At 46.6% G+C, this 56,635-nt stretch carries 51 protein-coding genes and 4 pseudogenes; 45 read left to right on the forward strand and 10 right to left on the reverse strand.

Annotated features, from left to right (window positions below; genetic code table 11):
* The 12 genes and pseudogenes from BG55_RS22410 to BG55_RS03460 all read left to right on the forward strand — a co-directional run.
* Positions 1-158, forward strand: a pseudogene (locus tag BG55_RS22410) (IS630 family transposase); the annotation flags it as partial.
* Positions 139-810, forward strand: coding sequence for an MFS transporter (locus BG55_RS03410; RefSeq protein WP_052018666.1), 672 nt, complete (start codon positions 139-141; stop codon positions 808-810). The pseudogene BG55_RS22410 and the gene BG55_RS03410, both read left to right, overlap by 20 nt.
* A gap of 38 nt (positions 811-848) precedes the next feature.
* Positions 849-3,479, forward strand: coding sequence for an alpha-L-rhamnosidase (locus BG55_RS03415; RefSeq protein WP_052018667.1), 2,631 nt, complete (start codon positions 849-851; stop codon positions 3,477-3,479).
* 1 nt (position 3,480) lies between these two features.
* A complete protein-coding gene (locus BG55_RS03420; RefSeq protein WP_034934366.1) occupies positions 3,481-3,810 on the forward strand; it encodes a hypothetical protein in 330 nt (109 codons plus the stop codon).
* 542 nt (positions 3,811-4,352) lie between these two features.
* The gene (locus BG55_RS22935; protein WP_034934368.1) at positions 4,353-4,511 is read left to right on the forward strand and encodes a DUF5993 family protein; all 159 of its coding nucleotides are present in this window, start codon (positions 4,353-4,355) and stop codon (positions 4,509-4,511) included.
* An 8-nt stretch (positions 4,512-4,519) separates the two neighbouring features.
* Positions 4,520-5,071, forward strand: coding sequence for a disulfide bond formation protein B (locus tag BG55_RS03430; protein WP_034934370.1), 552 nt, complete (start codon positions 4,520-4,522; stop codon positions 5,069-5,071).
* Between the two features lie 74 nt (positions 5,072-5,145).
* Complete coding sequence (locus BG55_RS03435; protein ID WP_034934372.1) at positions 5,146-5,925, forward strand: phytochelatin synthase family protein; 780 nt, start codon at positions 5,146-5,148, stop codon at positions 5,923-5,925.
* A 60-nt stretch (positions 5,926-5,985) separates the two neighbouring features.
* Positions 5,986-7,749 (forward strand): gamma-glutamyltransferase, encoded by a 1,764-nt coding sequence (gene ggt / locus BG55_RS03440; RefSeq protein WP_034934374.1) that lies wholly within the window; start codon positions 5,986-5,988, stop codon positions 7,747-7,749.
* Positions 7,750-8,315: 566 nt separating this feature from the next.
* Positions 8,316-9,416 (forward strand): amidinotransferase, encoded by a 1,101-nt coding sequence (locus BG55_RS03445; protein ID WP_034934376.1) that lies wholly within the window; start codon positions 8,316-8,318, stop codon positions 9,414-9,416.
* Positions 9,417-9,549: 133 nt separating this feature from the next.
* Positions 9,550-10,797: an ATP-grasp domain-containing protein gene (locus tag BG55_RS03450; protein WP_034934377.1), complete on the forward strand. Its 1,248-nt coding sequence runs from the start codon at positions 9,550-9,552 to the stop codon at positions 10,795-10,797.
* Positions 10,798-10,859: 62 nt separating this feature from the next.
* Positions 10,860-12,098, forward strand: a complete 1,239-nt coding sequence (locus tag BG55_RS03455; RefSeq protein WP_034934379.1) for an ATP-grasp domain-containing protein — start codon at positions 10,860-10,862, stop codon at positions 12,096-12,098.
* 85 nt (positions 12,099-12,183) lie between these two features.
* Positions 12,184-12,642: a hypothetical protein gene (locus BG55_RS03460; protein WP_052018668.1), complete on the forward strand. Its 459-nt coding sequence runs from the start codon at positions 12,184-12,186 to the stop codon at positions 12,640-12,642.
* Between the two features lie 315 nt (positions 12,643-12,957).
* Here the strand turns inward: BG55_RS03460 and BG55_RS03465 are convergent, their stop codons facing one another.
* Genes BG55_RS03465 through gatZ form a run of 6 tightly spaced genes read right to left on the reverse strand, consistent with a single transcriptional unit; the run spans position 12,958 to position 18,358 of the window.
* Positions 12,958-13,812: a tagatose bisphosphate family class II aldolase gene (locus BG55_RS03465; RefSeq protein ID WP_034934381.1), complete on the reverse strand. Its 855-nt coding sequence runs from the start codon at positions 13,810-13,812 to the stop codon at positions 12,958-12,960.
* Entirely contained in the window at positions 13,812-14,876 is a 1,065-nt protein-coding gene (locus tag BG55_RS03470; protein WP_034934383.1) for a zinc-binding dehydrogenase, read from the reverse strand. Before BG55_RS03470 ends, BG55_RS03465 begins: the two co-directional genes overlap by 1 nt.
* 37 nt (positions 14,877-14,913) lie before the next feature.
* A complete protein-coding gene (locus BG55_RS03475; protein WP_034934385.1) occupies positions 14,914-16,290 on the reverse strand; it encodes a PTS galactitol transporter subunit IIC in 1,377 nt (458 codons plus the stop codon).
* 4 nt (positions 16,291-16,294) lie between these two features.
* Positions 16,295-16,579, reverse strand: a complete 285-nt coding sequence (gene gatB, locus BG55_RS03480; protein ID WP_034934387.1) for a PTS galactitol transporter subunit IIB — start codon at positions 16,577-16,579, stop codon at positions 16,295-16,297.
* 32 nt (positions 16,580-16,611) lie between these two features.
* Entirely contained in the window at positions 16,612-17,070 is a 459-nt protein-coding gene (gene gatA, locus BG55_RS03485) for a PTS galactitol transporter subunit IIA (protein WP_034934389.1), read from the reverse strand.
* Positions 17,063-18,358, reverse strand: coding sequence for a tagatose-bisphosphate aldolase subunit GatZ (gatZ, locus tag BG55_RS03490; protein WP_034934390.1), 1,296 nt, complete (start codon positions 18,356-18,358; stop codon positions 17,063-17,065). The genes gatA and gatZ overlap by 8 nt, the downstream gene beginning before the upstream one ends.
* Before the next feature lie 307 nt (positions 18,359-18,665).
* On the opposite strand from gatZ, the gene BG55_RS03495 reads away from it, so the two are divergent.
* The 3 genes from BG55_RS03495 (at position 18,666) to BG55_RS03505 (ending at position 21,730) form a co-directional block, all read left to right on the forward strand.
* Positions 18,666-19,448, forward strand: coding sequence for a DeoR/GlpR family DNA-binding transcription regulator (locus BG55_RS03495; protein WP_034934392.1), 783 nt, complete (start codon positions 18,666-18,668; stop codon positions 19,446-19,448).
* A 434-nt stretch (positions 19,449-19,882) separates the two neighbouring features.
* Positions 19,883-20,668 carry an SDR family NAD(P)-dependent oxidoreductase gene (locus BG55_RS03500; protein WP_034934393.1) on the forward strand — a complete coding sequence of 262 codons (786 nt, stop codon included), beginning with the start codon at positions 19,883-19,885 and terminating at the stop codon, positions 20,666-20,668.
* Between the two features lie 135 nt (positions 20,669-20,803).
* Positions 20,804-21,730: a LysR family transcriptional regulator gene (locus tag BG55_RS03505; protein WP_034934395.1), complete on the forward strand. Its 927-nt coding sequence runs from the start codon at positions 20,804-20,806 to the stop codon at positions 21,728-21,730.
* 227 nt (positions 21,731-21,957) lie between these two features.
* Here the strand turns inward: BG55_RS03505 and BG55_RS03510 are convergent, their stop codons facing one another.
* The 3 genes from BG55_RS03510 to BG55_RS03520 form a co-directional block, all read right to left on the reverse strand.
* Positions 21,958-22,356, reverse strand: a complete 399-nt coding sequence (locus BG55_RS03510; protein WP_034934397.1) for a rhodanese-like domain-containing protein — start codon at positions 22,354-22,356, stop codon at positions 21,958-21,960.
* Positions 22,357-23,047: 691 nt separating this feature from the next.
* Complete coding sequence (locus BG55_RS03515; protein WP_200871588.1) at positions 23,048-23,302, reverse strand: hypothetical protein; 255 nt, start codon at positions 23,300-23,302, stop codon at positions 23,048-23,050.
* A gap of 678 nt (positions 23,303-23,980) precedes the next feature.
* Positions 23,981-30,169 (reverse strand): hypothetical protein, encoded by a 6,189-nt coding sequence (locus BG55_RS03520; RefSeq protein ID WP_152542611.1) that lies wholly within the window; start codon positions 30,167-30,169, stop codon positions 23,981-23,983.
* Between the two features lie 308 nt (positions 30,170-30,477).
* Here BG55_RS03520 and BG55_RS21690 point away from each other — a divergent pair.
* The 30 genes and pseudogenes from BG55_RS21690 to bamE form a co-directional block, all read left to right on the forward strand.
* Positions 30,478-30,867, forward strand: a pseudogene (locus BG55_RS21690) (helix-turn-helix domain-containing protein); the annotation flags it as partial.
* A gap of 140 nt (positions 30,868-31,007) precedes the next feature.
* Positions 31,008-31,991, forward strand: coding sequence for a conjugal transfer nickase/helicase domain-containing protein (locus tag BG55_RS03530; protein ID WP_235192704.1), 984 nt, complete (start codon positions 31,008-31,010; stop codon positions 31,989-31,991).
* Positions 31,992-32,040: 49 nt separating this feature from the next.
* Positions 32,041-33,056, forward strand: a pseudogene (locus BG55_RS03535) (tyrosine-type recombinase/integrase).
* 297 nt (positions 33,057-33,353) lie between these two features.
* The gene (locus BG55_RS03540) at positions 33,354-34,241 is read left to right on the forward strand and encodes a ParA family protein (RefSeq protein ID WP_034934402.1); all 888 of its coding nucleotides are present in this window, start codon (positions 33,354-33,356) and stop codon (positions 34,239-34,241) included.
* Positions 34,234-35,600, forward strand: a pseudogene (gene dnaB-PI / locus BG55_RS03545) (SPI-7-type island replicative DNA helicase). The gene BG55_RS03540 and the pseudogene dnaB-PI overlap by 8 nt, the downstream one beginning before the upstream one ends.
* A complete protein-coding gene (locus tag BG55_RS03550; RefSeq protein WP_034934404.1) occupies positions 35,597-37,363 on the forward strand; it encodes a ParB family protein in 1,767 nt (588 codons plus the stop codon). The pseudogene dnaB-PI and the gene BG55_RS03550 overlap by 4 nt, the downstream one beginning before the upstream one ends.
* Positions 37,356-37,613, forward strand: coding sequence for a TraR/DksA C4-type zinc finger protein (locus BG55_RS03555; RefSeq protein WP_034934406.1), 258 nt, complete (start codon positions 37,356-37,358; stop codon positions 37,611-37,613). Before BG55_RS03550 ends, BG55_RS03555 begins: the two co-directional genes overlap by 8 nt.
* Complete coding sequence (locus BG55_RS03560; protein WP_034934408.1) at positions 37,603-38,343, forward strand: DUF2786 domain-containing protein; 741 nt, start codon at positions 37,603-37,605, stop codon at positions 38,341-38,343. The genes BG55_RS03555 and BG55_RS03560 overlap by 11 nt, the downstream gene beginning before the upstream one ends.
* 84 nt (positions 38,344-38,427) lie before the next feature.
* The gene (locus BG55_RS03565; RefSeq protein WP_034934409.1) at positions 38,428-39,024 is read left to right on the forward strand and encodes a DUF2857 domain-containing protein; all 597 of its coding nucleotides are present in this window, start codon (positions 38,428-38,430) and stop codon (positions 39,022-39,024) included.
* Positions 39,024-39,254, forward strand: coding sequence for a ParE family toxin-like protein (locus BG55_RS03570; protein ID WP_034934411.1), 231 nt, complete (start codon positions 39,024-39,026; stop codon positions 39,252-39,254). Before BG55_RS03565 ends, BG55_RS03570 begins: the two co-directional genes overlap by 1 nt.
* A gap of 78 nt (positions 39,255-39,332) precedes the next feature.
* Positions 39,333-40,589, forward strand: coding sequence for an STY4528 family pathogenicity island replication protein (locus BG55_RS03575; RefSeq protein ID WP_034934412.1), 1,257 nt, complete (start codon positions 39,333-39,335; stop codon positions 40,587-40,589).
* Between the two features lie 332 nt (positions 40,590-40,921).
* Complete coding sequence (locus BG55_RS03580; protein WP_034934414.1) at positions 40,922-41,641, forward strand: PFL_4669 family integrating conjugative element protein; 720 nt, start codon at positions 40,922-40,924, stop codon at positions 41,639-41,641.
* Between the two features lie 16 nt (positions 41,642-41,657).
* Positions 41,658-43,667: a DNA topoisomerase III gene (locus BG55_RS03585; RefSeq protein WP_034934415.1), complete on the forward strand. Its 2,010-nt coding sequence runs from the start codon at positions 41,658-41,660 to the stop codon at positions 43,665-43,667.
* Between the two features lie 636 nt (positions 43,668-44,303).
* Positions 44,304-44,795 (forward strand): STY4534 family ICE replication protein, encoded by a 492-nt coding sequence (locus tag BG55_RS03595; RefSeq protein WP_034934418.1) that lies wholly within the window; start codon positions 44,304-44,306, stop codon positions 44,793-44,795.
* Positions 44,796-44,872: 77 nt separating this feature from the next.
* Complete coding sequence (locus BG55_RS21695) at positions 44,873-45,079, forward strand: hypothetical protein (protein ID WP_071994968.1); 207 nt, start codon at positions 44,873-44,875, stop codon at positions 45,077-45,079.
* 12 nt (positions 45,080-45,091) lie between these two features.
* Entirely contained in the window at positions 45,092-45,586 is a 495-nt protein-coding gene (locus BG55_RS03600) for a single-stranded DNA-binding protein (RefSeq protein ID WP_034934420.1), read from the forward strand.
* Between the two features lie 163 nt (positions 45,587-45,749).
* Entirely contained in the window at positions 45,750-46,964 is a 1,215-nt protein-coding gene (locus BG55_RS03605) for a tyrosine-type recombinase/integrase (RefSeq protein WP_034934421.1), read from the forward strand.
* A 17-nt stretch (positions 46,965-46,981) separates the two neighbouring features.
* Positions 46,982-47,650, forward strand: a complete 669-nt coding sequence (locus BG55_RS23140) for a hypothetical protein (protein ID WP_235192705.1) — start codon at positions 46,982-46,984, stop codon at positions 47,648-47,650.
* A 1-nt stretch (position 47,651) separates the two neighbouring features.
* Positions 47,652-48,542 carry a site-specific integrase gene (locus BG55_RS23145; protein WP_276525028.1) on the forward strand — a complete coding sequence of 297 codons (891 nt, stop codon included), beginning with the start codon at positions 47,652-47,654 and terminating at the stop codon, positions 48,540-48,542.
* A complete protein-coding gene (locus tag BG55_RS03615) occupies positions 48,535-50,538 on the forward strand; it encodes an integrase (protein ID WP_034934423.1) in 2,004 nt (667 codons plus the stop codon). Before BG55_RS23145 ends, BG55_RS03615 begins: the two co-directional genes overlap by 8 nt.
* A gap of 5 nt (positions 50,539-50,543) precedes the next feature.
* The gene (locus BG55_RS03620) at positions 50,544-50,963 is read left to right on the forward strand and encodes a hypothetical protein (RefSeq protein ID WP_034934424.1); all 420 of its coding nucleotides are present in this window, start codon (positions 50,544-50,546) and stop codon (positions 50,961-50,963) included.
* A gap of 133 nt (positions 50,964-51,096) precedes the next feature.
* On the forward strand, positions 51,097-51,276 hold the full coding sequence (locus tag BG55_RS03625) for a hypothetical protein (protein WP_052018669.1): 180 nt from the start codon (positions 51,097-51,099) through the stop codon (positions 51,274-51,276).
* A gap of 6 nt (positions 51,277-51,282) precedes the next feature.
* The gene (locus BG55_RS03630) at positions 51,283-51,876 is read left to right on the forward strand and encodes a hypothetical protein (protein ID WP_034934427.1); all 594 of its coding nucleotides are present in this window, start codon (positions 51,283-51,285) and stop codon (positions 51,874-51,876) included.
* Between the two features lie 180 nt (positions 51,877-52,056).
* Positions 52,057-52,230, forward strand: a complete 174-nt coding sequence (locus tag BG55_RS22765; RefSeq protein ID WP_160170829.1) for a hypothetical protein — start codon at positions 52,057-52,059, stop codon at positions 52,228-52,230.
* Positions 52,205-52,675 carry a type II toxin-antitoxin system YafO family toxin gene (locus BG55_RS03635; RefSeq protein ID WP_152542614.1) on the forward strand — a complete coding sequence of 157 codons (471 nt, stop codon included), beginning with the start codon at positions 52,205-52,207 and terminating at the stop codon, positions 52,673-52,675. The genes BG55_RS22765 and BG55_RS03635 overlap by 26 nt, the downstream gene beginning before the upstream one ends.
* A 37-nt stretch (positions 52,676-52,712) precedes the next feature.
* On the forward strand, positions 52,713-53,036 hold the full coding sequence (locus BG55_RS03640) for a hypothetical protein (RefSeq protein WP_034934430.1): 324 nt from the start codon (positions 52,713-52,715) through the stop codon (positions 53,034-53,036).
* Between the two features lie 213 nt (positions 53,037-53,249).
* Positions 53,250-53,672, forward strand: a complete 423-nt coding sequence (locus BG55_RS03645) for a hypothetical protein (protein ID WP_235192707.1) — start codon at positions 53,250-53,252, stop codon at positions 53,670-53,672.
* Positions 53,656-54,837, forward strand: coding sequence for a relaxase/mobilization nuclease domain-containing protein (locus tag BG55_RS03650; RefSeq protein WP_034934432.1), 1,182 nt, complete (start codon positions 53,656-53,658; stop codon positions 54,835-54,837). The genes BG55_RS03645 and BG55_RS03650 overlap by 17 nt, the downstream gene beginning before the upstream one ends.
* A 242-nt stretch (positions 54,838-55,079) precedes the next feature.
* The gene (locus BG55_RS22220; RefSeq protein WP_034932965.1) at positions 55,080-55,697 is read left to right on the forward strand and encodes a DUF4755 domain-containing protein; all 618 of its coding nucleotides are present in this window, start codon (positions 55,080-55,082) and stop codon (positions 55,695-55,697) included.
* Positions 55,694-56,068 carry an SEN1984 family lipoprotein gene (gene bamE, locus BG55_RS03660; RefSeq protein WP_034932962.1) on the forward strand — a complete coding sequence of 125 codons (375 nt, stop codon included), beginning with the start codon at positions 55,694-55,696 and terminating at the stop codon, positions 56,066-56,068. Before BG55_RS22220 ends, bamE begins: the two co-directional genes overlap by 4 nt.
* A 29-nt stretch (positions 56,069-56,097) precedes the next feature.
* On the opposite strand, the gene BG55_RS03665 is transcribed toward bamE, so the two are convergent.
* Positions 56,098-56,517, reverse strand: a complete 420-nt coding sequence (locus BG55_RS03665; RefSeq protein ID WP_034932960.1) for a hypothetical protein — start codon at positions 56,515-56,517, stop codon at positions 56,098-56,100.
* Positions 56,518-56,635: the final 118 nt, after the last annotated feature.

Raw genomic sequence — 56,635 nt, forward strand, 5'->3', positions numbered from 1 at the left:
GGGTGAACCACGTTGAACGGCTATGGCAGGCACTGCACGACACAATAACCCGGAATCATCGGTGCCGGACAATGTGGCAACTGCTGAGGAAGGTTAGCCATTTTATGGAAACCGTCAGTCCATTCCCCGGGGCGAAACATGGGCAGGCAAAAGTGTAGCGGTATTAGGCGCACCTATTTAGGTTACCGCGCGCTTTTTGCTTCCGGGCTTTTGGTTCCACTACTTCTCATTGGCGGTTATTACATTTTTGAGAATATCACGGCAAATACCACCGGACAGTTCAAATTTTATCTGCTGACAAAAGTCAGCGGAGCAAGTCAGGAGATGGCTACCGGCATCTCTTTTCCCATGATTGTAATTGGCTTACTCTGCGCCATCATATTCAGCCGTATTGCAGATACACCCTGGCGTAACCGGATGTATTTTACCGGATTGGCTGGGCAGATTATTGCTATTTCAGTCATGGCCATTACCGGCGCGCAAAACGCCACCATCATGTTTGTCTGTCTCTTTATCTATGGCATCAGCGTGCCTTTTTCGGGCGAGGCAATTTATAAAGTGTGGATTCAGGAAAGCTTCCCGGTAAATATCAGAGCAACAGTGCAGGGAATGACCTATGCCGTATCACGATTTGTCGTTGCGCTGATTTCTTTATTCTCACCGGCCATCATTAATTACAGCCCTTCATTATTGATATGGTTACTGGTGGCGGTGACGGCGACAGGTGGCATATTTGCGTTGCTGATTATTAGCAGATTCAAAGGAATTAATCTTAAAGGGACGGAAAATACCAGTATGGCTGTTAAATAAGGGTATTTTTCTTCGTTATTAAGCGTTCAGGAATGATTATGTTGCCAGCTCAACTTACTGCCCCTGTTTTTGAACATCACACCCGGTTTCTGGGCATTGATGAGCCATGCCCGCGTCTCTCGTGGCGGGTTTTAACTGAAGAAGCGTTAGTGCTGAGTAGCTATGAAGTAATGATCAGCCGTGACGGAAATACCGAGATTCATGGCCCGATACCGTGGCGGGACCCCGTTCTGCTGCCCTGGCCCGGCAGGCCCCTCGCTCCCCGCGAAGCGGCCACGGTGGCCGTGCGTGTCCGGGATGAGAATGGGCGCTACTCTGACTGGAGTGCAGGATGTTACGTTGAGCGCGGGCTGAGTCCAGCCGACTGGCAGGCGCTTCCTGTTGGTGCGGGCTGGCATGAGCAACCGGGTACGGACAGGCATCCGCCGATTATTCGTCACCGCTTTGTCCTGGAAAAGGCTGTTGCTAAAGCCCGACTTTATCTGAGCGCTCATGGACTTTGTGAAACGCTGCTCAATGGTCAACGCACTGACCATTATGCCTTATTTCCCGGCTGGACCAGCTACCACCATCGACTGCGTTATCTTACGCTGGACGTCACCTCCCTGTTGGTCAGCGGAGAAAACGTGATTTCAGCTCTGATGGGGGATGGTTGGTATCGCGGACGGATTGGCTGCCGGGGCGGCGTACGTGATGCCTGGGGAAAGGATCTCTCACTTATCGCCCAGCTGGAAATTACGTTTACCGATGGGTCAACAAGCCGGATTGTTTCCGATGGCAGCTGGCGTTCAGATCGTGGGCCTGTTCTGTTCAGCGGTATCTATGAAGGAGAAATTTACGATGCCCGTCTGGAGCAGCAGGGCTGGACACTTGCTGGCTTTGACGACAGCCACTGGTTTCCGGTCAGCATCGGGCACCGGAACTATCAGACTCTTCAGGCTCCGGATGGCCCATTAGTGGTTTGTACGCAACAAATAAAACCGGTGCAAAGTTGGATTAGCGATGGCGGCAAACAAATTTTCGACTTTGGACAAAATCTGGTGGGGCGGGTGCGTTTAAAAGCCTGTGGCCGCCGGGGTGACAACATCAAATTACGACATGCGGAGGTCATTCAGGATCGGGCGTTGTATACCCGGACACTACGCACGGCCATTGCGGCGGACAGCTATATTTTCGCTGATGAGGCGATGATCGAGTGGGAGCCCCGCTTCACTTTTCACGGTTTTCGCTACCTGGAAATCGAAGCTTCGCAACAGGTTTATGACTCCCTTGACGTTATCGCCTGCGTTTACCATACCGATTTACCTCGAACGGGATGGTTTTCCTGTTCCGACGACAGGCTTGACCGGTTGAATGAAAATATCATCTGGTCGATGCGCGGAAACTTCCTCGATATTCCGACCGATTGTCCTCAGCGAGATGAGCGACTGGGCTGGACGGGTGATATTCAGGTGTTTATGCCCACGGCAGAATTTCTCTATGATTGCTCTGGCATGATGCGCGGATGGTTAAAAGACCTGGTCTGCGATCAACACCCCTGCGGTATGGTTCCGTGGTACATCCCGGATATTCCGGATTATGAACCCTGGACATGGAACAGCAAGCAGGCTGCGGCCGCCTGGGGCGATGCGGCGGTGCTCACGCCCTGGGACCTTTACTGGAGTACGGCTGACGAGCAGATGCTGGCAGCACAGTATCAGAGCGCCTGCGCCTGGGTGGAACTGCAACGAACACGCGCAGGTGCATCCCTGATCTGGGATAAGGGATTGCAGTTTGGCGACTGGCTTGATCCCTCCGCACCGCCTGAAGATCCGTCGGCAGCCATGACCGATAAGGGGCTGGTTGCCACCGCTTATTTTGCCTGGTCGGCGTATCATCTGTCCCGCATCTCAGCGGTGTTGAACAGACCGGAAGATACCCAGCGCTGGCAGCGTCTTTTCAGCGATATTCGTCAGGCTTTTGTCCAACGTTATGTCAGTGATACCGGGCGGGTAGCGCGTGAGAGCCAGACTGCCTATGCGTTAATTATCTGTTTTGAGCTGTTTGTTTGTGACAGCCAGCGTGATATGGCCGGCCAGCGGCTGAGTGAGCTGGTCAGGCAGGCGGATTATCATATTGCGACAGGTTTTGTCGGTACGCCGTTAATTTTAAACGCGTTGTGTCTGACCGGGCACGCCGACACCGCTTTTCGCCAGCTTACCGAAGAGAGCTGCCCCTCGTGGCTTTATCCGGTGAAGCTGGGCGCAACCACCATCTGGGAACGATGGTACAGCTTACTGGCGGATGGGAAAGTTAACAGCGGGCAGATGACCTCATTTAACCACTATGCGCTGGGCGCGGTGGGTAACTGGTTGTATCAGTATCTTGCCGGATTGATGCCCACTGCTGCCGGATATAAACAGGTCCGTTTTCAGCCGCACTTTTTTTCCGCAATCGACTGGGCGAAGGCGCGTTACCTTTCAGTGCACGGCGAGATTTCCGTTAACTGGAAACGGGTGGGTGAGGGGATTGAGATACATCTTCAACTGCCCTTTGGCACCAGCGGAGAACTGGTAATTGAGGATAGCACCCTGCCACTGAGCGGGCCGGGTGATTATCATTTTCTGTGGCAGCCAGCTGACGGTGTTACCGGTATCGCCTCTGTCAGGGCTATCAGAGAGGAAAAATAACATGATCATTCCACTGCATCCGTTTAACTGTGAAACAGAGGGTGGCACCCAGGCAAAAATAATCAGCATTGATAACAGCAATTCGATCTGTCTGGTCGGTGAATATATCGCTGTGGATGGCGAGGTGCACAGCGACAGCTGGGATCTCAATGGTCATCCCGCCAGCGGCCTGCCGGAGCGCACGATCAGGATTACGGACAGGGCAACCGAGGTATTTTTTACCGATGTGTTTTATAAACTGACCCCTTTTGCCAAACGAGTCTATGGGCAGCAGTGGGAGGAGCAGATGCAACGGCGGCAATACGACCATTTCTGGCAGAAAATTCAGTAGCTGCAATGCGGGTCTGATGCGGTTTCCGGCGGGAGGCCCGTCTGCGCACTCTTATGCCCTGTGGTTGTTCCACATATCTTTCCAGGTGCTGGCTATCCTCTGATGGTGGTGACCGGATGTGGGATGATTACGGATTGTTTTGATGTCCCGATCGGCAGGAAGGCATTATTCAGCTGATGTGATAACAATTCCTACAGAGTAATATGTCGAATTAATTATTATGACTGGACGTTATTCTGGTTTTTTACCCATTTTTCTGTGTTTTTAATTTGTTTTTCTGCTTGGATTTTCCTGCTTTGATTAATATATTCAGATAATTACATACACCCTTCCGAAAATATTTACCGACCCTACGGCAGAATAAAACACTGTTCTGTTCAGTCTCACTGGAACCCAGTACTTATTCTCACCACTTAACGCCGTTCATCTGTTCCTCAGGTTGTGTTCATCGGATTGCGAACACAGGGTGGAACTATCGCCTTATCCGGTTATCCGCCGGAGGAAGATGATATGGCATTTTACTTTTATTAATGGAGTCATACATGTTTATGTATTTACCCTTCCTGATTGGTTGCGGAACCATTTTCAGTGCGCTGGCCGGTAAACGAAAACTGGCTTATCTGTTCTGGTTTGCCGACCTTGTCATTATTCTCGCCTGGTTGAAATATCACGCCACCGATGCACTTCTCCTTTCGTTCTAGAGGCCACTATGCAATTGTCAGAAAAAAAAGATTTTTCGCGTCCGCTGAATCTGTTGATGCTGGTTATGGTGAGTGTTGCGTTACTCTGCGCGTTCTATTTTCAGCTGAGATTTTTCGATCTGCCATGTCCGCTTTGTCTGCTGCAACGTGCGGCTTTGTTACTTATCGGATCGGGGTTGCTGTTTAACCTCTATTTCGGCAATAAAAAGCTGCATTACGGCATGGTAATTATTGGCGCTCTGGCGCTGGCTGCCGTCGCTGCCCGCCATATTTTCCTGCATATTGTGCCGGGCGATAAAGGTTATGGACTTCCTTTCCTCGGTCTGCATCTTTATACGTGGAGTTTTATTTTAGCGGTGGCGATTGTGATTGGTGTGGCCATTACCCTGATGGTTACGCCTGAAAACGCCACGCCGGCATCTGACCACAAGCCATTGATCCAGCATGCAGTTGTTGCTGTTTTTGCTTTGCTGATGGTGGCGAATCTGCTGTCAACGGTGCTGGAATGTGGCGGTGGGCAGTGTGACGATAACCCTACCTATTATCAACTGCTGAAATAGTTTTTACCGATCTCACCTGCATCATGCCCTTTCGCGGCAGGTTGAGGCGCGCGCTATAAAATTTGAGAACAGTAATGAAAAAAATAACTTCTCGTATCGCCCTGTTGGCGATTTGTTTGGTGCCTGTCAGTGGATTCAGTCAGCTTGTTGACTGGCAAAGCGCAGAAGGAATTCAGCGTTTATCACAGGCAACGGTTAAACAGGATTTCTTTTCTCTCGCCCCTCAGTTCGAAGGGCAGAATAATAAAGTCTATTGTGGTGTTGCTTCGGCAACTATCGTGCTGAATACCTTACGTCTGCATGAGAATAAGAAAATTGAGCCAGATACCAGCTTAATTAACACTGAGGATCGCGCCTATTTTCCGAAGAAAAACGGCTGGCAGCCATTCTGGAATCGATACACTCAGACCAGCGTAGTGGAATACAGCAGCAAACCACGCATTGAGATTTTCGGTAAACCGCAGACGCCTGGCGGGCAGTCTGATTATGGTCTGCATCTGGAAGATGAGCGTCGTCTGCTCAGTAATGCCGGATTAAAGGTGAAAGCGGTGCCGGTGAAAGATCTGGCACAGCAGGAGAAGATGAAGAAAGAGATTATTGCTGCCATGCAGCAGGATAACTCTTTTGTCATCGTCAACTTTTTACGCAGTGCCATCGGCCAGACGGGCGACGGTCATTTCTCTCCTCTGGGCGCTTATGACGCCAAATCTGATTCATTCCTGATCATGGATGTCTCCAATACCGAACATCCGTGGATTTGGATCGACAGTCAGACGCTGTTCAAGGGGATGCACACGCTTGATGGTGCTGAGGACCGGGGCTATCTGCTGGTCAGCGAAGCTGATAAGGCATAAAAATCATGCTGTTATGGCGAAGGGATGCGCCATGTTTTTTGTTTAAAGAGAAATTATTCCATGTCACGCAATCTTCTTTTCAGTTTTCTTTTAACGTCCGGCGTTATTGCTGCAGGCCAGGCTGAGGCTGCTTCTGCGCCAGCCGTTGAAGCTCGCCACGGAATGGTGGTCAGCTCACAGGCGATTGCTTCCCAGGTGGGGGTCGATATCCTCAAACAGGGTGGCAATGCCATCGATGCGGCAGTGGCAGTAGGCTATGCTCAGGCCGTGGTTAACCCCTGCTGCGGCAATATTGGTGGGGGTGGCTTTATGCTGATCCACCTTGCTGACGGCAAAGACACCTTTATTAACTTCCGTGAAACCGCGCCTGCCGCTGCGCGTGCCGATATGTATCTTGACCCGCAGGGTAAGGTGCGCTCTGACGCCAGCCTGCATGGTTATTCTGCGGTGGCCGTCCCCGGCACGGTGATGGGGCTGGATTACGCTCAGAGCCACTATGGCAAACTCAGCCGTCAGCAGGTGATGGCTCCGGCGATAAAACTGGCCCGCCAGGGCTTTATTCTGACGCGAGCGGATACCGATATTCTGGATACTACCGTCAACCGGTTCCGCACGGATGCGCAGGCGGCGCGCTGGTTTCTGCGGCCAGACGGCTCACCACTTCAGCCGGGTGACAATCTGAAACAGCCTGAGCTGGCGAAAACCCTGAGCCATATCTCTCAATCCGGGACCGACTACTTTTACAAGCAGCCGATTCCCCAGCGCGTTGAGGCGGCTGCGGCGAAAGGCGGTGGCATTATTACCGCTGCGGACTTTGCCCGTTATCGTGTCACCGAAAGTGCACCTTTGCGGTGTCACTACCGGGGTTATGAATTTATCTCTTCCCCACCTCCCAGCTCTGGTGGCGTCGCGCTTTGTGAGATGGTGAATATCCTGTCTGGCTATGACATGCGTGCGCTGGGCTTTAATTCTGCCGACTCGGTTCATGTGATGACGGAAGCGATGCGTATCGCTTACTTTGATCGCAATAATTCACTGGGCGATCCTGAGTTTATCCACAACCCGCTGGATAAATTGCTCAGCACATCTTATGCAGATGAAATGCGGCGGGGTATTCATCCGACCGATGCGACGCCATCCCGACTACCTGAAAGCAAGCAGGTTAATGGTGAGCGTCCGGAAACCACCCACTATTCTGTGGTTGATGAACAGGGTAATGCCGTCTCCACCACCTATACCGTCAACGGGCGATTCGGTGCGGTGGTTATGGCACCGGGCACCGGTTTTTTCCTCAACGATGAAATGGATGATTTCACCACCAAAATTGGTGAGAAGAATATGTTCGGACTGGTACAGGGAGCAAACAATGCGATTGCCCCTGGCAAACGTCCCCTGTCGTCAATGGCACCGACCATTGTGACGCACAATAATGACGTGTTCCTGGTGCTGGGCTCGCCGGGCGGGTCGCGCATTATTACTGCATCATTGCAGGTGGCGCTGAATATCATCGATCACGGGATGTTGCCGCAGGAAGCGGTGGATGCGCCGAGGGTCCACCATCAGTGGCTACCGGATGAAGTCTATTATGAGCAGCGCGGGCTGTCGTTTGATACCTTAAAACTGCTGCGCCAGCGCGGTTATAAGATGACCGAGCAGACCCCGTGGGGAGCGACCGAACTGATTATGGTTGCGCCAAAACTCAGCGAGGGTAAAAAAGCAGCCGACTCCGGTAATGATTCTGCCGTTTCTGGCAAATTGAGACCAGGCTGGCTGTACGGTGCCAATGACATCCGCCGTCCGGCAGGGGCCGCCGTGGGTTTTTAATCCCGCCGCCAGCCTGATTAAGCGTTTTACTGCCTGATAATTAAGTTACCCCGGACGCTGTTTGTTCCGTGTCCCGGGGGCTTTTCGTCCCGCCCGATCACGCCCGCGTTAACCAGGCCCACCACGTTACGACAACGCCTGAGCACCCTGACGTTGCTGAATGGCCTGAGGTCCTGCCATGCCTTTTGCAGCGAAAAAACCTCTCTCCTGCATGGCGGTTATGCCACCGGGCTCCCGCCCGAGCCGCGCAACCCAGCCCGTTTCTTCAGTTCAGTAGCGTTATCGATACTGCATCAATGATTAATAAAAATAATTACTAACATACCAGGATTGTTCCGATAAGAAATTTATTAAGGAACTCACATCTGTCTTTAACCACCCACCACCCCAGATGATTTTATGATTACTATCAAATGATTATATTTATCATCTGTCAGGAGAACACTGCGCTAAGCCGCCAGTTTGCTGTTACCCGCTCAGCTGCTAAGGGGATTTTCAGCGGCGTGACGGTTTATGTATGTTAAGGAAAAGTGTTCAAAAAAATTACATCACATTCAAGGTAGATCATGCAGTTTCAAAAAGAAGAGACCTCCTGTTTTTCAACAGATGAAAGCCCGGTAGAAGTTTATACGGAATGGGACCCACTCGAAGAGGTCATTGTCGGGATCATGGATGATATTCGTGTTCCGGATTGGGACACCGGCCTTAAAGCTATTATTCCTAAGGAAACCAGCGGTTTTTTCCGCGAGTACTCCGGGCAACGTTTCCCGGAAGAACTGGTCGTTAAAGCCAGGCAGGAAGTGAATACCCTTGCCGAAATCCTGCAGGCTGAGGGGATCAGAGTACGCCGCCCTGACGAGTCAAATCACCATCAGCCGATCGTTACCCCGCACTTTACCACCGGTGGAACCTTCTATTCCGCGATGCCGCGGGACTGCCTGTTTGCTATCGGAAAGAAAATCATCGAAGTGCCGATGTCATGGCGCAGCCGCTATTTCGAAACCTTCGCCTTTCGCAGCATCCTGAATGACTATTTCACCAGAGGAGCGGAGTGGATCTCTGCACCCAAGCCGATGTTGAAAGATGATGTCTGGCAAACAGAGTATGACTTCGACCAGGAAATTCCGTTTAATTCGATCATTACCGAAGTGGAGCCACTTTTTGACGCGGCCGACTTTATGAAAATGGGGCGGGACATTATTGGTCAGCGTAGTCATGTCACCAATAATAAAGGTATCGAGTGGCTGCGCAGAACGCTGGGGCCTGATTATCGCGTCCATATCTATGAGTTTGAAGAGCCAGGTCCGATGCATATCGATACGACAATACTGCCGTTGGCACCGGGCCGCGTATTAATTAATAAAGGCTGGGTGCCGCAGATCCCTGACATTTTCAAAGACTGGGAAATATTGCATCCGCCTGCTTCTAATCTGCCGGACGACCATCCCTTATACATCACCTCAAAATGGATCCACGTGAATGTATTGATGTTGGATGAAAAAACCGTGGTGGTTGAGAAAGATGAAGAAGCACTGATTTCTGCCTTCCGCAAATGGGGTTTCAGAACCATTCTCTGTCCGTTTAAGCATTTCCAGACATTTGGTGGTTCATTCCACTGCGCGACGCTGGATGTGAAACGCAGCGGCAGTCTGAAGAGCTACATCTGACAATTTTATTCCTGGCAGCCATTTTCCCGTATGCAATGGATAAAGAGCATTTGATCTCACGCAGGGCCATCTGGCCCTGCATTCCGGCATACAACGTTTTACACAATGAAAAGAAAAATAACAGGATGTCAAAATGCAACCCACTCAGACAGTACTGATTGTCTCCTCCGAGCTGGATGCGGCGAAAACGGTTGAGGCCGTTAAGGTCATGCACGGGCTGAAAACACATCATTTTATCTATCTGATAGAGGATTATCTTGGTGTGGCCACCGATGAAAAGGAGCGGCCTGAAAACTTTATTGTGCGTGACTTCGCCGCGCTGGCGGATATTAAGGCGGTACTGCACAACATCGATCGGCAATATGATGTCTCGCTGGTCATATCCTGCGATGAATTTGCGGTTTACGTGGCTGCCTTTGCCAATGATTTCTGGCAATTGACCGGAATAACCTGCGAGGAAGCAAGAAAATTTCGCGACAAAAAACGCATGAAAGAGCTGGCGCAGCAGGCTGGCATTGCCACCGCGCGGGAAATAACCCTTCAGGATATTGAAAAAGGGGATGTCGCCTTTCCGGTGATAGTCAAACCGCGTTCGCTGGCAGGCTCAATGGGCATAAAAATCGTCTCTGATGCCAGTCAGCTTGCCGATATAGATATTGACTGGTCGCCGGAATACCGCGATATGGACGAGCGGCAATACTTTATCGAGCAATATAATCCAAACACAATTTATCATATTGATTGTGTTGTGATTAATGGTCGTCTGTCATTTATTTCCGTCGGTGAATATTTAGGTAAGCCGATTAATTTTTTGCAGGAAAAGCCGGTCGGTGTGTTGTCCGTCTGTGATCATACCGTTGAGGATGTCTGGCGACCTTTTACCGAAAAAGTGCTTGCTGCTTTCGACGCGCCGGAGGGGGTTTACCACATCGAAGCTTTTGCTGATTCCGGTGCGGGGGTGGAATTACTCGAAATTGCCTGGCGTCCCGGCGGTGCGGCAATCGTGGAAATGGTCGAGATGGTTTACGGGCTGAATCTGAAACATATTCATCTGGCTGCGCAGCTGGGGCTTAACGATGGCCTTCTGGTGCAGCGCAGGGAAGAAGCCTTTGGCTATATGACTTTTCCAAAGAAGCATCTTGCGACTCAGGCACTGTATGTCACCCGTGTCCACCTGCCGCCATTACAGCATATGGCAACGCTGAAGTTGTATAAGGTTCCCGTTGCCGGAGATATCGCCTCAGGAGAGTTCTATTGCTACAAAGATTCGCTGGGATCTTTTGTATTTTGTGGCGATCGCGAGCAGGTTTCGAAGGATGTGAATTATCTCAATGCGCACTACCAGGTCCAGGTTGCGCCAGAGTATCAGCCTGAATATTGAGAATGGTCACTCACCGGCTGTGAAGAGCAGCCGGGCTTACAGCCAGCACAAGGTGTCACAGAATGAGTAACACAGAGATGCAGACCATCCTGATCGTTTCATCAGAACTGGATGTCGGTGAGGTGGTCACTGACATCATGGCAGCATATCCCGACCGGCCGTGGCGGTTTATCTATCTTCTTGAAGATTTGAAGAACCAGGCGGGAGACGATTTGCATCGCGAGGACGTCTTTATCGTCAGGGATTTTGCCCGCCATCACGATGTGGAAGAGGTGTTCAGCCAGATTGCTGAGTCATTTTCAGTCACGCGGGTGATTCCGAATGATGAATTTGCCGTATGGATTGCGGCCTGGGCCAACCATCGCTGGCACCTGCCAGGGCTGACCTTCGATATGGCGGCCCGCTTTCGCGATAAAAAGAGGATGAAGGAGATTGCCTGTCGCGCAGGCATCCTCACCGCACGGGAAATCAGCCCGCAGGCGATTAAACGTGGCGATGTGAGTTTCCCGCTGGTGATGAAACCTCGCTCGCTGGCAGGCTCCGTTGGGGTAAAAATTATCACGGATGCCGGGCAGCTCAGCGCAATCACCCTGACCGAGGGTGATGACTATCGCGATATGGATGAGCAGCAATATTTTTTTGAGAGCTACAATCCCCAGCCGGTTTATCAGCTTGATGCGGTGATGCTGGAAGGGCGGCTGGCGCTTCTCTCTGCGGGAGAATATATCGGTAAACCTATCGACTACCTCGATGAGCATCCTCTGGGATTTTTTTCGGTGGCGGAGCGCGATCTGCGGCAGGTCTGGCGGCCTTTCACTGAGAAGGTATTAGCGGCTTTTGGCGGCCCGGACGGTGTTTATCATATTGAAGCCTTTGGTGATGGCGGGCAGGGCGCGGAATTACTTGAGATTGCATACCGGCCCGGCGGGGCGGCGACGGTAGAGATGATCGCTATTGCCTGGGGAGTGGATCTGCGTTTCATACACCTCGCTACGCAACTGGGGCTGGAAGTGGGGCGTCATTTTGCACCGCAGGGCGAGGCGTGGGGATATATGACCTTCCCTAAAAAGCATCTCGCCAGAGAAGCGCTGTATGTTTCCCGGCTGTCTGTCCCTTCCGTGGAGAATATGCCAACGCTGAAGATGCAGCAGCTTCCTCAATTGGGAGAGGTGGCATCAGGAGAGTTCTTCTGTCACAAGGATTGTCTTGGCTCGTTTGTCTTCTGTGGTGAGCGGGAAAGCGTGGCGCGGGATCTGAACCTTATCGTTGCCGATTACTGCGTTACGGTTAGCCCCGAGTGAGATTTTTTTAGGCAGGGATGCTATGTTCCACTCTCTTTGGTAGGGTTAGTTTCACTTATCAATTTTGTCAGGAAGACACAATATCATGGCTGTAATCCCGCTTATGCCCACAGGGGGCTTCTCATTTAAATGGGGTCACAGGGCGTTAACGATAGCTCTGTTGCTGATTGTTATCGTGGCTGGTCTGTTGTGGTATTCCGAAAATGCCGCACGCGTTGATCGTATATTTAGCCAGAAACAGTTGTCGGACAGTGTGTGGCTGTACGTGACAAAATATCAGGATGCAGGTGCAACTGACTCCGATGTTTATCGCTATTATCTGAATAAAAATCTGGCTGAACCAATGTCAGTACTTCAGAAAACCGCCCCTTTCCTTCAGGCTGATACGGGTGACGCAACGATAACGGCGGTTGGTGACCATGTGCTGGTTAAGTTGACGGGTAAGTTTTACTCCTTCACAAACTCGGCATTTTTCTACGATGGTAAAACGCCAGTGATGCCCCGTGTTGATCTAAACGCGACTGCCTCCAATCCATGGAAATAGTGGTGCAGTGCCTGATTTGCAAACCCTTTTCAGCATAATAAACAGCCCGCATTTTTGAACTGCACCTGACTAAATCAGGTGCAGTTTTTTGCTGCGCTAAAACAGGCGTGTTTTTTATCTGGCTAAGTACAACAACATCAATGACCTGCAACAGGCCATTAATAAATATAGTCATTATGACAACTGTAAATGTATCAGCCTGAGACTGAGAGGCCTGCGGCCGGTGAAGTACCAGGCCTTATTAGCCGCCTGATGCACAATGCCGAACTTTATGGGATCGGTCCGGAAAGGAGCCTTACCGCAGCAGCAGAACTTTTAAAGCTGCCCGGCGCTGCCGCACATGCGAATTTTTTCCCTCACTACCGCTTTCATCGCCCGTTTGCCGGGTTCCATATATTCGCGAGGATCACTGGAGCCCGGATTCTCATGGAAAAAGGCTTTCACCGCGTCAGAAAAGGCAATTTTCAGTTCGGTAGCCACGTTAACCTTACAGATCCCAAGCTCGACAGATTTTCTCAGCATCGCTTCCGGAATACCCGATGCGCCATGTAAAACCAGCGGGATAGCCACTTTATTGCGGATGCGAGCCAGACGCTCAAAATCAAGTTTTGGTTCACCACGATACAGACCATGAGCCGAGCCGATAGCGACGGCGAGCGAATCGATACCGGTACGACGGATATATTCATCCGCTTTATCAGGATCGGTGAAAAAACGGTCCTTTTCATCCACGACAATATCGTCTTCCTTCCCGCCAAGGCGTCCCAGCTCGGCCTCAACGCTGGCGTCATAACGGTGACAGAGACGCACCACCTCTGCGACCTTCTCTATATTCTGCTCAAAGGCAAAGTGTGAGGCATCAATCATTACCGAGCGCACGCCAGCTCTGACCTTATTTTCGATATCACTAAGATCTTCGTGGTGGTCAAGGTGTAGGGCAATCGGCAGATTATACTTCTGCGCCGCCTGCTGGCAGATGGCGACCAGATAATGGAGTCCGGCGTAATTGTAGGTGCCGGTAGTGCCAGCCATAATTACCGGTGACGCCATTTCTGCGGCGGTTTCAGCGATGACCTGCACGGTTTCAAGATTGTGCACGTTAAAGGCCGGAACGGCATAGCCTTGCTGCTGCGCCTTTATCAGCATGGCGCGATTTGAGACGAGATACATTATGCCTGTTCTCCTTTATCGACTGAAAAATCGAGCATGATCTTGCCGCTCATCGGTTTGCCCTGAAGTTCACTGACGGCACCGGCGTAGCGATCCGCGTTCTCCTGAACGGTAATCAGTGACGACAAATCAATCTGGCCCGCCCTGAACAGCTCAGTAGCCTGCTGCCATTCCACACCCGGCCACTCGCCGGAGTAATTCATCCAGCTGCCAAGCACCTGCAACTCTTTACGCAGAATCAGGCCGAACGTGCTGCTGCTGAGATTAAGGTCACGGTGCAGGGTGCCGATCAGACCCAGCTGCGCGCGTGGGCCGGCAATCTGAATACTCAATTCGACCGTTTGTGGTGCGCCCGCTGTTTCAAGGATCAACTGCCCGAAACGGCGATTGTCCATCGCCTGCCGGATATCTTCCGGGGTCATCTCCGCACTGTTAAACACGTGGTCGGCACCCAGACTTTTTGATAACGCCAGCCGCGCCGGGTTGATGTCTATTGCCGTCACCGAACGTGCCCCCAGCGCCCGTGCGCACTGCATGGCCAGAAGCCCGATGGTGCCGGCCCCCACAATAATGACTTCCTTATTACGACAACCACCCGCCAGCTCAATGGTGTGCAGGCTGACCGTCATGGGTTCAAAAAATGCGCCTTCAACGGGCGATGTACCGGACGGAAGACGAAACAGATTTTTGCGCGGCACCACGATGAACTCACGGTTGCCACCGTCACTGCGTGAGCCGATAAAACGGTAATGACGGCACTGCGACCAGAGCTGGCGACGGCACTCATCACAATCAAAACAGGGCTGCAACGGCACGCAGCAGACCAGATCGCCAACGTTCAGGTCACTGATGTCGGCACCGGTGTCCCTGACCCGGCCACAGAACTCATGACCGAGGGTAATTGGATAAAAATGCGCACCACCATGAAAAATACGCGGAATGTCAGAACCGCAAAGCCCGGAACAGATGACTTCAATCAGCGCCTCATCTGCGGCTGCAATTTGAGGCATCGGCTTTTCTTCAACCGTAACGCTGCCTCCGGCGTGTATCACGACAGATTTCATTGGGTTAACTCCGGAAAGACGGGGTGCCCCCCGTTAGTTATTCAGGTAAATGGTTGCTTTCTGGCTGGTGATTGTTAGGGGCCGCTTCAGTTGCCTGACGGGCTCGTCGCCATGTCAGAGCCACGCCCGACAGATAAATCACGCCAATCACCATCAGTGCCGTGACGTTCTGCCAGGTCATAAGCTGGATAAGCAGCCAGGTGATCGGCGAACCGCCCTGGTCCATTGAGGCAACCTGGCCACCTGCTTTAAGTGCCCCGGCGTTTGCAGCCAGCTGCGTATGCAGTCCGATGGTCTGGGTGGCAATCCACAGCGTCATGCTCATAATGACGATGCCTGAAATCAGCGTGCGGAACAGGTTCCCCTGATGCACTGCCACGGCCATTGCGACGAAAAACCCGATGGTTGCCAGGTCGCCAAACGGCAGTACGCGATTGCCCGGCAGCACGACGGCAATCAAAATGGTCAGCGGGATGAAAATCAGACTGGCAGATACCACCGAGGTGTGTCCCAGCAGCAGGGCAGGGTCAAGACCAATCAGGAATTCCTGTCCACCGAATTTTGCCTGCATACGCTTGCGGGCCTGTTTGGCAATCGGATTCAGGCCATCCATAATGGGCTTTATCACGCGCGGCATCAGTAACATGACCGCTGCGGTTTTTACCGCCAGTTGCAACACGTCTTTTGCATCGTAGCCAGCCAGTAATCCAATCAGCAGGCCCATAATGAATCCCACGGTGACCGGCTCACCAAAAGCGCCAAAACGTTTCTGCACGTCGTCTGCGCTGAAATGTATACGCCTCAGGCCAGGGATTTTCCCGATGATCCAGTCAACCATAACGGCCACCGGCCCCATGTAAGCTGATGACCCATGCGGAACAGCAATCCCGTCCAGCTCAAAATAGTTTTTAGTATCGCGCGCAAACCAGTCACCCAGCTTGTAAGCGAATGCAGCATGCAAAACAACGCCCAGAATCCCCGCCCAGTATGAACCCGTTGCAAGGTGCAACATCGCGCCGGTAAAGGTCATATGCCAGATATTCCAGATGTCCACGTTAACCACGCGGGTCATCCGGGTCACCAACATCAGAATATTGACCGCGATGGCAACAGGAATCGCAACCAGGGCAATCTGTGAAGCCCAGGTCATGGGTGAAGACCCCGGCCAGCCCACATCAACCACATCCAGACTGATGTCAAAATTTGTCGCCATGGCTTTGGCAGCCGGTCCAATAGAGTCCAGCATCAGCCCGATGACCAGCCCGATACCGACAAATCCGATACCAATAAACAGGCCTGATTTAAACGCATCTCCCACTTTCATTCCCAGGCAAACGGAGAAAATGATGACGACCATCGGCAGCATCACTGTCGGACCGAGGTCGAGGATGTAACGCATGATTTCAGTAAACATAGGCTTAACCCTGGAGAATAGTCAGAATCTTCTGGCGCAGGACATCAATACCCACCCCGGAGATAAAGGGCATGCCGTGTACCACCGGGATATCACCAAACTGACGGTCAACGCGGGCGGTGGTGCATATCAGGTCGACACCATCCATATAGGTTTCGATTTCATTAACACGACACTGCACCAGCTCGACTGAAATGCCGTTCTCCTCGCAGAGTTCTTTAATTTCTTCGGCGGCCATGGTTGAGGTAGCGACGGCACCGCCGCAGGCTACGATCACTTTACGTTTCATTGTTATTCTCCGTTTGCAGGGTCAGGGTGTTGTCATGCTGCCGGTGCGAAAAGCCGGCTGTTAAAGACGTCAGCAATCTCTTCTTCAGGCGCGCTGAGCAGGCTTTCGATAAACTCAGGCTGTTGCAGCTGGCCAAACAGGCTACGCAGCAGATCCAGCTGCTGCTCCGGATGTGTCACCACCAGCGCAATAATCAGCTCGGCGTCAATCATGCCGTCATCATCAGCCTGCTGAAATTTAACGGGCGATGCGGGGCGAATCAGACAGACGGCGGGTTCAATGGCGTGAGTGGCTTCACAGTGAGGAATGGCAACCGCGTGACCATCCAGCGCAATGCCTGTCGGAAAAGCGACTTCACGCGCCAACAGGGCTGCCGGATAAGAATCACGACAGATCCCGTCTTTCACCATCTTTTCCCCAATGTAGCGAAGTGCCTCGTCGGCACTGCCAAATTGCAGCCCGCAGGAGATGCTCAGGCGATAGTTATGCATGGCTTACCTCTTTTGTCGGGTTTATCTGTGGTTCACATCCAAAGGCGTAGTCACGGAGCACGTCCTGGATTTTGTCGATAATAAGTGAATGCGGATCCGGGCGCAGGGAGCCACTCAGCACTTGCTGAAACTGTCTGGGAAGATACTGACTGAGTAGTCCGAGAGGAATATCGGTGATACTGAGGTTAGCCACCAGAGATTCAAATGCGCTGCTGATACGGCTGTTAGGCCAGTAATAACGAATACGATCGGACAGGCTGTAGTGAATATCGACCAGCGACTGAGAAAAGGCCGGACGGTAATACTTTTTCCAGTAGCCGGGTTCATCAAGCATCACCTGATCGATTACTGCCAGAATCTGGCTCTGTTTTTCAGGTGCGACCAGCACTTTTTCAATTTCAGCCAGAGCAAAGATCGCTTCACGCAGGGCAAAGGTGAGTGCCGGACCGACTTTCAGAATGGCAAAGTGATCTCTGACCAGCGCGCGATATGCACCGCGGGTCTGGTAATCCGTTGAATGCGCTTCATAGACCACCGGGGTGGATTCAATAAAGGTGCTGAGCTCACGGGCAGCTTCTGGCTGATAATGAATAACGCTGCTGTGGTCGAACTCCACGCCAGGCTGGACCACCAGCGCAATAATGCGCGCAATAGCCTCTTCCAGACCGGCTGCACGAAATGCCTGATAATGGACTTCCAGCGTGTGGGCCGCATCTTCCGGGCGGGTGACATGGACTTCATGAATGGCCGCTGCTTCACCGCCGGGCACCGGCACTTCGGTCCCAATGACATAGGTCAGCTGCGCTCTCTGCTCAGCAGTGGCGGTTTCTTCCGCTACGCGGCACAGCTCGGCTGCGCGTTCAGCGACAGTGGCGGGAGGAAGCGGAACCGGATCGCCTGCGCATGACATGGAGGTATCGAGATGTATTTTGCTGAAGCCTGCCTTCACATATTCCGCAATCAGTACCCGTGATTTCTCCATTGCGGTTTCTGCGTTTTCATTTTGCCAGCAGTTTGGACCGAGATGGTCGCCACCAAAGATAAGGCGGCTCTCAGGAAAGCCCACGCCCCTGGCGACAGACAGCACATAGCGATGAAACGCGTCGGGTTTCATGCCGGTATAGCCGCCGTACTGATTGACCTGGTTAGAGGTAGCTTCAATTAAAACCTGTCGCTCACTGTTAAGGTCCAGCCTGAGTGCGGCTTCAATGACCAGAGGATGAGCAGAACACACTGAACAGATACCGCAGTCCTGACCCGATTTATGTTGATCAATAATTTTCTTCATCACGCCCTCCGAATGTATGTAATAAACAATCGTTATTTTTCGTGATCAGTACAATTCCTTTCTTTTTGTTATGTGATCCTGATCTATTTATTTGCGTTATCTTTTTTATGTTTTCGTTTTGTTTCTTTCTTTGCTGTGTGTTTTCGTCGACTGTTTTTTTTAAAAATATGTTATAAAACATAGTTATAAGCATGTATTGCTCAGTGTCACCGATCGGGCGATGTTGGCCTGGTCACATTACGCTCATTATTGTTTTACTTTCTTATTCTTTCGTTTTAGGATTTGCAGATGCGGAACAGGAGTGTTTATGAACACCTTTGAACGAAGAAATAAAATAGTCGAAATGGTCAACAGTACGGGCAGCCAGCTGGTGAATGATATCTCGTCCAGCCTGGGGGTAACCGAAGTGACCGTACGTGCAGACCTGCGTCTTCTGGAAGAACGTGGATTACTCACGCGTTTTCACGGCGGAGCGGCCCGTGTCGAGTCACCCGCAGCTCACGAAACCGTTGCGGAAAATCCCGAAGTCAGTCTTAACGATCGCTACAAGCTTGCTGCCGACCCTAAAAGGCGCATTGCCACAGAGGCGGCAAAGCTGGTGAAAGAGGGAGACACGGTGATTCTGGACAGCGGCAGCACCACTAAACTGCTGGCGGAAGAGCTGGTCGCCACAAAGAATATTACGGTTATCACCAACAGCCTGCCTGCCGCCGCTATCCTCGCTGAAAACAGAGATATCACATTAGTGGTGTGCGGCGGGACCGTCAGGCACAAAACGGTGTCCCTGCATGGCAGCATTGCTGAGCAGGCTCTGCGTGGGGTATCAGCCAGTCTGATGTTCGTTGGCGCCGACGGGCTTGATGCTGAAAACGGCATCACCACTTTTAACGAAGGCTATGCCATAAGCGGTGTGATGGCATCGGCGGCAAAGCAGGTGATTGTGGTCACAGACTCGACAAAGTTTGGCAGAAAAGGGTTCAATCAGGTTCTGGCGCTGGAAAAAATCGACACCGTCATCACTGATAACCGCGCACCAGAAGAGATGCTTGTCGCCCTGAAAGCGAAGGGTAAAAAAATTATCCTGGCGTGAGGGGCTTTCAGTGATAAAAAAAGGGAGATATAAATTCAGGCGTTGAAAAGTGCTCACCTTGCCTGGTGGGTGAGCGCGGGAAATGAATGTGTACCCTGAAAATTCCATCGCTAAACACATCTGTGAGTTGCTTAAAATATCTCATTGCTTAATTGCAATATGTATTTTTATTATCCCTCTGCAACACAAGATACATGGTTTTTTATTTATTTTTCAAATAAATAAAAGGCTATGGTGATTTATTTCTGGCTGAAAAGAAATATCAAAAGATATTCCCTGGGAGATTTTATTGCAATGAGATAATTATATCGCGTGCTCAAGGTTTTATTTTTTTCAATGCTGCATTGAGGGAAATTCATCCATCTGTGATTAATAATCTTGTATGGTTAAAACCTGAATAATTAACTTATGCGCTTAATTTTCCCGGAGGAAATATGTCTGAAACTCGTCAACTTGCACTCATCACCGGCGCATCATCAGGAATTGGTTATGAACTCGCCAGACAGTTTGCCATAAATGGATTCGACGTTGCTATTTCAGGATCAGGTAACAGAATTTTCGATGCGGCTAAAGCAATAAGCCTGCTGGGCGTCGAAGCTTATCCTTATCAGGCCGACGCCGCGACTTACGAAGGCGTTGAGAACTTCTGGCAGTTTACACTTGGTCTGAAAAGACCTGTTAATGTCGCGGTATTGAATGTCGGCGTGGCAATTGGTGGTGCATTTAAAGATAACAGCCTGGAAGATGAATTCAAAGTGCTGGATATAAATATACGAGGCACCGTGCATATGGCGAAAAGAGTCGTTCAGCATATGGTTCCTAATGGTAATGGTAAAATTCTGGTGGTTTCATCCGTTTCCGCCACTCTGCCTACCCCCTTTGAAACGGTATATGGTCCTTCTAAAGCTTTTGGTTTTTCATTTGCTGAATCCCTGCGGGAAGAACTTAAAGATTCAGGTATTACCGTTACAGCTCTTCTTCCCGGGGCGACTAACAGCGAGTTTCACGCAAACGCCGGAATGGGCAAAACCCGGATAGGGTTGTCTCCTAAAAATGATAAGACTCTGGTTGCACTACAAGGTTACACGGCTCTTATGAATAATATCGACCATGTCGTTGGTGGAGATGAAAAAACAGTGCAACAGGTGCAGGAAAATCGTATCACGCCCGAAACAGTTAAGGCCGCGCGTCACGCAGAATTGACCCGGCCAGTTGATTAACTTCGTCAGCACAGGAGTGCAATATGACAGCCAATAGAGATGGGCAGTGGTATTACACACCAGGGATGGTTCTATGCCTGAGACGAACCGATCCTCCCAATTCGTCTGTTTAATTTAACGGTGATGGACAATGATATGCCTGTAAGACCTGTAGCAAAGCTATCAAGGGGTGATCTTGCCGATTTGAATGCATTTCGGACTGTTGAAAGATTACGGAGCTTCACTCTGGCGGCCGTTGAGCTCGGCATTACCACCTCAGCCCTTAGCCACTCGGTGAGAAATCTTGAGGCCAGGCTTGGTGTGAGGTTGCTGAATCGAACAAGTCGAATGGTAGCCCCTACGGAAGCGGGCACCAGTCTGGCGCAACGCCTTGAGATTGGTTTCAATGAAATAGGTGGTGCGTTGGATGAGATTAACCGGATGCGCGATCGTCCCGTGGGACGTCTCAGAATCAACGTGTTGAGTGATGGTGCCAGACTGCTCTTTGCCCGTCTGCTGCCCATCTATCTGGAAAAATATCCTGAAGTTGAAGTCGAAATTGCCGTCGACGATAAAATGGTGGATATCGTATCCGGTGGCTTTGACGCTGGGGTCAGATTCGGCGGGACTGTGCCGGAGGACTTTGTTGCTGTAAGGCTGGGACCGGAACTCCGATGGGTTGCCGTCGCCTCACCGCGCTATCTTTATCAGAAAAAGGCTCCTGTTATTCCTGAAGATCTGCAATGTCATTCCTGCATTCAGATCCGCACTGGTCAGGGTGTTATTTATCGATGGGATTTTGCTAAAGGTGACGAGCATCGTGTGATTGATGTGCCCGGACAGGTTTGCGTCAACGAGACAACGCTGGGTATTGAACTGGCATTGAGGGATGTCGGTATTACATACTGTCTTGAAGAACGAGTTGCTGATTATATAAAGCGAGGGGAACTGATTATCGTCCTTCCTGACTGGTCACCGGTTGAACCTGCGATGCACATTTACTATCCAGGACACCGACAGATACCTCAGGGGCTTAAAGAGCTGACAGAGGTTCTGCGTTCGGCATGTCTTGATCGGCTGTGAATAGCGACGTGGGATGCTGATAAATTAGGCTTGCAGGATTTTCAATGTCCAGAGAGTATGCCGAAAAGTCAGCCCACTGGCGTATCACGAACCTTTGTCGGTAGCGATGGCCTGTGGGGGTTCACCGTTGCCAGTAACCTGTAAAGATTCAGACAGACTACTGGCATGGTATGTTTTCCACGACCTTTCGGGTTCCGGCGTCAGATACAGACTATTTGCAGGTGTTATCAGCAGCCGCAGGCTACCGGCGTTCCCTCTCTGCCTTCACTCCCTTCGGTGCTGTAACCATCGCGCTTCCACCAGTCCAGACCACCCAGCAGTTCTTTTACCTCAAAGCCGAGGGTCAATAATTTGAGCGCGGTTTTGGTCGAGGCATTACAGCCGATACCATCGCAATAGCAGATATACACTTTCGATTTATCCAGTCCGGCGGTGGTGTTAAAGCACATTTCCTTGTGTGGAAGATTAATGGCACCGGGAATGTGTTCACGCAGATAAGCCTCTTTTGCGCGTCCGTCCACGATGACCACGTTTTCGCCATTTTTCATCGCCAGGTAGAGATCCCATGAGTCTGTTTCGTAAGCGAGTTTCTTTTGGTAATAGGCTAATTGTTCAATCGCAGACATAATATCCTCATTTTTTATAAGTAGTTTCGTTATGAATCTGTAATGCTGCGGCCACAATAACACGATGGCTCTGCTTCGCCTGCATACTGGCTACCATCAATCCTGACTCAGTCAGGCAGTCAGGCAGTCAGGCAGTCAGGCATTCAGCGTGGCTTTTGACGGGAAATAGATGCCAGTTTTTCGTGCCTGATACCTAACCAGATACTGAGTATCAGCCACAGGCAACTGACCGGAACGGCTATCACAGCAATGCTGCTAAAGTTCATGTTGAGAGATTGCTGAGGCTTTCGGTGGTGTTGATGTCCTGATTAATATGCGGGTTAATGCAGAAATCATTATACGAAAGCCTGAAGGCTAATGAGTGAGATAATATGATTGATATTAAAATAAAAGGAATTTTTACGGTGATGCCAGGCAGAATCAGCAGTTACTTGATGTATTTGGGATGATGAAGCCATTAAGGTGATAATCACGGCATATAAAAAGACTATTTTTGAAATTACAGATATTAAGCAGTCTTGTGTAAATCAATTTTTCCGTGATTAGCGCTAGCCTTTTTTTACAATGACGTTGTGATTGCATCAAATTTGAATTGTATGTTGATAATCTTCGAAGGGAAATTTGATGCTTCTCTCATTTTTTTCTTTCAGAAGAAAAGCAGCTACGTATAGCTGCTTAGAGTATCAAAACGCTATGCTTTCCGCTCTTTGTTGGCCTGAGAAAGCACTGAGGCAGCGAGAGTTTTTGTCTGATCACTATATTTGGAGCTGTTTAAAACTTTTGAAGCGGTTGTCTCCATTTTTCCACCTGTCTGGTTTGACGTTCCGGATTGGGATAAGGCAGAACCGGCTAAACTCTTCTGAATTGCCGAAGAGTCAGGATCTTTCAGCACCCGAGCGGCCTGTGATGCAACCGTTGAGGAGGTTTTTTTTGTATTGTCTGTCATGTGTATTAGCACCTGTGTAGAGTACATTTTTGGATGCATAATTTCATTTTTTGATAAAAATATGCAATGGATACTGTATTCATACACAGCCTGGTGAGCAATCTAAATTATTTGATATATATCAAGTGGGAGTGATGTTTTTTGAATTTTTCAAAATAGAAAGAGAAATAAAATTATTCCAGGTGATGGGGTTGGTATTAATTTGGTGGGCTGTCATGCTTACGGTTTTTTATTGCTCTGGCAGTAGTTGATATCAATGATTATCGAGAGAGGAAACTCGATTTAGTAAGACCACATCTAAAGATAACTAATAAATTTATATCTGGCCGGAGAGGTTATTTCTGATACGACCAGACTGGTGATGGTTAAGAGTCAGAATTACCCGGCCACTAAAAAATCGACTCTGATTGTATTCAACAAGCCATGAGTATTTAACTTGTGAGCATACTATTATGCGTTAAATTTTTCCTGAGCATATCTGCTATATCCTTGTAAAACCGGGCTTTGCGCATGGCTGTCTCCTGACTGAAACATAATAAGTATGTCGGAAGATCTCTAAAATTAAATGGGCCGTTTTACAGGGAGGGGATCGCTATCTATACCGATATGAACGAAAAGAGGCCCAATATCGGGCCTCTTCCGTTGTAACGACTTTTTCTTAGAAGTCAGTCTGAGACATTATTGTCTCTCTCCCGGACGATATTTAATGCCATCTGGTGTATAAATAAGGTTACTGTCCCTGGTCCAGGCATTTTTTATAACGGCTCCCACATTCGTATAATATTCCGCCAGTTCATCTACATTGTTGATCATAGTCCATTGTCCGCGATCCAGCATAGCAACGGGGAAATCTCCGGGGTTAGCAACAGCAAGGCTAAGTGGCCCAGGTTCATCTACTTTATGATCTTTCATATAGGTTGGATAATTGACCTGAGGGCCATGTTGAATAACGCGATAGATGGGGGATGCTTTTGTTCTTTCGGCATCTACTTTTGCGATTTCTGTATTCATAAGGTCGATAATTTCTTGTTCTTCTTTTAATTCACTTAACACTTTACGAGGCCTGCCAGCTCCCTTGTAAATGATTATGTCATGCGTATCATAATCTCCTGAATAACATAAGCTCTTCCAATTTTTCTGCTTTTTCAGGTTGGTTAAAGAACCGCTTAAATCATTTATTTCAAGTGGATAGATGAAATGAGATCCTTTTCTTATTAATGGCGTACCTACATCAATATCGCCTGTTAAATATATACCTGTTAACCCCTCTCTCTCATCCCAGTGGCCAACAAGCCCTTCAATGCCTTGCTCTTTGATTTTCTTTCCAATATCAAGATGATTCTGTGGATAGTATTTTTCTAAAGATGAGGGCTTGATCGTTTTTTCCAGGATTGAGTGGGGCTTAGCGCCGGCACCTTCAGCAAGTGCCTGTAATGTTTGTCTTCCCGCTTTTCTGAAGCTAACCGCAAAGTTTCCTTTTAATGACGCCTTTTCGAGCGGCCCCATATGTTTTTCAAGGATAAATTCGTTTTTAATCGTATTTCTTGTTTCAGGTAGGGTGAATTTTGGTAGACCTCTGGGTGCTCCTCCTTTTCCCGGCAAATCAAAATCGACAACCCATTCATTATCGGTATTTAAACTAATTGGCTCCGCATATGCCAGTGAGCCAGGATGGTCAGGATTGACAACTCGCCATTTTTGAACGTAGCTATCCCACCTGACTTTATAAATTTTTTCATTCTGTAAAATAAAATATTCAAAAGCAGATGCTGATTGTTGGTCATGAGTCGCTATGGTATAGATCCCTTTGAAACGTCCCTCGGTGCCTATGGCTGAATATCTTAATTCATTGAATATATCATCAGCACCCTCTTTTATTGCCCATTTATCAGATAATTTTATTGCCAGGGCCTCGTCTGCAATTATTATCGGTTCGTTGCTCGTGCCTGGTTCAGGTTTGTTACCATGCTTATTTTTAATGTTATCAGGGTTTTCTGATAAAGGGTGAGAACCTTCCGGGGATAGAACACCATCTTGCATTTTTATGTATAATTTATCTCCGCTTTCATTTTGAAGATATTTTCTTATTTCTCCCTGATCAGAACTATATACTCTAAGGTATTCATCCTTTACTTTTATAAACATATTGTCATTTGAATCCCATCTGAATCCATTGCTATCGGGCACTGAAATAGGGCTATCAGCTAAAGCTTTTTCATAAGAATGACCGTGGGTCGCTTTCAGCAATTCCCTGGAAACGCTCGCGTCCGTCGAACGTTCAAAAACCCAGTAGCCGTTAATGAATACTAACGAATATTTTTCATTCATTTCCAGATTGGAGGCGTAGTATTTAATGCCATGGCCACGAATAATTTCTATTTCTACCGGAACAGCCTGACCATTCATTTCTACCACAAGGGTTTCAAGTGGAGGTTTGGGGTTAATTGTACTGATTTTTTGCGTTACTTCGAAAAGCGGACCATCGTTGTAGTACTTTTTATTTAAGTTTTCAACCATATTGTAGGTTTTTGTCTTGTCGTAGGGTATTCTTATCTTGTCGATAAGATCTATTTCTTCCTGACTAAACTCAGATGGCTTTGGCAGGATGGTGAATATGCCACAGGCATCGCTAAGACCTCTTTTAACACGTCCTCCAGGAAGTGAGCATCTAATATCTAACCGGTTCCATTTTTCATTTATGATAGAATTGTTTTCGGTGTTGAGATAAAACTTTTGCATGTCTGGGTCGAATGCTATGGGTAAGTTTTTTCCGTCCTTCATTACAATCTCAAAGAAGTAAGGAGATCCATCTTGAGACATTTTCTGGATTACCGGCAGAAAATTATAACCGGAGCAAAGATACATTTCGCCGCTATCACCATGCATTATTCCCATATAGTCCGGGCCTGCTAATGAAGATTTCACGATATTTTCTGCAAACATCTCTTCTGTTATAACGTCAGCCAGTTCCATAGAAATATGCTTTAAAAATGGATGTTGATCTCTAATGACGGGAATAAGCATATCACCCTCGAGGTAATAGTGCTTACCGAAACATTCTCCGGTATCACGACTTAAGGCGACATAAATCGATTCACTGCCATTTTCTTGCACTTTTTTAACCGGTAGCTTTTCTTTTACTCCGGGTAATCTGGCCATAATATAATCATCAGGGAGAGGGGGGGTATCTTTTATTATTTGTCCTACGGTCAGCCTGGTCACCAGGGCTGCGTTTTTTTTTTCTTTAGCCAGGATATTAATGAGTTTTTTTGTGAGAAAATTTCCAGCACTGTTTATTAGTTCAAAACCAGGATCTATCGCCCTGAGCATATTTTTACTCAGCAAAATAAAATCATTAACTGTGGGAAGAGCAACCTCATGGATAGCGACCCGGCCAGCTTCAAAAGCCGTCTCTCTGGCTAAACCATATTCCATACCCTTTGTGATACCGCGTGCCAGACCCTTAGCAAACCGGGTACTCATTCCAATTGATTGTCCGATAACGGGTAAAAACATAATGGCATCTATTAAACACGCGGGGACAGCCTGACTGGCATCGCCCTTGATGCTTCCTTCTACACAGTCATAAAAAGGAATCATGTGTTTTACAAAATCCCATAAAGCCTGATAGGAACCTTTCTGATCGCCAGAGGCATAAAGTGCGCTATAAAGCCTCTCGCGGTGCACCTTAACGTAATGGTTAATCAGATCGGCTGGTTTTTTATTAGCATTGATTATTTCTTTTCTGTGAACGGAGAATGTATAACCTCTGACATTATCAGATTTACCTAAACTTTCTGGCCGGCCAATAAGGTTATATTTAATATAGCTTTCAATATCTTTATCAACGCGAACTATTTTATAGCTACCATCATCATTGCCCTTCTCCCCCTTTAAGAAATAAATTCTCTCTTCCCCGTCTACCATTACAGAAAAAAGGTCTGTTGTTTCAGGATTCAGGAATGAAATCATATTCAGAAAACACGACCTGGCGTTAGGTTCGATTTCTGAACATGCTTTAAATTCGACAGCGACAGGACGTATCTCGGCATTTTTATCAGTGATAAAGCTAATTTCTTCTTTATCTGCACTACCTAATGCTGCCCAAAGCAGATACTCATTAATGTGAGAAAAACTGTCTGCTACTCCTTTTGTCGCATTTTCATTGGCGGCAGTCAGGCTTGATGGTGCCGGGGGGCAGGGGCGGCTTGTACCGTCTATGTAGTCTTGCTTCGCTATGTCTCTGAGAGACTCTGAATGCCTCGCCAGATTCATACTTGAATAAGGATGAATCTTTTCATCTACTTTAACTACTCCAGAACAGAGGTTATCTATGATAAAATCCGCCAGCTTGCTTTTACTCATCCATTTTTTAACCATGGCCTGATAAGTTTCAATCTTTTTATGCAAGTCCTCTCGTGCTGCCTTAAGATTTTTTTTGTAGTTAACATAGGCTGTTATCGCCGCCAGTTTGGCTGCAAGTGTATCATTTTCTGTGCTAATCATTTCAGGCTGATGTTGGGCTAAAAACAGCAGGGTGGGAAGCAAATAAAAGGAAATTTTATCAACTTCGATTCCGTCAGTAACGGCTATCTCCCACAGGCTTTTGCCAATCAAAATGGTTTCCTGCGGTGTTGAATCTTTCAGTTTTCCAGTTGCGGATAAATATCGTGAGCCGGTATATAAATATGCAAATTCATCACTGTCAATTGCCATTGATCGTGTGGAAACGTCCGAAAAATAGAAAGCAGGGATCATAATATTTGCAAACTCATTTAACACATTATAAAAAATTTCTTTTTTTTGAGGTGGGATATTCTCTTCGAGAAAGATATTTTTATTATTGTTGTTTTCGGGAAATAATATCTCTGAAAGTTGATTAACCGTACAGGTTGAGGAAGGATATTTCTCAGCTACTTTTTTCGAAATAACATTACTAAATGATTCTCCAAATAGAGTAGTAAATAGCCAACTACCAACAACAGTTGATGCCTGACTCGATGAAATTTTTTCGTTTTTTCTTCCGCCATACAAATCGGCTCCCGCAAGTATCCGACCTGCTGTTTTCTTTAATTTAGTCGCATCCTTTGGATGTGCGGTATAAATATGGCTGGCTACGGCCGCAACAAGCTCCTCCCTGGTTATAACCTTTTTTTTTGTTCTTATTTCAAGTGCGCCTTTTTTGCGAAGATAATGAATAAGGGGCTTATTATCTTCAAAAATTCTGGAAGAGTGGGATTGCGTACTGATACTACGAATATGCCTCACTGAGGCTGCACTTTCTAACCGACTTTCACCGTGATGGTCTTTTACTTGCGTTTGCTTTATTATGCCATCTGCGCTGTAATTATTCTGGAGCTGTTCAGAAGATTTGAAATGTTTCCCTATCGATTCGCCAGCTTCATAAGATTGCTTTATGACTGCTGAATAGACCTGACTTATTGAGCTGGCTAGCGCAGAAAAAAACAATAATGGAGTGGGCCTGACGGCTGTAGAAGTAACCGGCGTTGCTGATAAGGGGCCGGATAAAGAATGTAATGGCATTTCCAGGTGTAATCTTGTATCGGAGTCACCGGCTGGATATTTATCGTTAGACCTCACAGCGATATTTTGGTCAGCGGGAAAATCATTTTTTTTACTCTTGTGGTTTAGCAACGCTGGACCTGCTATCTTTTTATGTGAGGTAGGGTTAGCGACGGCATCACACTGCGTATTCATATAGATATTGCCGACAAGATTGCCATCTTCTGGCTGAGTTGTTATTATATTTTTATTCTTACAATTAAATATTTCTATATTTTCTGCATGTTTAATTTCGTCAATGATTTTAGTCTGGAGCCATTCATGGAAGCTTGATGATTGGTATAACTGTTTATCAACCGGCATTTCGATAACGGTAAGATTTTGGTGTGTCGTTGAATTCGATGAAAAACTACCCAGTACCGGTTTTATAGACTGCCGACTGATTTCATTTATAAGCGCTTCTTTATTATATGTCGTGTTTGGAGACAGCTTTGCTGTGGGCCAGAGTACTTTGATGTTAGTATCCACTTCAAAATCAACAGGATTATCTTTCATTCCTTTATCCCTGCTTGATGTGCTATTTGTGACTCCTTTTGAATGACTTAAATCCAGTAGCGTATTCCAATATGTGTTTGCTTTAATCAACATGTTTCCGATAAAGGGCGGTATTTTAAAGTACCAATTTTGCGGGGAATCATTTAGGGTTAGTGTATGTCTGACTGCTATTAATATTACCATCAGAAACATACCATAATTTTTCAGATCTTCAATATTGTCTGGTTTGGCGTACGGATAAAGGCTGCTGACAAATTCAGAGATTTCCTTTACAAAATAATCAGCGATTTTTGATATAAAATTCCCCTCGGGGAGGAAAAAATAAGCTGTTGGGCCCAGAGTGTTTAATACAAAATTTTCTACATCATGTTTTCCGGAAATGATATTACAAAGCGCTGTTGTGCTCATAATGACTTCATGCGGCATATCTCTAAGGATATTTGCCAAAGTAGAAGATAGAATCATTTTAGTGCCGGTGTCTGCACTCAGATTAATAATCTGCTGAACCATCAAACAAAAATCCTGCCATTGTGAAGCACGTTCATCTGCGCTTCCTTCTTTTAAAATTTCAGGTTCTACATTGTTATTAAAATTATTAAATGTTAATTTCGGAAAATTACATTGTTCTGGTGTCTCATAGCGATATGCTGTCGAAAAAGGAAGGTGGCTTGATACAACGGATAAAAATCTGTTTGCTGTAGAAGGTTCGAGCATATTCAATCCTTGTTTATTTAAAGTTAGCTTGTTGTTATTTTTTTTGATGACGTTTTTTTCGTCTAAAAAATCCATTTTCGTATTCAATAAATTATTCTTTTAGTAAACTACCACACAGGCGCACTATTAAGCATGATGCTAATTTAAAGAGACAAGGTTTTTTTATATAAAATCTAAATTTCAAACTTACTTGCGTGTCCATTAATGGTGGGTAAAATCGGAGTTTGGGGAACAACGGAACAGTGAGCACTGTTAAGCAATCATTTTATATGGCCATTAAATGTACTGGTCGCGACCTGATCTGACACTGGACCTTAAAAGGTTGAGAGTTACCCGTTTTGCTATGGGTGTCTAATCCTTATACAAAACAGGAGGTAACTCTCATGTTTCATACTAATAATCCCATCATCAAACACAAAGCTGGCTTGCTCAATCTGGCTGAGGAACTCCGTAACGTATCAAAACCTGTAAAATCATCGGCGTGTCGCGAGATACGTTTTATCGTTATCAGGAACGCGTTGAAGAAGGCGGTATTGACATGCTGGTTAACCAGAACCGCAGAGTCCCCAACCTGAAGAACCGCGCCGATGAAGCGTCTGAATACGCGGTTGCCGAGTACGCCGTTGAGTTCCCGGCTCATGGTCAGCACCGAATCTGTAATGAACTGCGTAAAAGGCGTGTTCATCTCCGGCAGCGGCGTGCGCTCCATCTGGCAACGACACGATCTGGAGAACTTCCGTAAACGCCTGAAGGTGCCTGAGGAAAAAGTCGCTTCTGGTCAGCACTTTTCTATCATCTTCCACTGTGCTCCCATATTGAGGAAGAACCTGATGACGGCAAACGCTGGCAACCGGGGCTGTCCGTTCCGGCACGACCATTCCGTGTTCGATTCTATACCCCCTGCCGGGAATGGGTGGAATCCTTTGCTGTCCTGTCTGCGGGACGGCTGCTTACATCACAAGCTGTCGAATGGCTTTCTGATACACCACTTGCATTACACAATGTCGCATATTCGATCCGCAATCATCATCCCGAGATGCAACTCTTGCAAAAATTATTAAACGAGGCTGCTGCAATAGCAGAATCGCCATTGCAACACGATATCGAAACCACCCGGAGTACTGAATCAGGCTCTCAGGCTGAATTGCTCACTTCTTCTTTTGATCATCTAAAAAATAAAGAGACTGTAACTAACGAATCACTGACTGCTGTTGATTTCACTCTGGCTACCTCTCTGGAGGGTGTGCCTGCTGAACTCGCTGATAATCCCTCAAACAAACCCTGTGATATAAATCTTTCAGAAAAAGATGACGATAATAATACGGAGACCAACAGTCTGCTGTCATTATTCGATGAGGTTAATAATACTGAGGATGCTACAAATCCTGTTACGAATGAAACTCATCATTGTTTAGTGGATTTTACTGAGGCGGTCACCGATGAGCCAGTCATACTAAAAGATATGGATCATGGCTGTTCGAGAGATGCCTTATCAGATTCCGAAGTGAAAAATTCTTCTCCGCCCGACATACCTGATGGGCAGGAATTTATGAACTGGTTAAGTAAAGGGATTAACTCCGGGGAATTAAGCTTCAATGAGCAACCCGATAAAATCCACACTATCTCTGGATATGTTTTCCTTCCCGTCCCTGGAATATTCTTCGAGTTCCTGAAATCAAGAGGTGAAAATGCAAATTCCAGAGAGTCACTTCAACTTTCTTTTGAAAGGATGAATATACATAAGCGCCATGATAAAAAAAGGTTTTATTATGTTTTGATACATGATGAATGTGATAAGAAAGGTAAACTCAGAAGGGAAAAAGGATATCTGTTGAAAGGTAAGTCAGTCTTTCATCAAAAAGTACCTGCGGACAGTCTTTACATATCAGCGCCCTGATTTTTATAAAAAGACAGAGCATTTTCAACATATAACTGAAGAGAAAACAATGAACGGAAATAATGGTGATTGTTCCTGGAAAATGCTTGTGGATGAATACTTTTTTCATAAACATTTAAGAGAGCAGACTGAGTTAAGCTATATGAAGGTTGTCAATGTCTTCAGGAAGTTTATGGGGCTGCTTCGTTTTCCTGAAAGTAGAACGCAACGGGATGTTTTAATGTGGCGTCGTCATGTATCAAAAGAGCAGGAGTCTTCTTCTCATACGTGGAATAATAAAGTTGAACATATGCGCGCGTTGTATAATTTCTGGATAAAGCAGAAGCTGGTGAGTTATGAGGAAAATCCTTTTAATGGTGTTTCTGTCAAATCGCATAAAAAAAGAAAGAAGACGCTGTCTGTAAATCAGATGACAAGGGTTTCGCTGGTAATGCAGCAATTTGGTGAGGATGAAAAGATTTGCCCGGAAGGGCATGCAAATTGCGCGCTTTACCCGGTATGGTACTGGAATGTCGTGCTGGATACGCTTCGTTATACCGGAATGCGCCAGAATCAGCTGCTGCATATTCGTCTGAAAGACGTCTGTCTGGATGAGGGGGGGCGATTGAACTGAGAACTGAGGGAAGTAAAACCTGTCGTGAGTGGAAGGTGCCTATAGTCGCTCACCTGCGAGCGCAACTGAGAATGCTTACTGAAAAAGCGATTGCCCGTGGTGCAGAAAGAGACGATATACTCTTTCACTTTGAGCGTTTTGTATCTCCTCCGAGTGAACGTGAAAAACTATCGGGGATGCCGTCATTGCAGCCTTTACGTTCTTTTTTCAGACGACTGTCAAATGAATGCGGATTTTTCGTTACACCTCATCGTTTCAGGCACACGCTGGCCACCACGCTGATGAAATCCCCGGAGCGTAATCTGCAATTGGTTAAAGGCCTGCCTGGACACAGCAGTGTCAGCACCACAATGGAATACATCGATATCAATATGGATATTGCGGCAAGAACGCTGGAGCAGGAATTGTCTTTATTCACTGATAAACGTACGGAAAGGGCCTGGAATGGTTGACATATGGCCAGGTGATTGTAATTATTCGCAGTGATCGAGAAAAGGGAACCTGCTGCAACAGATTCCCTGTTCGAGAGGGTAACTTTCTGATGTGTACTGACGTGAGATAAACATCAACAAGTACCACTTTCGCAAAACGCCCGTCAGTTTTCTCACCTCTGACCAGCGTGCTTCGATGTAAGTGGTGCCCGGACTCGGAATCGAACCAAGGACACGGGGATTTTCAATCCCCGTGTTTCTGGAAATAACAGAATGGAGCACTCGTTCTCATCTGAATAAAGTAATTCAGGTGACGAAATGCATTCAAAAACTAAAGTTGTACCCATTGTTTCTACCAAAGGCGGGGAGGGTAAATCAACCCAGACCGCTTACCTCGGTGGTTTTCTCGCCGATGCCGGTATTAAAACTCTCATCATCGACGGCGATCATGCTCAGCCCACCCTTAGCAGCATGTACCCTCTCAGTTATGAAGCCCCCTGCGGTCTGTATGAATTACTCATGCAAACGGTGGACCTTTCCAGCCCCGAAAATATTATCTCTCGCACCAATATCGATAATCTGGACCTCATAGTTTCTAACGACCCACGTAACCTGTTGCCGACATACATGCTGAATGTTGCTGATGGGCGAGTGCGCCTTCGTAATGCTCTATCCACACCTCTTTTCAGTCAGTATGACGTGATCCTGATTGATTCTCAGGGGTGTCGTTCGGTTATGTTTGAACTGATAATCCTGGCGTCAACGGGGGATATGATTGGCATGGTGAAGCCCGCTTTAGCGGACATTCGTGAATTTCTGCGTGGCACAGTAGCATTGATGGAGGATTTGCTGCCTTACACGGCATTTGGAATTAGCCTGCCTCGCATCCACATGCTCATTAACTGCATGAAATATACCGTGCTGGCGCAATCTACCGTCGAGGAAGCGGAACACATCGTTTCTCATCGTAAATACAGCCAGCATGCTGACAAAATTCACATCAAGATGCTGAAAACCCGCATCTATGATCTTGATATATACCTTCAGGGCCATGCTTCAGGCAAGCCAGTCCATCGACTGGAGCGTAAAACTACTCGTGCAAGCGACTCAGCCTTTGATTCAATGTATCAACTCGCCTGCGAACTGTTCCCCGAATGGAAATCCCAGTTTGATGCGCTGAACGGTACGGGAGAGTCCCATGACTGAGATTAGCAAAAAATATGCCGGACTTTGCTCATGGGATGCCGAGCAGTGCGTCCTGGGTGGACTGATGCTGGATAATGAGAGCTGGGATGACGTCGCACTGCTGCTGAAAAGCGATGATTTTTTTCACCGGGTCCATCGCGTTATTTTTGATGAAATGGCGGTGCTGATATCCGCCGGGCGTCCGATTGATTAATTACTCTCACCGACAGCATTGAGAGTCGTGGTAAAGAGGCCCTGCAACAGGTAGGGGGATTTGCCTACCTGGCAGAACTGTCCAAAAACACGCCCAGCGCAGCCAATATCGTTGCGTACAGTGAAATCGTGGCCCGGCACAGCCGTGGTCGCCAGTTGTGTGTTATCGGAAATGACATCACGGATTCCGTTAACGCGCCGGGCGCTGATATTGCGCTGATTATGGAGGAGGCGGAGCAAAAAATTACCCGGCTGGCTGAGTCTGCCGAGCCACAGCAGGCGGTCACCTTGCTCGATGGTATGGAAAAGCTGCTGAACGAACTGGAGCGGCGCTGTCAGACGCCCGATGGCATAACAGGTACAGCAACCGGTTTTGACGATTTTGACGTGATGACCAGCGGTCTACAGTCAGGAGACCTTATCCTGGTAGCTGCACGGCCTTCAATGGGTAAGACCGCCTTTCTTATCAGTATAATACTTAACTCCCTGATGAACAGTGCCGATGCGGTGGGGCAGTTTTACAGCCTTGAACAACCCACTGAGCAGATCCTGATGCGTATGGTGTCATCTCTTGGCAATGTCGAGTTACAGCGCCTCAAAAGTGGTCTGATGGACGATGAGGACTGGGCGAAAGTATCAAATGCCTCTGCACTGCTGATGGGAAATTTGAAGCACCGCCTGATAATTGATGACACCAGTGCACTTTCACCGGCCATGCTGCGCATCCGCGCGCGGCGCAATGCGCGTCGCTACGGCCATCCGGCAATTATCGGTATTGATTATCTGCAACTTATGCGTTGTCCAGGGCAGGAAAACCGCACTCAGGAAATTGCGGAGATTTCCCGATCCCTCAAGGCACTGGCAAAAGAGATGCACTGCCCGGTTGTGGCGCTCTCCCAGCTCAACCGCCAGCTTGAAAGTCGGGCTGACAAACGTCCCAATAATGGTGACCTTCGTGACTCCGGTGCCCTTGAGCAGGATGCGGATGTCATTGTCTTTATCTATCGTGATGAGGTGTATCACGAAGATTCAGAGTATAAGGGACGCGCTGAAGTTATTATCAGCAAGCAGCGTCAGGGGCCAACAGGAACGATTCGTCTGCAATTTGAGGGACGTTACACGCGGTTTGCCTCTGAGCAGACTTCCCGGACCGGGGGGTATGCATGAGCAACGTCCGTAATCTCAATCTGGGTGCCGCCATGCTTCAGCGCGGCAAATCCCCCGCTCAGACCATTGCCGCATCTTCAACGCCACATTTACCCGTCAGCGAAATGGCGATGGTGCTAACTCTGGATCAGCTGCGGCCCAATCCCGATAATCCCCGCAAGGGTCGTAACCCGCGCTACGAGGAAATTAAAGCCTCGGTTCTGGCCCGTGGACTGGATTCAATACCCAAGGTGACCCGCGATCCGGATGGTGAAGACGTCTATATCTTCAGCGATGGAGGCAACACACGTTATCAGATCCTCTGTGAACTCTGGCAGGAAACCGGGGATGAGCGTTTTTTTCGCCTCCACACCATATTCAAACCCTGGCCCGGACGCCTGAAATGTCTGGTAGGTCATCTGGCGGAAAATGAGGTACGCGGTGATTTGACTTACATTGAAAAGGCTTTTGGTGTCCATAAGGCTCGTGTCATTCATGAGGAGCAGTTGGGACGCAGCACTACGCTGCGTGAGCTTTCTGTTCTACTGGGGGAAGAGGGGTATCCGATTGATTTTTCGAGCGTTAGCCGAATGGAAGATACCCTGAATTATCTTTATCCCTATATGCCCCGGCTGCTTGAGGATGGGATGAGTCGTACACAGATTGTTCCACTTCTGAGCCTCAGGTCATCCGTCACCAAAGTGTGGAAATCTTTCAGCAATGAGGTCACTCCGGACTGTAATGCGGATGATATATTCGGAGCTGTCTGTCGTGTGTTTGATGAACCTGACAGCTACTCTCTGGATGTCTTTCGTGATGAACTCATCGGCCAGCTTCTTAAGGCCTTTCCCCATCCCAGCCTCAACTACGACCGCTGGCTTATCGAATTGGACCCGAAAGAGCAGAAGCGCCGGGAGCAATTCGGTGAGCCGCCGCCGGCACCTGTGCTGACAAATCCAGGCGAACAAAAACCTTCGCTGTCCTCCACCGGTGAGCAAAACGTCAATCATCAGGGTGCTGAGCCCATCGTTACAGTCCTGCCACCTGACACCTCATCGGAGTCCCAGGTCACCGGTCTTCGCAGCGGAACGCTTATTACGCCAACCCGGCCTGAACCGGCACCTGGAAAATCCGTCCTCACTGAAGAATTTATTGGAATGAGCGGGTTTTCGGATGATCCGGGGACGACTACGGGTAGTCAGCCACGTCGGGAAATTCAGAACGATCTTTTTGGTGGACGGCAGGTGATATCGGGAGAAACCAGCGTTACAGCTGAGGACTCTCAAACAGGCACATCACCGTCCGGTAATATTTTACTCGCATCTGCCTTTACTGAAGACGACGCGTCAGCCGTCAGTATGGAAAGCTCCGTGGCCTTTGCGGCTACCGGCCTGGAGCCGGTCAGCGATATCTGGCATATCGCCGCGCTACAGGATGACGTTGAGCACCTACAGGATATGGCTTACCGGCTGGCCTATGAAATTGCTGAAGGGATGGGCTGCCAGGAGTGCGTAGTGGAAGATAAAAAGCCGACTTCAGCGGGTTTTTGCGTCTCTGAAAGCACCCGTGAGTTTGGCCTTTTTCTGGCCGGGCTCTCCGGCAACCTGCCAGGCAAAACATTCAACATGTTCCTGTTCTGCATTAACTTTTTTGGTTCTCAGGAGCCGGCGGACACGCCGGTATTTGATGATATCACCGTGGTGAAAACCCTGCGTCTTATCCGGATTATCCGACGTCTGCGTGAATTACAGCGCCAGGCTGCAACAGGAGGTAAACATGTCTGATGACCTGAATGATGAAATGGCCCAGGCCAGCACGGCACTGTTCACGCAACGCGGTATTGATGCCATCCGTGCGCAGGTTCACTCAGCGCTGCCATCGAAAGAGACCTGCGAGGGCTGCGGTGCGGAAATTCCGCCTGCAAGACAAATCGCGGTGCCGGGCGTGTCGCTGTGCGCAGGCTGTCAGGACGTCAGGGAGCGCCAGCAGCGGCACCGTTCAGGCCAGAGCAGGGGGCTGCGCTATGGTGGATAACAAACTCCTTTCTCGCATTCGTCGCCTGATGGCGTTGGGGACCCGCAACAGCAACCATCATGAGTCGGCACGCGCCGTGGCGCTGGCTCAGCGGCTGATGCAGCGTCATGGCCTGACGCCCGACATGCTCTCGTTGCACGACGTTGCTGAGACGGTATGTCATCGTCTTAACAGCAACGCAGAGAGTGTGCCTGCGTGGCTCAACTCACTGGCCACGGTGGTCTGCATGGCCACCGGATGTCGCTGCTGGTTTGGCTGGTACGTGCACACTACCCCAAATGGCGTGACCCGCCTTCGCCGGTCGCTGCATTTTTATGGCTTCAGCGAAAGGCCGGAGGTGGCGCTTTATATCTTTACGGTACTACAGCGCCAGCTGCGCATTGCCACTGACGTACACATGGCTGGCTACCGCTCACGACGCATCCTGCCACGAACCCTGCGCCGCCGGGCCGATCAGTTCCGTGAAGGCTGGGTGGCCGGTGTCTGGCAGGTGTTGCAGTCCTTTTCCGCCGCAGGAGAAGAGGAGACGATGCTTAAATGCTGGCTGGCTCAGCGGCACAAAGAGCATTCTCTGTGCCAGCTGAACGTACGTGAAGCGGGTCGCTGTCGTGGTGACATGACGGCCCGTCTGGCAGGTGTGTTAGCGGGACGTGAAGCCGACGTTCATCACGGGGTTAACGGAGCGCAGGCTCCACATCTTATTTCAGCGGGAGGGGCTGCGCATGAGTGATTTTCTGTTATGGGGTGCCTGCCTTGCCGGCTGGCTTTTTGATGCTTTTCTCGTCGCCAGTCAGGCGATGTCAGGAGGGGTGCTATGAGCCAGCATAATCTGTCACAGGCCACCACGACCATCCTCTCTTCGCTACTGATGGATGTGAAAAACGGCAATATACGGCGCTGTGAGTCACTGGGTATGTCCGTCGATGAAATACGCGCACTCAGCCAGCTAAGCCTCGATGATCTGCACTATCTGAGCCAGTCACATGTTTCGGTGCTGGACGTTACCATCAATCACGAGAATTTTCGGCTGATGCTTAATCAGGCGCGTAACGAACAGAAACGCATGCTGATGATTGACCGGGCGCTTGAACTGGGCGGGTCAATGGATTTGATGGATAAATACTTCGGCATGTCACCTTCAGAGGTGAGCGCCCGTCGTCGCCTGATGGGCATTGAAACCCGTCAGGGGCGCACACAGTCGCTGACTGAGCCGCAGGATACGGCGCTGTGGGCTGAATGGAAGGTGGCCGGTCTTACGTCGCCGGACTCCCATCAGGCGCTGGAGGCGATGATGCTGGCCGCTGAACAGTACAGTCTGTCACTGACGGCGGTCTGGACCCGCGTTTCGCAGTGGTGTCGTGAAGTGAACATCTCCCGCAAACCCGATACATCCCGGCGCAGGGAGGCATGATGGAAATGCGCGATTTCTCCGTTCGTCAGCAGGTTTCACCCGCTGTGCGCCGCCGCGCTCAGCAGCTGTTCAGCGCCGCCCGGACCGGTAAAAAGGTTTACCGACGACTGAAGCTCAATGGCTATCTGAAAATTGATGTCGGGCCCTTCTGGCGCATTCTGAGCAAGGACAATGGTCACCGGTGGTGGCTGATGGACCATGAAACGTATAACCGGGAAATACGCCGGTAACGGAATACCGCTGAAGACCGTCCGGTGCCGGGTTTATCCCGGCATCGTGCCGTCTCAGACTGAGAAGGGGAGTAAAAAATGACCATTCCGCCAGACAGCATCGTGGCGCATACGCTGTCACGTATGCAGCGCAATCTTGAACAGCGAACTGATGCCGGTGACGTCAGTCAGGAACGCAGCGGCCTGCTGTTTATGGGAAACGTGCATGATGCGTTTCCACGCCGGCTGTTCCTGGATACGCGCCTGTCGCCGCTCGATAAGACGGCGTGGGTGATGATCCGACTTTACGCCCAGCAGAATGATGGCGCTGTTTTCCCAACCTACGATGAGTTGCAGGTGCAGCTGGCCTCAGCGCACTCAGATAAGGCCTCAAGGGATACCGTGAGCCGGGTGTTATTGATGCTGCGTCTCACCGGATGGCTGAGCCTGTGCAAGCGGGTGCGGGACAATCTGGGACGGGTGCGCGGCAATATTTATGCTCAGCATGATGAACCGCTGGGCTACCGTGATGCTGAAACCTTCGATCCGGGCTGGCTGACGCTGGTTGAAGAGAGTTGCCTGAGTAAAAATAAGGCCATCCGCATGACGGCGCTGGCCGTGGTCAATGATATTTTGCAGGACCCCGGTATGCGTCACCGTCACAGTCGTCTGGTACTGATTGAAGAACGCCTTGCCTCGCCGTCCACGCCCGCTGAAATGGCTTATCAGGGTAAGAAAAAATCGCAGAGTCCGGAAAACGGACCAGGGCAGCCAGGCACAAAAAACAGGCAAAAATCACCGGGTCCGGAAAACGAACTCAGTGCCCGTCAACGGGATAACAGGCAGAGTCCGGCATCAGGACTCAGTCATAAATCAATGAGTTACACCGGAGTCCGAAATCCGGACCGTAACGTACGTAATTTCACACAGAGTGTGATTAAAAAAACGTACGTAGCGAGTGAGGGGCGGTCGCTGTTGCCAGAAGAGTTTTTGAATGCCCTTAACGCTGACGACCGGCAGATGCTGCTGCGGCAGATGGACTCCCTGCCGCCGGAGGCGTCGAAGGTTCTGGCCGGGCTGCTCTGTGAACAGCTTGCCTGCCGGAAGCTGTCAAACCCGGTTGGCTGGATGTTTGCCATGCTGCGTCGCGCGCGCAACGGCGACCTGAAGGTGGCAGAGCCTGCCGGTGACAGGCCCCTACAGCCGTCTGTTCAGGCTGCCAGACGGGCTGAGCCAGCTGATAAAACTGCTCCCAACCTGCCAGCCAGTCGGGCATCACAGGAACAGGTCAGGGCAGCAATTGCTGCCATCCGGCTGCAATCAGGAGCCCAGCCTACCCAGCGAGTGGTTAAATAACAGTCAGTGGTGTTGATTGTGATTCTGATTAAAAAATAACCTTTTTGCGGGCCGCAACAAGAGCGAAAAATGTACAGCGTATGATTTCAGTGAGTCGGTCATCAGTTTCACATTGTTGCAAATCCCGTGTTTCCAGATGCAGCGAGTTGTTACATAGCAGCAGTAGTATGGTCCGCGATACTGCTTAAAAAATAACCTTGTTGCGGGCCGCAACAAGAACAAAAAATGTACAGCGTGTAATTTCAGTACGCCGGTTATCAGTTTCACATTGTTGCAAACCCTGCGGTTTCAGGACTATGCCCCCTCATCTTAACTGAACGCAGGTGACAACGATGGCAGAGAAGAAAAACCGGGCTGGTTCGCTCCAGTCCGAACTCCGTATTGAACTCCACACCAATTATGCAATTGGGCTGTGGGAAGGACGCAGGGCTGAAAAGCGTGAAGATGGTAAGAAAGGAAAGCAGCCGATTATGGGCATGCCGCAGTTCTTGCATCGCGCCACGCTGATCAACCGGGATTCCCTGCAAAATAACCCGTGGGCAGATGAAGTCATGCTGGCCCTGGAGGGAAAGCTGGAGTATGCCGGTCAGCAGATGACACAGCTGATCGACACGCTGGATAAACAGATGCGTGTGGTGCCTGCTGGCGTCAGCATCAGCGATGCACAGGCCGCTGAAACGCTCGATTTATCCGTGTTCAGCAGTACGCCGCTGGGTTACCGTTGTGTGTTTCTGCTGATGGGCTTCGATCAGTTTGCGAAAAAGGTGCTCCAGGCGGCCCATTACGGAGTTATCTCCCGTAATCAGCGCTATGAACTGCTGGGTAGTGGCAGTCGCCTGCTGCGCGAAATTTACGGGTGTGTGCTTCGCTATCGTCAGGTCAGCGCCACCCGAGAAGATGCTGCGCAGAATAATGCGGCCTGGCAGCAGGCATGTGAAGCCATTGGTGAGCCCGATCGCCAGGTCCTGCTCGGTGAAAAACGCTCGGCCTTTTCGCCGCCGGTTGACCAGGCCAGCGTCACGCTTCTGCGCCAGTGCTATCCGGCTGACTGACCACGGGAGGGTGGTCATGCGACTTTTTATCTGTGAAAAGCCCTCGCAGGGGCGCGATCTGGCGGGCGTGCTGGGCGCAACAAAACGGGGGGATGGGTTTCTGTCCGGTAGCGGCGTCACCGTGACCTGGGCAGTGGGGCACCTGCTTGAAAACGCACCGCCTGAAGCCTACGGGGAGCAGTATGGTAAACCCTGGACGCTTTCGTCCCTGCCCATCCTGCCCTCTCCCTGGCAGGTGGTGGTGAAAAAGGAGACGCGGGAACAGTTCAAAGTGATCGAGCGGCTTCTGCGACAGGTCGATGAGGTGGTGATCGCCACCGATGCCGATCGGGAAGGTGAAGTCATTGCGCGTGAGCTGCTGGAATACTGTCGCTGGGAAGGGCCTGTACAACGGCTGTGGCTGTCAGCACTTGACGAAAGCAGCATCCGCGCGGCGCTCAACAACCTGCGGCCGGGGGCGGAAACACTGGGCATGTATCATGCGGGGCTGGGCCGTGCCCGTGCAGACTGGCTTACGGGGATGAATCTCTCGCGTCTTTATACTCTACGGGCGGCTGAAGCGGGATTTGATGACACTGTGTCAGTGGGACGTGTGCAGACGCCGACGCTGGCCCTCGTGGTGCGCCGCGACAGGGAAATAAAGGCATTCGTGCCAAAGCCATACTGGCAGGTGAAAGCGATGCTCAGCGCTGGCGGTATTACCTTTGCGGCACAGTGGGTGCCGGCGGCGGTCTATACCGATGAGGAGAAGCGCTGTATTCATCAGCACATTGCGCAGCAGGTGGGGCAGTTGTGCCGGCAGACCGGCGTGGCGGTGGTGACGCACTGCGAGACCCGCCGTGAAAAATCTGCCGCGCCGCTGGCGTTCTCTCAAGGTTCCCTGCAACAGGCGTGTGGCAGGCTGTGGGACATGTCGCCCCAGCAGGTACTGGATACCACGCAAAGTTTGTATGAAAAGCACAAGGCCACGAGCTACCCCCGTACCGACTGTGGTTACCTGCCTTCCTCAATGCGTGAAGAGGTGGACAGCGTGCTAAACGCCATCAGCCATACCGACCCGGAGTGCGGGCCGTTATTGTCGCAGCTGGACAGGACCTTTGTTTCCCGCATCTGGAATGATAGAGAAATTACCGCCCACCACGGCATTATCCCCACCAGGAATGCGTTCCAGCTTGCGGATCTCAATGAGGATGAGCGCCGGGTCTTCATGCTTATCCGCCGCAATTACCTGGCGCAGTTTCTGCCGCTGAATGAGTCGGACATGACCCGCGCAGAATTTGACATTGGCGGACAGCTGTTTCGCACCACAGGCCGGACGGAGGTGGTCAGAGGATGGAAGCTCCTCTTTGATAAAGGGGGAGAAGATGAAAGGGCCGATGATGATGAGGCCACGGCGGTGCTTCCTCCGTTGGAAAAAGAGGCGCGTTGTGGCGTAAACAGCGCTGAGGTGGCCCGGCTGATGACCCGACCGCCTGCACACTACACCTTTGCCACGCTCATCGGCGCAATGATGAACGCATCCGCATTTGTGACCGACCTCGCCCTGCGACGGGTACTGAAAGAGAACGCCGGTCTGGGTACGGAGGCGACCCGCGCCGGTATCGTTGAGCAGCTTCTGAAACGGGGCTTTATCGTGCGCAAGGGCAGCAAAGTTATGGCGACTGACCTGGGGGCCGACGTGGTGGATGCTATGCCGACCCAGTTGACCGACCCCGGCATGACCGCGCTGTGGGAGCAGGCGCTGGATGAGGTGGCGGCTGGGCGCATGCCGCTCAGTGATTTTCTGCAAAAACAGGTCAGCCTGACCCGACATTTGGTCAGTCAGGGGGCTGACCAGAGAGTTAATATTCGCCTTCCTCCCGTGCCACCCTGTCCCTTATGTGGTGGCAGGACCCGTCTGCGCAGGGGACAGAACGGTGAGTTTCGCAGCTGCCAGCGCTATCCTGAATGTAAAGGGCTTATCAACCCGGTTAAAGGCAAAGGTGGTCGCCGCACCGGACCCGCAAAATCCATGAAAATTAATTAGCTGTCTCTGATTGTCTGATTGCGGGGGGATACGGCCTTTGCTATTGTGACCCCGGCTCTGAAGCCGCACCCCGTGACTGCGGATTCTGTCAGCATCTAATGCATGTGCCGACAGCATACAGTCTGACCCGCGCCGTCCACACCTGAACGCCGGCGGGTAAGGCACAAAACTCCGTGAAAACCGTGCCGGGTTCTGAACACACCTGCGGAGCAACTGCGTAACGCAGATCAACCTCAGATCGATGGTGCAGATCTGACAGGGCGGTACCTGACGGTGCCGCTTTTTCTTTTTTTGGATACTGATGATTTTTTGCACGTCGCCGCGTTGACAACGGCGGCGTCTGAATGAATCATAAACAGGCTAATCGTTGTCATCACGACAACTGCCAATGTTCCGGTGGTTTGAGAGGAACGCCTTCGGGTAATCACATGCCAATGCCATCATAACCTGAGAGATGGCGCTTTCGGGCGGTTCAAACCTGTTAACCTTTGCAAACAGGGGCCTCTTCACCGGCCAAGGTCCACTTCACCAATTCAGCCAGTCGGCATATTCGCTGACTTCCCTGCGGGAAACACTCTCCCGCACGGGACAGATGTTTCTCCGCTACCTGTTCAGTTTTACTCCGGAGATAACATCATGACTGCAACTAATGGCACCCCTGCATCAAACGGCTCTGCTTCTGGCTCTCAGAAAAAAGAGTATTTCAACCTCAACGTCAGCGGTATCGGCTACCTCAGCTCGATACGTCGTGTCCAGGCTGCCAACGGCGAGTTCACCTGCGCCGTAATTAATGCCCTGACAGGCCCGACGGATAATGCGTCCTATACCCGGTTCGATGTCACCATTGCCGGTGCGGAGACCACCAAACTGATTAACCGCTGTCAGAAAGCGGTTGATGAAGAAGAAAAGGTTCTGCTGGGCTTCGTACTGAGCGGCCTCAAAGCCGATGTGTTTACCCTTCAGGCGGGTGAGCACGCTGGTGAGACCCGTCCTTCTTTGAAAGCCCGCCTGATCAAGGTGGAGTTTATCAAGAAAGGTCAGGAGGTGGTTTATCAGGCCCCGAATGCTTCTCAGACCCCGGAATCAGGCTCGTCGGCTCCAAAAGATTATGATCCTAATTCCTTCTAAATTTCTTCATTTATGACAGTTGAACCATTCACGATAACAACGTGAATGGTTCCAGTCTTATCTACTGGTGATCAACTATGAGCAATTCTCCTAATGGGCTGCTTGCTGAAGAAGCTGGTTTTACACTTCCCCCTCAGGTCCTCAGCAGTGCCCGTGGTTTTTATATAGGAACGGCAAACGAAATGGGTCCTGTATCACGGGAATCTGTTGAATATTACAAAACACGCGAAAATGCTGAACAGAGCCTTTTGAAGAGGCAATGGACGCAGCTCACAACTCTTTAAGAGGAAATCATTATGTCTGCACGCGGTGTCAATAACGTTACCCTGATCGGCAATCTCGGTCAGGACCCGGAAGTACGTTACATGCCAAACGGTAATGCGGTGACAGGCCTGAGCCTGGCCACCTCGGAATCCTGGCGTGATAAACAAAGCGGTGAAATAAAAGAGCAGACTGAATGGCACCGTGTCGTGCTGTTTGGCAAGCTGGCAGAAGTAGCCGGTGAATACCTGCGCAAGGGTTCACAGATTTACATTGAGGGCCAGTTGAAAACCCGCAAATGGACCGACAGCAACGGTACCGAACGCTACACCACCGAAGTGGTTGTGGGGATGAACGGGACGATGCAGATGCTCGGCGGTCGCAATGGTTCCGACAACGGCAGCAATCCTGCCCGGTCGGGTCAGAATAACGGCCGTAGCCAGCCTCAACATCCTCAGCAGGCCCAGTCTGCGCCACACAATCCGGCAAATGAGCCACCTATGGATTTTGACGACGATATTCCATTCTAACCAAGAGTAACGAGTTACCTGTAAAGTATTAAGCTAAAGCCCCTGCACTGCAGGGGCTTTGCTCATTTATGGGTAATGAAAATTGTCAAATTTTAATTGACAACTTATTAGCTAACTCATGCTATGAGTTTTTTTGTTAAATTGTAAAATTTAGGGGGTGGTCATGAGTTATGGAATATCATATTTCAGATTAAAAACGTCAGAACGATATTGTGCAATTGTAGACAACGACTCAAAACTTCCTATTTTTTATCCAAATTTATTTGTTACAACTCAAACCAGAAATAAAAATCATTCCTTTTCAACAATGATATCTACTGCTAAATGTTTGGTGGTACTATTAAAGTTTTTGAAAGAAAGGAATATTGATATAATTGAACGAATACATTCGAAAAAGTTTTTGGCGATTTTCGAGCTTGACGATTTAAGAGATTTTACACAGAAAAAATTCGATAGTAAGTATGAAGAACAAAGTAAAGTTAAAAGAATAAGTGAAATTAAATATGTGACGTCTGAAACTGAATATTTAAGGTTGACAATAATTTATAAATACATTGAATGGTTAGCTCTACATGTGACGGTAAGCAACGACGATTCATTTAGTGAAGCATTAAGCGCTTGTATTAACGGAATAAAGTCAAGAAGACCAGTTAAAAAAGGTCGGAATGATATACTCAATCCAAAATCATTAACAGACGATAAAATAGAAGATTTATTAGAAGTAGTCAGAATTAATTCGCCTAAAAATCCATTTATGAGAAGTCTCCAGAGCAGAAATAGGCTAATTATTTTAATGCTATATTTCTTAGGAGTAAGGGCTGGAGAGCTTTTAAATATAAGAATAAGTGATATAGACTTTAGCTCAAATCAATTAAAAATCTTAAGAAGAGCTGACGAAAAAGGCGATTACAGACTAAAACAGCCATTAGTGAAAACTAACGAAAGAATTATTCCTATAAAAGATAATTTAATAAAAGAAATTTATGATTATATTTTAAATGAAAGGAGCAAATTAACTAAGAAAAAGAAACATGATTACTTATTTGTCAGGCATAAAAGTGGAGCAGAACAGGGGCTCCCTCTAAACTATTCAGCCTATGCAAAAGTAATATCTACGATAAAAAATGTTTTACCAAATTTGTCAAGTTTGACAGGGCATATGTTAAGACATACATGGAATGTAGATTTCTCGAAAAGAATGGATTCTCTGGAAAATCCTCCTTCAGAAGAGAGACAAGAAAAAATGAGATCTTATCTTATGGGGTGGAAAGAAGGTTCTGGAACCGCGAGTCATTATAATAAAAGATTTTTAGAAGAAAAAGCACATGAAGCAGCTCTACAATTACAAAATGAAATTACATTAATCATAAAAAAATAAATATTTTGAGGTGGTTAATGCACAAATTAATGCAAGAAAGTAAAACTATTCAGGCTAAAGCAAAAGGATATGCTTTTTCATGGAACGATAAAATATGGGTTTTGGATAAGGAAACAAAATTTAACCTTAGCTTTATACACGAATTAAAAAACGAAGATTTGAAAACAGGCATTATATTAACTCTTTCTTATTTTGCCGAAGTGTACAGTGCGAAGTATGTGTTAAATATTTTTTATAACATGAAGTACTTTTTTGAGTTTACAAAAAATAAAAACTTATTAACTACCGAGCAGTTAATTAATTATAGGTTTTATTTAACAGAAAATGAAATGTGGAAGTTGTCTTTAATCAAAGTTTTTATAAAAAAATGGCATTTTCTAGGTTACCCTGGAATTCAAAAGGAGTTGATAGTCCTCTTGGATAGTTGGAGGATAAAAGGTAATTTAAAAGGAGACATGGTAAAAAGAAAAGATCCTGTTTTTGGACCATTAAGTCAGATTGAGTCATTGGCATTCAATGAAAAAGCAGTACAAGCTTATGAAACCAAGAAAATAGATAGATCTGAACTTGTGATATCATTACTCTTAAGTCAAACAGGAAGGCGTCCAATTCAAATTAGCCATTTAAAAGTGGAAGATATTATTTCTACTCTAAATAAAAAAAGGGGAAGTAATATATTTCATTAATATCCCAAGAGCAAAGCAAAGTAGCAGATTCAGAACGAAATTCAAGATATTTGCCTTGAAGGAAGAGCTTTGGAGTATTATAAAGCTATTAGTAGAAGAAACTATTTCTAGATTTCAAAAAGAAGCAACAATTAACCTAAGTGAAAATGATCTTGCTAAACTGCCTCTTTTTCCGAACTGGGAAGAAATGTTAAAGATAACTAATTATAATGATTTCATTTTTCTTCTTGATACAGATAAATTCCATATCCAAAACAAGGTTATAAGTATTATCGTTAAAAAGGTAGTTAAGTTGGAGAGGCTTCATTCAGAAAGAACAGGTCAATTGTTGCAAATAACTCCAAGACGTTTTAGATACACAATCGGAACAAGAGCAGCAAAAGAAGGGTTTGGTGAATTGGTTATAGCAGAACTGTTGGATCATTCGGATACTCAAAATGCAGGTGTTTATATAAAAAATATCCCAGAACACGTCGAAAGATTAGACGAAGCAGTGGGGTATCAACTTGCTCCGTTCGCACAAGCATTTGCGGGGAAACTGGTTGATAATGAAGCTGATTCAGTCAGAGGGAGTGATAGAAACAGCCGCATAAGAACAGAAGAAGGCAATCCTGTTGGAAACTGTGGTGATTTTGGCTTCTGTGGGGCAAATGTGCCAATCCCTTGCTATACATGCATACACTTCCAGCCTTGGGTTAATGGACCTCATAAAGAGGTGTATGAGAGCCTTTTATCAGAGAGAAAAAGAATTGAACAGATTACAGGCGACATAACTGTAACTCAAATTTTAGATAGGAGTATTATTGCAGTTGCAGAAGTAGTTATGAAATGTGAAGCAAGGAAAGAGGAAATAACTAATAGTAAAAAAATCCAGGAGAAGTCAAATGAGTAACCTATTCCAATTTAAATCAAAATCCACAATAGAAGCAGATAAAAATCTAGCGGACTTTATTTATCGCTGCAAAAATGAATTAACAGTTTTTGGAAGTGATTTAAATTGGGATAGTATTGTTTGGCCTAATATTGCTGTATTCGCAAAATTAGGAGTAATAACAAGAAGACCTAGACCTGAAGAGTTTATGGAAGAAGAGTTTCTTGATTTTGCTAAGGCATATTTGAGATATCAGCAGGGCCATAACCCGACAGGTGCAAGAAATGAGTTGAAGGCACTTAGAGCAATCGATTCAGCCCTAAAAAATGTTACAGGTAAAAGTGATATTAGTAATATAAATATTACAGTTCTCAATAAAGCAATTGAAATGGCAATGCCTAACTATTCAGAGGGAGGAATGTACCAGTGTGGTCGAGAGTTAGAAAAATTAGCAAAATTTTTAACAACGAACAAACTCATTTCAAACAAACTTGATAGTTGGAAAAATCCTATAAGAAGACCCAGCGATAATAACAAAACAGGTAAAGAAGCAAAAGAAAATAGAGAGAAAAAATTACCTAACGAAGCTTCATTAAATGCAATTGCTGAAATATTCTCAAATAACCCTACATATCCACGTGATATTTTTACTTCTTCTATATTTACTATTTTAATGTCAGCGCCTTGTCGGATTTCAGAAGTATTATCACTGCCAGTAGATTGTGAATATACTGAAAAAGATAGCAAAGGTGTTGAAAGATACGGCTTGAGGTTTTTTGCAGGGAAAGGGGCTGAAGGAGATATAAAATGGATACCCTCAGTCATGGTAAAAAATACTAAAGAAGCGATTAGAAGAATAAAAGAACTGACAGAGCCTGCAAGAAAATTTGCAGCGTGGGTAGAAAATAATCCTAATGATTTTTATTTTCTAAATCAATCTATATGTGACAATAAAAACAGAAGTTTGAAAATTAAAGAAATCTGTAAGTATTTAGGAATTACTTATAAAAAAAGTACGCTTATGTATCTAAGAAATAAGGGTTTTCTCGTAAATAATGATAAGAGCTGTTCTTTAAATAAAATGTGGTCCGTAATTATTGGTAATTTGCCTGAAGATTTTCCTTGGTTAAATAAAAAAACCAGAACAAAGTATAGTAATGCATTGTTTTGTCTTAATGAAAGTCAGTTACATAAAGCCAAAATGACAATACCGCATTCAGTATTTAAACCAGATAGTACCTATTTTAATACTGATCTTATTACACAGATTGCAAGAGATAATATCTTTGTAAGAAACGGATACTCTACTGCGAAAGGGAGTCCTTATGGTCTTACTAGTCACCAAGCAAGGCACTTATTGAATACATTAGCTCAACGTGGTGGTTTATCTAATCTGGAAATTGCGAAATGGTCTGGTAGGGCTGACGTAAAACAAAATCGTACTTATAACCATATGTCAGAATTCGAGTTGGTTAAAATGGCCGAGTTGGTCGATTTTTCTGCTAACAAAAAATCAGTCCTTGCTGAAACAAGCTATGGAAATATTCCTATTACTACACAGGAATTTAACCTTTTAGAAACGGGTTCTGTTCATGTCACTGAGTTCGGATATTGTGTTCATGATTACACAATGAGTCCTTGTGATAAATACAGAGATTGTATCAACTGCTCGGAGCAAGTATGTATTAAAGGTGATAGTGAAAAACTGAAAAGAATAAAAGAAAGATACGAAAAGATATCTCGCGCATATAACAATGCTTTATCTGATAGTGGGGAGTTTTATGGAGAAGAACGCTGGATTGAACACCATAAAAAGACTCTCGAACGATTAGAAGAGTTAATTGGGATTATGGAAAATCCAGATATCGAGGATAATGCTCAGATAAAACTAAGAGGAAAAGATTTCAGTCAATTAACCAGGGTAATGAATAAAAAAGCAGAGCAAAGACTGACAAATAATTCTGATAATATTCATTCTGATATGCTTAATGAACTTAAACTGATTATGGGAGATTAAAACCAATGGCTAAACATTTAACTGAAAATGACATAGAAGCAATTGTTAACATGATCAACGGCTGGGGATCTGAAAAGATTTCTTGGACTAAAATCTGTGAGTCAGCAGAACCCCTCATAGGGAAGCTTCCTACACGCCAATCCTTGAACTCGTATAAAGATATCGTATTCGCTTATACAGCTAAGAAAAAAGGGCTTAAAATCGCAGAGCCTGCGCCTAAGAAGGTATCGAGCTTAACTGTCGCTGCTCAAAGATTGAGTAGTCTTGAAAGCAAGATAGCTCAGTTGAAAGAGGAGAATAACAGCTATAAAGAAATGTTTGTTCTCTGGCAATACAATGCTTACAGATTAGGGATTAAGGAGCATGATCTGAATGCCCCATTGCCTAAGATTAATAGAGAAAGGACTGACGGGGAAAGAAGGTAAAGTAACAACAGGTTGACTATTTTCAAACTAGGTTGCCTAAACGGTTATTTTGCGAACAATATTTGCTATTTTGTATGTTTAGTGTACAATGAAATGGTGAGAACTGTAGTTATGCTGTTCCGAGGAGATTATTATGGATATTCAAGAACTTACAAGAAAATTAAAAGATAAAACTATTTCGTATACTACAGAAGAAACAAAACAAATCCTGATTAACGCGAAAGTTTTAGTGAAAGACGGATCTTATAATCCAGATATGTTTTCAGAAGATTTGGTTAAAAGAAGTCAAGAGGCTATTAAAAGAAGAAAGTGATTCTAAATGAAGCCTTTTAATAGTAAACCGTCAGTTGTGTATGGATATCATGGGCTTGATAAGGAAGTTGCTTATGATATTTTAAATAACAATTCAGAATTCCTATTAAGTGATAACTCATATGATTGGTTAAGCGGAGGAGTATATTTTTGGGAGAATAATTATGAAAGAGCTATGGATTATGCAATAGAATCAAGTAGCAGAAAGGATTCAAAAATAAAAACACCTTTTGTACTCGGTGCTGTTATCGACTTAGGAACATGTCTTGATTTGTTAGACCACAGTGATATTGAATTTGTTAAGGAAGTTTATGAATTATTCGTAGAGTATTCAGCCGCCACCAATGCACCTTTACCTGTTAATAGCAGTTTTAATTTAAAAGTTAATGATTTAATGAAACGTGAATTAGACTGTGCTGTACTATCTCATGCTAAAGAATTAGCCAGTCAGAATGGAATAACTATTGATACTGTTAGAGCAGCCTTTCAGGAAGGTAATCCTATATATCCCACTGCCAATTTCTACGATAAAACACACATTCAAATAGCTGTAATAAACCCTAAATGTATAAAAGGGATATATCTTCCGAGAGAAATATGATTAATAATTATTTGCGTAACTAAATGACTTTATTAATTATATTTTAAATAAGGAACAGCTGCGCGTCAGCAGCCGGACACTGAGCCGAATAACGGCAGGTCGACAGTAACAACAGGTTGACTAGTTAGAACAAAAAAAGTATGATAACTAGACAATCGTTGTAGTTGTGAGGAGGTTATCATGAAAGCAAAAGTCAAAGCAAAATCACCAGGATACAGCACTGGTCTTTCAGAGGAACGTCTCGCTACGCTTGTTGAGGCTGCTACGGTGTTGGTTCGTGAATGCTCTAAAGCGGAAGACAAACGTTTAAAGGAATATTTATCAAAAAATGCCTATATTGCCGATAGAGTTTGATCACCGTCCAGATCTTTCGGGAATGAAAGGATTCGTTCCCGTTTATGATGAATTCAAAATATATAAATTATCCAGTAAAACCCATTCACGTCCAACCAATAAATATCAGAAAGAGTTTTTTTCTATCTCTCCATTATTTGGGCGTGATCGATTTAACGCAGACGATAGCATGGCCTTAGAATTATCTGCTGAAAATTTAACTCATGTCCATGTTAAGCAAAAAAGCTGTATTTGGGTTGACGAGGACGGAGATCCATTAGTTCAATGGGAATGTAAAAGCAATGCTTATTTAATTTATTCCTATTTTGTACATAAAGCTACCAGATATTATTTTGTCGTTAATTTTATTGATAATAATGCTCATGCAAGCTGGGATAATGAAGACGCTAAAAAATTATGGCTCGAAGACGCAAAAGCATTCAGACTATCTGTAATTTCTTTATAAACTTCATTAAATTTCATAAAACAAAGGAATATGTAGCATGTCTTGGGAAATAGTTTGCAGTTCTGAAAGTATTGATTATGTACTAATTAAGACTCAAGAAGAAGAGAGCTTTACAACAGAGAGTATCATTTTTAACGACAGAAAAATTCACCAAGAACCAAGTGGTGGATATCAAGAACCTAATGACCATGTAATGACCGATACCTATATTGCTAATTCTGAGCATGGAAGTTTTACATGGGTTGTAACTGCTCGTCGCTCTGGTTTTAATTCTTTTGCAGAAATTGAAGACATTCAAAGCTTTGAACCAATTGGTTGTGAAGCGTTAGAAATTCCTCTTTTTTCGATTCGACAAAATTGAAAATAAATTTAGTAAGCAAGATCTAAGCGTCGAAGCGCTACGCTTTTTCTCCTGCTTAGTTCTTGTTTTTTCTGCCCTTAGGTTGAAAAAGATCGACCCAAAATCCTTTCACGTATAGTTGACAAATCTCCTTCCTGAATTATAAAAGAAATAAAAGTGCTAATGGTATATGGATATACCTGCTGTGTTTCTTAAATATAAAAAGGAGTTTATATGGAAACTTTAAATCACTCATTCATGAATGAGGAATCTTTCCTCAATTCTGCTTCAGAAACAATATCCCTTCCTAAGATTGAAAATCTTCGTATTCATTGCGTCAGTGTAAGACTTAAAGCTTCTGAGCTACAAAGGCTCAATGAGCTTAGGGGAATCACGCCAAAGGGAGAATGGCTTCGAATGTGTCTTACAGACAGCCTTCCGGTCGTTGTCCCAGAGATAAATAGAAATGCGTGGATTAAGCTGGGTAATATCTCTTTGTCGTTTGAAAAATTAGTTAGTTTATTGCAATCAAAACACCAGGATAGCACCCTAAGCAGAACAGAACTTTTTGTTATCAAAAAGCAAATAAATGATTTACGTATTCAACTTCTAACCTCTAATTACTGGAGTTCTCTTGCTAATGAAAGGAATGCATAGGGTTAAGCGGGGGAAATCGTTTGAAGGTGTAGTCAAATACGTATTAAAGCCTGCACCCCACCATAAACAGAATCCGTTCGTTATCGGTGGGAACATGAGTGGAGAGCAGGTTTCTCAGTTAGTGAAAGAATTCAATTTAACTAAACAGATTAGAACTGATATAGCTAAACCTGTCTGGCATAATTCTTTACGTCTTCCAAAAGGCGAGACGCTCACGAATACACAATGGTTTGCATTTGCAGACGATTACATGAGGCAAATGGGATTTAGTGAAAGCCATATGAGAATCTATGTATTACACGACGACGCAGAAGGACAACATATTCATATTGTTGCAAGCAGAATAAGTTTAGATAAAGGTAAATTATATCTTGGGCAAAATGAAAATCTTATAAGCACGAGGATAATCGAAAAGCTTGAATTAACATATGGTCTGACTTATACAGGTAATAACAAAGCTGACTCCATTAAGTCAAAATCAAAAACGAAATTATCAAGAAATGAGCTGCAAAAGGAAAAGCGGGAGAAGACACCTGTTCCTAAGCGAATCCTGCAACAAAATCTCGAGGATATACTCTCTACCACCTCTGACATTGAGAGCTTTTTGAATAAGCTTTCTGATAGAAGCATTGTAGCTGTTCCAAATATTTCTGAGACTGGAAAAATGAGTGGTTTCTCTTTTGAATTCAGTGGAATCGCTTTTAAAGCTTCGCAAATAGGAAAAGATTATAGTTGGCTGTCTCTTAGTAAAAGACTTAATTATCTTCCTGAACGTGACAATCATTTTTTATTTGTTAGCAAAAGAAAATTCAACAGCCGTGAAAAGATTAAATTAATAAATGATACGGATACTGTAGAATCACATGAAGTTGATAATGCATTAGAAATGCAGCCTGAAAAAGCTTGCATTCGCATACCTCCCACACCCACGCCTACTTTCAGTCATAAACCCTCTGACGTGTTAGAAACCAACGTATTACGCTGGTTGGGGCAGATTCCATATTTAGGTATTTTAATCAAATTGCTAAAAATGAGAGGACTGACGTTGCTATCCCCGAAGAAGAGTATTTCGGTGATACATAAAGGCATTTCTATGGAGATCACTTTACCTAAAACTTTTTCCGCTGTTGAAGTGCCAGAAATAGGTCACAAAAATCCTTCGTAAATTAATCTATTTAAATCATTGTTTTATGCGAGTTTTTTGAATTTTGCCAAACTAATTGATCGATAAATACGATCAATAAACTATTCATGATAGTCTATGTCTATCATAAAGCAGGCATTGATCGGTACAAATGATTTGCTTAAGTTTTGAGCTTTCTCAAAAATCGATTTCAAAAGTAGTGACCAATCATATAGTTATCGATATCTGTAAGCTCACTTAACTCAAATCAGGTAGAAACAGCAATGGAAATCAAAAATTTACGTCAGCCGTCCTTTTTCCGCTCTTTCAGAGTCTGGATTGTTGTTGGGGTAGCTTTATATCTGTATCTGCATATCACTGCGGATAACAAAGCAAAAGACGTTCTGATTTTATGGTGTATTCCCTCTTTCTTTATTTTATTAAGCGCTTACGTGTCTTATCTCTATAAAAAACTTAATGCTTCGACTATTGATAAGTATGATAACAACGGCACCTGGAGTCATGAATTCAAAGATTCGAAAATGCTTTTAGACACTCATACCCGAAAGTTGACTTTGAAAAACGGTAAACGTGAAAAAACTTACTCTTTTGATCAGGTTGAGAAGTGGTATTGCCAAATTGAATCTGGAGGTGAAATTGTCGCTTTTGACCTTGTTAGTATTTTAGGAGCAACGGGACACAATCAATCTATCAAACACAATAATATTGAAAATTCTGGTTTTTTTATCAGAGTCAATGATATTGAATTTCCCACTTGGCAAATTAAATTCTATCCACGTGAAGGGAAGTTTCACCACCTTAAAGGAATTAAAGACACAGAAGAACAACTTCAACGCTGGTGTCGGATTTTTGATAATGTTATCAATGGAGAAGTGAAATGAATAAGATTATTTTTTCGTTCCTCATTTTCGGAATTGCTGGTTGCAGTTCAACAGCTGGAAATCATTCTATTTCAAATGAGACGAAGCAAAGTGTAAGCACGAAAATCAAAAATGGAAAAACCACGAAGAATGAGGTTCTTGCTTCCTTCGGCAAGCCAGGCCGTGAGACCAGTACGGGTAGTAATGAAGAACAATGGTTATACTCTTCTTATAAATCAGATATGACCGCATTAACTTATGTGCCTATTATTAATCTTTTTTCTTCTGGATCAGACACGCAATCAAAGTCATTGACTGTCACTTTTAAAGGAGACAAAGTAAGCGACTGGAATTTTAGCTCTAAATCCGACTCAGTTCATAACGGCTTTTAACTAAATGGCATGTAGAGGCATAATAGTCTCTACAGTCTTCTTCCTTTCCTTTTTTTCTTAACAGCATGTATTTTATCTGATAAAAGTGCTTTTTCGTATTTTGCTCTTTCCTTACTGTATATACTTTCAGCTTCAACATTGTTATTGATAACATAGTGAATTAAATACCTGAAAAGAAAAGTGAGTTCATGCTCATATCCCAAATGTTCTACAAGTCTGTCAGTGCTGTTTATCAAAGCATTTGATAGCATGGCAATAATCGTAAAACTATCTATTTTGTTATTTTGATTAATTGGCAAGTAATATTTTATGTAATATCCCACGCAGAAAAGCCAAATATATCGAATGATTTTCTCCTGTCCAAAACCAGACTCTTTCAATCTTTCAACATATTTTTGTAGCAACAGTATAAGTTTCTCTTCCTGAGAAATATATTTCAGTTTGTTCATAAGTTGCGTCCTTGCAATCAAATAAAATTGTCTTCCTGACATTGATAACTAGTAACATATAAATTTAATAAATCAATAGGCTTAAACTATTAATTGATAATTTTCTAATAATTTATTT

The organism is Erwinia mallotivora, assembly GCF_000590885.1.
Taxonomy (GTDB): Bacteria; Pseudomonadota; Gammaproteobacteria; order Enterobacterales; family Enterobacteriaceae; genus Erwinia; species Erwinia mallotivora.

What these genes read in the sequence shown, in the direction of transcription:
- BG55_RS03410 (WP_052018666.1), top strand. Translation starts at nt 139, where the DNA reads ATGGGCAGGCAAAAGTGTAGCGGTATTAGGCGCACCTATTTAGGTTAC.
- BG55_RS03415 (WP_052018667.1), top strand. Translation starts at nt 849, where the DNA reads ATGTTGCCAGCTCAACTTACTGCCCCTGTTTTTGAACATCACACCCGG.
- BG55_RS03420 (WP_034934366.1), top strand. Translation starts at nt 3,481, where the DNA reads ATGATCATTCCACTGCATCCGTTTAACTGTGAAACAGAGGGTGGCACC.
- BG55_RS22935 (WP_034934368.1), top strand. Translation starts at nt 4,353, where the DNA reads ATGTTTATGTATTTACCCTTCCTGATTGGTTGCGGAACCATTTTCAGT.
- BG55_RS03430 (WP_034934370.1), top strand. Translation starts at nt 4,520, where the DNA reads ATGCAATTGTCAGAAAAAAAAGATTTTTCGCGTCCGCTGAATCTGTTG.
- BG55_RS03435 (WP_034934372.1), top strand. Translation starts at nt 5,146, where the DNA reads ATGAAAAAAATAACTTCTCGTATCGCCCTGTTGGCGATTTGTTTGGTG.
- ggt (WP_034934374.1), top strand. Translation starts at nt 5,986, where the DNA reads ATGTCACGCAATCTTCTTTTCAGTTTTCTTTTAACGTCCGGCGTTATT.
- BG55_RS03445 (WP_034934376.1), top strand. Translation starts at nt 8,316, where the DNA reads ATGCAGTTTCAAAAAGAAGAGACCTCCTGTTTTTCAACAGATGAAAGC.
- BG55_RS03450 (WP_034934377.1), top strand. Translation starts at nt 9,550, where the DNA reads ATGCAACCCACTCAGACAGTACTGATTGTCTCCTCCGAGCTGGATGCG.
- BG55_RS03455 (WP_034934379.1), top strand. Translation starts at nt 10,860, where the DNA reads ATGAGTAACACAGAGATGCAGACCATCCTGATCGTTTCATCAGAACTG.
- BG55_RS03460 (WP_052018668.1), top strand. Translation starts at nt 12,184, where the DNA reads ATGGCTGTAATCCCGCTTATGCCCACAGGGGGCTTCTCATTTAAATGG.
- BG55_RS03465 (WP_034934381.1), bottom strand. Translation starts at nt 13,812, where the DNA reads ATGTATCTCGTCTCAAATCGCGCCATGCTGATAAAGGCGCAGCAGCAA.
- BG55_RS03470 (WP_034934383.1), bottom strand. Translation starts at nt 14,876, where the DNA reads ATGAAATCTGTCGTGATACACGCCGGAGGCAGCGTTACGGTTGAAGAA.
- BG55_RS03475 (WP_034934385.1), bottom strand. Translation starts at nt 16,290, where the DNA reads ATGTTTACTGAAATCATGCGTTACATCCTCGACCTCGGTCCGACAGTG.
- gatB (WP_034934387.1), bottom strand. Translation starts at nt 16,579, where the DNA reads ATGAAACGTAAAGTGATCGTAGCCTGCGGCGGTGCCGTCGCTACCTCA.
- gatA (WP_034934389.1), bottom strand. Translation starts at nt 17,070, where the DNA reads ATGCATAACTATCGCCTGAGCATCTCCTGCGGGCTGCAATTTGGCAGT.
- gatZ (WP_034934390.1), bottom strand. Translation starts at nt 18,358, where the DNA reads ATGAAGAAAATTATTGATCAACATAAATCGGGTCAGGACTGCGGTATC.
- BG55_RS03495 (WP_034934392.1), top strand. Translation starts at nt 18,666, where the DNA reads ATGAACACCTTTGAACGAAGAAATAAAATAGTCGAAATGGTCAACAGT.
- BG55_RS03500 (WP_034934393.1), top strand. Translation starts at nt 19,883, where the DNA reads ATGTCTGAAACTCGTCAACTTGCACTCATCACCGGCGCATCATCAGGA.
- BG55_RS03505 (WP_034934395.1), top strand. Translation starts at nt 20,804, where the DNA reads ATGCCTGTAAGACCTGTAGCAAAGCTATCAAGGGGTGATCTTGCCGAT.
- BG55_RS03510 (WP_034934397.1), bottom strand. Translation starts at nt 22,356, where the DNA reads ATGTCTGCGATTGAACAATTAGCCTATTACCAAAAGAAACTCGCTTAC.
- BG55_RS03515 (WP_200871588.1), bottom strand. Translation starts at nt 23,302, where the DNA reads ATGACAGACAATACAAAAAAAACCTCCTCAACGGTTGCATCACAGGCC.
- BG55_RS03520 (WP_152542611.1), bottom strand. Translation starts at nt 30,169, where the DNA reads ATGGATTTTTTAGACGAAAAAAACGTCATCAAAAAAAATAACAACAAG.
- BG55_RS03540 (WP_034934402.1), top strand. Translation starts at nt 33,354, where the DNA reads ATGCATTCAAAAACTAAAGTTGTACCCATTGTTTCTACCAAAGGCGGG.
- BG55_RS03550 (WP_034934404.1), top strand. Translation starts at nt 35,597, where the DNA reads ATGAGCAACGTCCGTAATCTCAATCTGGGTGCCGCCATGCTTCAGCGC.
- BG55_RS03555 (WP_034934406.1), top strand. Translation starts at nt 37,356, where the DNA reads ATGTCTGATGACCTGAATGATGAAATGGCCCAGGCCAGCACGGCACTG.
- BG55_RS03560 (WP_034934408.1), top strand. Translation starts at nt 37,603, where the DNA reads ATGGTGGATAACAAACTCCTTTCTCGCATTCGTCGCCTGATGGCGTTG.
- BG55_RS03565 (WP_034934409.1), top strand. Translation starts at nt 38,428, where the DNA reads ATGAGCCAGCATAATCTGTCACAGGCCACCACGACCATCCTCTCTTCG.
- BG55_RS03570 (WP_034934411.1), top strand. Translation starts at nt 39,024, where the DNA reads ATGGAAATGCGCGATTTCTCCGTTCGTCAGCAGGTTTCACCCGCTGTG.
- BG55_RS03575 (WP_034934412.1), top strand. Translation starts at nt 39,333, where the DNA reads ATGACCATTCCGCCAGACAGCATCGTGGCGCATACGCTGTCACGTATG.
- BG55_RS03580 (WP_034934414.1), top strand. Translation starts at nt 40,922, where the DNA reads ATGGCAGAGAAGAAAAACCGGGCTGGTTCGCTCCAGTCCGAACTCCGT.
- BG55_RS03585 (WP_034934415.1), top strand. Translation starts at nt 41,658, where the DNA reads ATGCGACTTTTTATCTGTGAAAAGCCCTCGCAGGGGCGCGATCTGGCG.
- BG55_RS03595 (WP_034934418.1), top strand. Translation starts at nt 44,304, where the DNA reads ATGACTGCAACTAATGGCACCCCTGCATCAAACGGCTCTGCTTCTGGC.
- BG55_RS21695 (WP_071994968.1), top strand. Translation starts at nt 44,873, where the DNA reads ATGAGCAATTCTCCTAATGGGCTGCTTGCTGAAGAAGCTGGTTTTACA.
- BG55_RS03600 (WP_034934420.1), top strand. Translation starts at nt 45,092, where the DNA reads ATGTCTGCACGCGGTGTCAATAACGTTACCCTGATCGGCAATCTCGGT.
- BG55_RS03605 (WP_034934421.1), top strand. Translation starts at nt 45,750, where the DNA reads ATGAGTTATGGAATATCATATTTCAGATTAAAAACGTCAGAACGATAT.
- BG55_RS23140 (WP_235192705.1), top strand. Translation starts at nt 46,982, where the DNA reads ATGCACAAATTAATGCAAGAAAGTAAAACTATTCAGGCTAAAGCAAAA.
- BG55_RS03615 (WP_034934423.1), top strand. Translation starts at nt 48,535, where the DNA reads ATGAGTAACCTATTCCAATTTAAATCAAAATCCACAATAGAAGCAGAT.
- BG55_RS03620 (WP_034934424.1), top strand. Translation starts at nt 50,544, where the DNA reads ATGGCTAAACATTTAACTGAAAATGACATAGAAGCAATTGTTAACATG.
- BG55_RS03625 (WP_052018669.1), top strand. Translation starts at nt 51,097, where the DNA reads ATGGATATTCAAGAACTTACAAGAAAATTAAAAGATAAAACTATTTCG.
- BG55_RS03630 (WP_034934427.1), top strand. Translation starts at nt 51,283, where the DNA reads ATGAAGCCTTTTAATAGTAAACCGTCAGTTGTGTATGGATATCATGGG.
- BG55_RS22765 (WP_160170829.1), top strand. Translation starts at nt 52,057, where the DNA reads ATGAAAGCAAAAGTCAAAGCAAAATCACCAGGATACAGCACTGGTCTT.
- BG55_RS03635 (WP_152542614.1), top strand. Translation starts at nt 52,205, where the DNA reads ATGCCTATATTGCCGATAGAGTTTGATCACCGTCCAGATCTTTCGGGA.
- BG55_RS03640 (WP_034934430.1), top strand. Translation starts at nt 52,713, where the DNA reads ATGTCTTGGGAAATAGTTTGCAGTTCTGAAAGTATTGATTATGTACTA.
- BG55_RS03645 (WP_235192707.1), top strand. Translation starts at nt 53,250, where the DNA reads ATGGAAACTTTAAATCACTCATTCATGAATGAGGAATCTTTCCTCAAT.
- BG55_RS03650 (WP_034934432.1), top strand. Translation starts at nt 53,656, where the DNA reads ATGAAAGGAATGCATAGGGTTAAGCGGGGGAAATCGTTTGAAGGTGTA.
- BG55_RS22220 (WP_034932965.1), top strand. Translation starts at nt 55,080, where the DNA reads ATGGAAATCAAAAATTTACGTCAGCCGTCCTTTTTCCGCTCTTTCAGA.
- bamE (WP_034932962.1), top strand. Translation starts at nt 55,694, where the DNA reads ATGAATAAGATTATTTTTTCGTTCCTCATTTTCGGAATTGCTGGTTGC.
- BG55_RS03665 (WP_034932960.1), bottom strand. Translation starts at nt 56,517, where the DNA reads ATGAACAAACTGAAATATATTTCTCAGGAAGAGAAACTTATACTGTTG.